The 56,996-nt window shown below is 73.7% G+C and carries 47 protein-coding genes (2 of these 47 running past the window's edge); 25 read left to right on the top strand and 22 right to left on the bottom strand.

From position 1 onward, the window contains the following. Together AB0K51_RS12020 and AB0K51_RS12015 are read right to left on the bottom strand one after the other, a co-directional pair. On the bottom strand, positions 1-1,138 hold the 5' portion of the coding sequence (locus tag AB0K51_RS12020; protein ID WP_363453327.1) for an ATP-binding protein. The gene continues 68 nt to the left of window position 1, outside the view; the window shows 1,138 of its 1,206 coding nt (coding positions 1-1,138); its start codon is at positions 1,136-1,138; the stop codon falls past the left edge of the window. A 148-nt stretch (positions 1,139-1,286) separates the two neighbouring features. Then, positions 1,287-2,105 carry a GntR family transcriptional regulator gene (locus AB0K51_RS12015; RefSeq protein WP_363453325.1) on the bottom strand — a complete coding sequence of 273 codons (819 nt, stop codon included), beginning with the start codon at positions 2,103-2,105 and terminating at the stop codon, positions 1,287-1,289. A gap of 103 nt (positions 2,106-2,208) precedes the next feature. On the opposite strand from AB0K51_RS12015, the gene AB0K51_RS12010 reads away from it, so the two are divergent. The 3 genes from AB0K51_RS12010 (at position 2,209) to AB0K51_RS12000 (ending at position 3,068) form a co-directional block, all read left to right on the top strand. Further along, a complete protein-coding gene (locus tag AB0K51_RS12010) occupies positions 2,209-2,493 on the top strand; it encodes a hypothetical protein (protein ID WP_363453323.1) in 285 nt (94 codons plus the stop codon). After that, on the top strand, positions 2,490-2,690 hold the full coding sequence (locus tag AB0K51_RS12005; protein ID WP_363453321.1) for a hypothetical protein: 201 nt from the start codon (positions 2,490-2,492) through the stop codon (positions 2,688-2,690). Before AB0K51_RS12010 ends, AB0K51_RS12005 begins: the two co-directional genes overlap by 4 nt. 69 nt (positions 2,691-2,759) lie before the next feature. Then, positions 2,760-3,068, top strand: coding sequence for an NUDIX hydrolase (locus AB0K51_RS12000; RefSeq protein ID WP_363453319.1), 309 nt, complete (start codon positions 2,760-2,762; stop codon positions 3,066-3,068). Between the two features lie 7 nt (positions 3,069-3,075). Here the strand turns inward: AB0K51_RS12000 and AB0K51_RS11995 are convergent, their stop codons facing one another. The 3 genes from AB0K51_RS11995 to AB0K51_RS11985 are packed head-to-tail and all read right to left on the bottom strand — an operon-like array spanning position 3,076 to position 6,627. Next, positions 3,076-4,119, bottom strand: a complete 1,044-nt coding sequence (locus AB0K51_RS11995; protein WP_363453317.1) for an agmatine deiminase family protein — start codon at positions 4,117-4,119, stop codon at positions 3,076-3,078. 35 nt (positions 4,120-4,154) lie between these two features. Then, entirely contained in the window at positions 4,155-5,876 is a 1,722-nt protein-coding gene (locus AB0K51_RS11990; RefSeq protein WP_363453315.1) for an urease subunit alpha, read from the bottom strand. A 40-nt stretch (positions 5,877-5,916) separates the two neighbouring features. Then, positions 5,917-6,627, bottom strand: a complete 711-nt coding sequence (locus AB0K51_RS11985) for an urease subunit gamma (RefSeq protein WP_363453313.1) — start codon at positions 6,625-6,627, stop codon at positions 5,917-5,919. A gap of 422 nt (positions 6,628-7,049) precedes the next feature. Here AB0K51_RS11985 and AB0K51_RS11980 point away from each other — a divergent pair, with 422 nt between their 5' ends. Together AB0K51_RS11980 and AB0K51_RS11975 are read left to right on the top strand one after the other, a co-directional pair. Beyond that, the gene (locus tag AB0K51_RS11980) at positions 7,050-7,541 is read left to right on the top strand and encodes an ATP-binding protein (protein ID WP_363453311.1); all 492 of its coding nucleotides are present in this window, start codon (positions 7,050-7,052) and stop codon (positions 7,539-7,541) included. A 248-nt stretch (positions 7,542-7,789) separates the two neighbouring features. After that, on the top strand, positions 7,790-9,985 hold the full coding sequence (locus AB0K51_RS11975) for a SpoIIE family protein phosphatase (RefSeq protein ID WP_363453309.1): 2,196 nt from the start codon (positions 7,790-7,792) through the stop codon (positions 9,983-9,985). Positions 9,986-10,000: 15 nt separating this feature from the next. On the opposite strand, the gene AB0K51_RS11970 is transcribed toward AB0K51_RS11975, so the two are convergent. The 5 genes from AB0K51_RS11970 to AB0K51_RS11950 all read right to left on the bottom strand — a co-directional run bounded on the left by AB0K51_RS11970 (position 10,001) and on the right by AB0K51_RS11950 (position 14,606). Continuing rightward, positions 10,001-10,993, bottom strand: coding sequence for a DUF2637 domain-containing protein (locus AB0K51_RS11970; protein WP_363453307.1), 993 nt, complete (start codon positions 10,991-10,993; stop codon positions 10,001-10,003). Positions 10,994-11,130: 137 nt separating this feature from the next. After that, the gene (locus tag AB0K51_RS11965) at positions 11,131-11,934 is read right to left on the bottom strand and encodes a (2Fe-2S)-binding protein (RefSeq protein ID WP_363453305.1); all 804 of its coding nucleotides are present in this window, start codon (positions 11,932-11,934) and stop codon (positions 11,131-11,133) included. A 98-nt stretch (positions 11,935-12,032) separates the two neighbouring features. Next, positions 12,033-12,812 (bottom strand): hypothetical protein, encoded by a 780-nt coding sequence (locus AB0K51_RS11960; RefSeq protein WP_363453353.1) that lies wholly within the window; start codon positions 12,810-12,812, stop codon positions 12,033-12,035. Positions 12,813-12,999: 187 nt separating this feature from the next. Next, the gene (locus AB0K51_RS11955; protein WP_363453303.1) at positions 13,000-13,827 is read right to left on the bottom strand and encodes a hypothetical protein; all 828 of its coding nucleotides are present in this window, start codon (positions 13,825-13,827) and stop codon (positions 13,000-13,002) included. A gap of 188 nt (positions 13,828-14,015) precedes the next feature. Continuing rightward, on the bottom strand, positions 14,016-14,606 hold the full coding sequence (locus AB0K51_RS11950) for a nucleotidyltransferase family protein (RefSeq protein ID WP_363453301.1): 591 nt from the start codon (positions 14,604-14,606) through the stop codon (positions 14,016-14,018). 129 nt (positions 14,607-14,735) lie between these two features. Between AB0K51_RS11950 and moaA the strand changes: the two genes are divergently transcribed. Further along, positions 14,736-15,755 carry a GTP 3',8-cyclase MoaA gene (gene moaA / locus AB0K51_RS11945; protein WP_363453299.1) on the top strand — a complete coding sequence of 340 codons (1,020 nt, stop codon included), beginning with the start codon at positions 14,736-14,738 and terminating at the stop codon, positions 15,753-15,755. 257 nt (positions 15,756-16,012) lie between these two features. Further along, positions 16,013-16,759 carry an HNH endonuclease family protein gene (locus AB0K51_RS11940; protein ID WP_363453297.1) on the top strand — a complete coding sequence of 249 codons (747 nt, stop codon included), beginning with the start codon at positions 16,013-16,015 and terminating at the stop codon, positions 16,757-16,759. A gap of 96 nt (positions 16,760-16,855) precedes the next feature. On the opposite strand, the gene AB0K51_RS11935 is transcribed toward AB0K51_RS11940, so the two are convergent. From AB0K51_RS11935 to AB0K51_RS11925, 3 genes are all read right to left on the bottom strand, one after another. Beyond that, positions 16,856-19,210 carry a glycosyltransferase family 39 protein gene (locus tag AB0K51_RS11935; RefSeq protein ID WP_363453295.1) on the bottom strand — a complete coding sequence of 785 codons (2,355 nt, stop codon included), beginning with the start codon at positions 19,208-19,210 and terminating at the stop codon, positions 16,856-16,858. Positions 19,211-19,299: 89 nt separating this feature from the next. Next, a complete protein-coding gene (locus AB0K51_RS11930) occupies positions 19,300-20,427 on the bottom strand; it encodes an alpha/beta hydrolase-fold protein (protein ID WP_363453293.1) in 1,128 nt (375 codons plus the stop codon). Positions 20,428-20,596: 169 nt separating this feature from the next. After that, entirely contained in the window at positions 20,597-22,936 is a 2,340-nt protein-coding gene (locus AB0K51_RS11925) for a glycosyl hydrolase family 18 protein (protein ID WP_363453291.1), read from the bottom strand. Between the two features lie 223 nt (positions 22,937-23,159). On the opposite strand from AB0K51_RS11925, the gene AB0K51_RS11920 reads away from it, so the two are divergent. Continuing rightward, a complete protein-coding gene (locus tag AB0K51_RS11920) occupies positions 23,160-23,699 on the top strand; it encodes a GNAT family N-acetyltransferase (RefSeq protein WP_363453289.1) in 540 nt (179 codons plus the stop codon). Between the two features lie 37 nt (positions 23,700-23,736). Here the strand turns inward: AB0K51_RS11920 and AB0K51_RS11915 are convergent, their stop codons facing one another. Further along, entirely contained in the window at positions 23,737-25,395 is a 1,659-nt protein-coding gene (locus AB0K51_RS11915; protein ID WP_363453287.1) for an FAD-binding dehydrogenase, read from the bottom strand. A 272-nt stretch (positions 25,396-25,667) separates the two neighbouring features. On the opposite strand from AB0K51_RS11915, the gene AB0K51_RS11910 reads away from it, so the two are divergent. Both AB0K51_RS11910 and AB0K51_RS11905 read left to right on the top strand, forming a co-directional pair. Beyond that, positions 25,668-26,591 (top strand): SGNH/GDSL hydrolase family protein, encoded by a 924-nt coding sequence (locus AB0K51_RS11910; RefSeq protein ID WP_363453285.1) that lies wholly within the window; start codon positions 25,668-25,670, stop codon positions 26,589-26,591. A gap of 93 nt (positions 26,592-26,684) precedes the next feature. After that, entirely contained in the window at positions 26,685-27,248 is a 564-nt protein-coding gene (locus AB0K51_RS11905) for an NUDIX hydrolase (protein ID WP_363453283.1), read from the top strand. Between the two features lie 84 nt (positions 27,249-27,332). On the opposite strand, the gene AB0K51_RS11900 is transcribed toward AB0K51_RS11905, so the two are convergent. Together AB0K51_RS11900 and AB0K51_RS11895 are read right to left on the bottom strand one after the other, a co-directional pair. Then, positions 27,333-29,759, bottom strand: a complete 2,427-nt coding sequence (locus AB0K51_RS11900; RefSeq protein WP_363453281.1) for an endonuclease/exonuclease/phosphatase family protein — start codon at positions 29,757-29,759, stop codon at positions 27,333-27,335. A gap of 261 nt (positions 29,760-30,020) precedes the next feature. Beyond that, complete coding sequence (locus AB0K51_RS11895; RefSeq protein WP_363453279.1) at positions 30,021-31,115, bottom strand: HoxN/HupN/NixA family nickel/cobalt transporter; 1,095 nt, start codon at positions 31,113-31,115, stop codon at positions 30,021-30,023. A 248-nt stretch (positions 31,116-31,363) separates the two neighbouring features. Between AB0K51_RS11895 and AB0K51_RS11890 the strand changes: the two genes are divergently transcribed. The 4 genes from AB0K51_RS11890 (at position 31,364) to AB0K51_RS11875 (ending at position 34,631) form a co-directional block, all read left to right on the top strand. Next, positions 31,364-31,666, top strand: a complete 303-nt coding sequence (locus AB0K51_RS11890; RefSeq protein WP_363453277.1) for a (2Fe-2S) ferredoxin domain-containing protein — start codon at positions 31,364-31,366, stop codon at positions 31,664-31,666. Then, the gene (locus AB0K51_RS11885) at positions 31,663-32,427 is read left to right on the top strand and encodes an aminotransferase class IV (RefSeq protein WP_363453275.1); all 765 of its coding nucleotides are present in this window, start codon (positions 31,663-31,665) and stop codon (positions 32,425-32,427) included. The genes AB0K51_RS11890 and AB0K51_RS11885 overlap by 4 nt, the downstream gene beginning before the upstream one ends. A 181-nt stretch (positions 32,428-32,608) precedes the next feature. Continuing rightward, positions 32,609-34,222 (top strand): metallophosphoesterase family protein, encoded by a 1,614-nt coding sequence (locus tag AB0K51_RS11880; RefSeq protein ID WP_363453273.1) that lies wholly within the window; start codon positions 32,609-32,611, stop codon positions 34,220-34,222. 76 nt (positions 34,223-34,298) lie between these two features. After that, positions 34,299-34,631 (top strand): YnfA family protein, encoded by a 333-nt coding sequence (locus tag AB0K51_RS11875; RefSeq protein WP_363453271.1) that lies wholly within the window; start codon positions 34,299-34,301, stop codon positions 34,629-34,631. Positions 34,632-34,638: 7 nt separating this feature from the next. Here the strand turns inward: AB0K51_RS11875 and AB0K51_RS11870 are convergent, their stop codons facing one another. Together AB0K51_RS11870 and AB0K51_RS11865 are read right to left on the bottom strand one after the other, a co-directional pair. Next, positions 34,639-35,130: a hypothetical protein gene (locus AB0K51_RS11870; RefSeq protein WP_363453269.1), complete on the bottom strand. Its 492-nt coding sequence runs from the start codon at positions 35,128-35,130 to the stop codon at positions 34,639-34,641. Between the two features lie 167 nt (positions 35,131-35,297). Further along, entirely contained in the window at positions 35,298-36,509 is a 1,212-nt protein-coding gene (locus AB0K51_RS11865) for a pyridoxal phosphate-dependent aminotransferase (protein WP_363453267.1), read from the bottom strand. Between the two features lie 99 nt (positions 36,510-36,608). On the opposite strand from AB0K51_RS11865, the gene AB0K51_RS11860 reads away from it, so the two are divergent. The 7 genes from AB0K51_RS11860 to AB0K51_RS11830 all read left to right on the top strand — a co-directional run bounded on the left by AB0K51_RS11860 (position 36,609) and on the right by AB0K51_RS11830 (position 45,752). Continuing rightward, positions 36,609-36,983 carry a helix-turn-helix domain-containing protein gene (locus AB0K51_RS11860; RefSeq protein WP_363453265.1) on the top strand — a complete coding sequence of 125 codons (375 nt, stop codon included), beginning with the start codon at positions 36,609-36,611 and terminating at the stop codon, positions 36,981-36,983. A gap of 243 nt (positions 36,984-37,226) precedes the next feature. After that, positions 37,227-38,402, top strand: coding sequence for a hypothetical protein (locus AB0K51_RS11855; RefSeq protein WP_363453263.1), 1,176 nt, complete (start codon positions 37,227-37,229; stop codon positions 38,400-38,402). 70 nt (positions 38,403-38,472) lie between these two features. After that, on the top strand, positions 38,473-41,577 hold the full coding sequence (locus tag AB0K51_RS11850) for a tetratricopeptide repeat protein (RefSeq protein ID WP_363453261.1): 3,105 nt from the start codon (positions 38,473-38,475) through the stop codon (positions 41,575-41,577). 101 nt (positions 41,578-41,678) lie between these two features. After that, complete coding sequence (locus tag AB0K51_RS11845; protein ID WP_363453259.1) at positions 41,679-42,710, top strand: Dyp-type peroxidase; 1,032 nt, start codon at positions 41,679-41,681, stop codon at positions 42,708-42,710. Next, positions 42,707-43,507: a family 1 encapsulin nanocompartment shell protein gene (locus AB0K51_RS11840; RefSeq protein ID WP_363453257.1), complete on the top strand. Its 801-nt coding sequence runs from the start codon at positions 42,707-42,709 to the stop codon at positions 43,505-43,507. The genes AB0K51_RS11845 and AB0K51_RS11840 overlap by 4 nt, the downstream gene beginning before the upstream one ends. Positions 43,508-43,681: 174 nt before the next feature. Further along, on the top strand, positions 43,682-44,926 hold the full coding sequence (locus tag AB0K51_RS11835) for a cytochrome P450 (RefSeq protein WP_363453255.1): 1,245 nt from the start codon (positions 43,682-43,684) through the stop codon (positions 44,924-44,926). A 28-nt stretch (positions 44,927-44,954) separates the two neighbouring features. Continuing rightward, entirely contained in the window at positions 44,955-45,752 is a 798-nt protein-coding gene (locus tag AB0K51_RS11830) for an SGNH/GDSL hydrolase family protein (RefSeq protein WP_363453253.1), read from the top strand. A 7-nt stretch (positions 45,753-45,759) separates the two neighbouring features. Here AB0K51_RS11830 and AB0K51_RS11825 read toward each other — a convergent pair whose 3' ends face one another. Beyond that, positions 45,760-46,143, bottom strand: coding sequence for a PPOX class F420-dependent oxidoreductase (locus AB0K51_RS11825; RefSeq protein WP_363453251.1), 384 nt, complete (start codon positions 46,141-46,143; stop codon positions 45,760-45,762). A 35-nt stretch (positions 46,144-46,178) separates the two neighbouring features. Next, positions 46,179-47,480 carry a glycosyltransferase 87 family protein gene (locus tag AB0K51_RS11820; protein ID WP_363453249.1) on the bottom strand — a complete coding sequence of 434 codons (1,302 nt, stop codon included), beginning with the start codon at positions 47,478-47,480 and terminating at the stop codon, positions 46,179-46,181. Positions 47,481-47,714: 234 nt separating this feature from the next. On the opposite strand from AB0K51_RS11820, the gene AB0K51_RS11815 reads away from it, so the two are divergent. From AB0K51_RS11815 to AB0K51_RS11800, 4 genes are all read left to right on the top strand, one after another. Beyond that, positions 47,715-50,111 (top strand): Tex family protein, encoded by a 2,397-nt coding sequence (locus tag AB0K51_RS11815; protein WP_363453351.1) that lies wholly within the window; start codon positions 47,715-47,717, stop codon positions 50,109-50,111. Positions 50,112-50,190: 79 nt separating this feature from the next. Beyond that, positions 50,191-50,946, top strand: coding sequence for a DUF2071 domain-containing protein (locus tag AB0K51_RS11810; RefSeq protein WP_363453247.1), 756 nt, complete (start codon positions 50,191-50,193; stop codon positions 50,944-50,946). A 130-nt stretch (positions 50,947-51,076) separates the two neighbouring features. After that, the gene (locus tag AB0K51_RS11805; RefSeq protein WP_363453245.1) at positions 51,077-53,203 is read left to right on the top strand and encodes an RICIN domain-containing protein; all 2,127 of its coding nucleotides are present in this window, start codon (positions 51,077-51,079) and stop codon (positions 53,201-53,203) included. A 95-nt stretch (positions 53,204-53,298) separates the two neighbouring features. After that, positions 53,299-53,883: a hypothetical protein gene (locus tag AB0K51_RS11800; protein ID WP_363453243.1), complete on the top strand. Its 585-nt coding sequence runs from the start codon at positions 53,299-53,301 to the stop codon at positions 53,881-53,883. Between the two features lie 10 nt (positions 53,884-53,893). On the opposite strand, the gene AB0K51_RS11795 is transcribed toward AB0K51_RS11800, so the two are convergent. Next, positions 53,894-54,493, bottom strand: a complete 600-nt coding sequence (locus AB0K51_RS11795; RefSeq protein WP_363453241.1) for an NUDIX hydrolase — start codon at positions 54,491-54,493, stop codon at positions 53,894-53,896. Between the two features lie 201 nt (positions 54,494-54,694). After that, positions 54,695-56,996 carry the 3' portion of a hypothetical protein gene (locus AB0K51_RS11790; RefSeq protein WP_363453239.1) on the bottom strand. The gene runs 1,073 nt beyond the window's last position, so the window shows 2,302 of its 3,375 coding nt (coding positions 1,074-3,375); the start codon falls outside the window, past its right edge; its stop codon occupies positions 54,695-54,697.

The raw sequence follows: 56,996 nt of genomic DNA, 5'->3' as shown, positions 1-56,996 counted from the left end.
CGTTTCGCTCCAGCGCAGCCCGAATCCGACCGATTCCGCGGCCGAATCGGTTGACGTAGCCGAGCGACTTCATTGCTGCGGCAAGGGAAGGGTTGCGGTAGTCGTTTACCCGGTCGAAGTTATCACTTCGAACCTGGCCGTAAGGCCCTCCTGGATTGGTGACCTCGACTCGATCATCGAACCAGGCGATTCGTGTCGGGGCGTAGGAGGTCTCATAGTTTCGATGCATGACGGCATTCATGCAGACCTCCCGCAGGGCTTCGAGCGGATATTCGGGGCGCTGTTCCTCGCGGAAGCCGTCCTCTACAAGCCGCGTGCGGAGGTGTCCGCGGAGCACCGCTTCCAGACGCGCCGCAGTGTCGACCACGTTCTGCCGGAGTTCCTGGTCGTCGGCGATGGGCGAATCGAGGCCCATTCCCTGGTACCGAATGAACTGCACATACGCACCCGGGACGAAGCTTCCCGGGTCGAAGCCAACGACCAGCAACCCGAGTACCGTCGGCACCGGATGGTCGACAGATCGGGCGAGGTGGAGTGAAGCCAATTGCTGGGGCAACGGGCGCCCGTTCTCCTCGATCACGTCCGGGTCGACCACGGACGGAAGGTATGAACTCCGGAAGAGCTCCAGATCAAGGTCACCCAGACTGGCTCCGGGAACGATCGAGGTGTCGAAGGGGCCGTCCGCAAAGCGTCGGCGCTCGGCGAGCACGCGTTCGTCGTCCCGGGTGGCGCGACGCGTGGTCGGACCCGGGCGAACCCAGACGACACCCTCGAATCGCACTGGCGGCGCGGCCGACGCTTCAACCCTGATGCGGACCACAGGCTTCCCCTGGTAGATGCCTTCCGCGACGGTGAACGACGGACGGTCGAGGATCCGGCCGTCGTCGCGGAGGTCGGTCAGTGCGAGCAGCGCTTGGTCACTGGTGTCCACACCGTCCACCGGCTTCCCCCTGTCATCCACACCGACAAGGATGTCGCCGCCGCCATGTCCCGCTAGGTCGTTGGCCATGGCGCACACCGCGTTCCCGATCGCGTCACCACGTCTGCCCGCCCGCTTCGCGGTGCTCTTGAACTCGAGCCAGGGTGTCTCGCGGGTGCCCAGGATGTCGGCAAGGTCTTGGGAGGTCACGGAGACCATTCTTCATCATGACCGCTCGCCGTCGCCGAATCACGCCAGCGGCCATGAGCAGCGTATGGCAGAGTCGGCCAGGGCCTCTCCGGCGAAGCCGCGCGAGATGCGGCGGCGTGAACGTGATGCTACACAGTTAGTGACCGCCAGTTTCGTCTCACCCAGCATGACTTCCGGCGCTTGACTGACCATCAGGGAAGCCAGGCCGGTGCCGCGAGGTTTCCTCCGGGCGGCGGCCGTACTCGGAGATCCAGCGGTCGCCGGGCAGGACCAGGTCGGCGGTCTCCACGGGGCGGCCGGTGGCACGGTCGTAGTGGGTGCGCTCGACGGCGAGGACGGGCGCGCCGGGGAGCAGGCCGAGGGTCTGGGCCTCGGCGCGGGTGAGGGTGCGGGCGGTGAGGCGCTCGACCGGGTCGCCGACCTCGATGCCGATCACGGCCATCCGGGCGGCGACGCCGATGCCGCCGTGCGGGCCGGCCTCGGGCAGCACGATCAGCGCCTGGCCGGTGACGGCCATCGGCTCCCAGGACTCGGCGAGGTACGAGGGTTCGCCGTCGGCCAGGTAGACGTAGGAGGTGTGCATCACCGGGTCGCCGGGCGCGACGGCCAGGCGTTCGGCGACGGCGGGGCTCGCCGCCTCGGTGGTCGACTGGCTGCGCCAGGAGGCGGTGACGCCCTGGTCGGCGAGGGCGGCGGTGTCCGGTCCTGACGCACCGTCGGCCGGGCTGCGGCGGACCAGCTTGCGGCGCGGCTCCTGGGAGCGGACGAAGTAGCCCCGGCCCTGCTTGGCGAGGACCACGCCCTCCTGCTCGAGCAGCCGGTACGCGGACTGGCCGACCCCGTGCGAGTAGCCGTACAGGCTCTGCAGCTCGGCCAGCGACGGGAGTTGACTGCCCGGCGGGTACTCGCCCGCGGCGATCCGGTCGCGGATCTGCTCGGCCACCTGCAGATAGGCGGAGGGCCCGCTGGTGGTCATGGGCTGTCCTCCTGGAGGGGCGGGTCCGGCCGATTGGTGACACAGTATCCCGCGTGGCACTACTCTACGTGTAGACCTGAGCTCTACGCGTACTGGGGGACTGGTGCAGATCAGCACGCGCGCGTCCGACCTGCGGACCGCGATCGAGCAGGCGTCCGGTGTGCAGGCCGAGGTGCGCCACGGCATCGGGACCACCCGGATCACCATCCACAGCCCCCCGGTCGACGACCCGCTCTGGAGCGAGCTGCTCCGGGCGCTGCGCACCGCCGACCGCTGGGGCTCGGTCACCGCCGACGGCGAGACCGTCGTCTGGGCCCAGGTCGAGGACGACGAGGAACACCCCCGGCCGGACCCCCGTCACCCCGCGAAGAGAGGCACCCCGCCATGACCGCCGAAGCCGAGTACCGCTACCGCCCCTGCAGTACCTGCCGCCGGTGCACGGCCGGCACCGACCTCACCCCCACGGCGGACGGCGACTGCTGGGACGCCTTCCTGACCCGCACCCTCACCGCCATGGAAGCCCGCCGCCGCGCCGAACGCGCAGCCGCGGCCCCGGCGACGCCCTCGCTGACACGTCGTCAGTAGGCGTGGGACGATCGCGCACATGAGCGAGTGGACCGTGCACGGCAGCCGCCCCGTCTACCGCAGCCCCTGGTGAATCCCCTGGTCAGGTTCGCGCCGGTCGCCGCCACCGTCGTGCTCGACGACTGCGACGAGGTGCTGATGGTGCGGCGGCACCGCTTCGCCACCGACACCTGGAACGGGGAGATCCCGTCCGGCATGGTCGAAGACGGCGAGAGCCTGGAGACCGCTGCCGCCCGCGCGGTCGAGGAGGAGACCGGCTGGCGGGTCGCCGCGGTGGCGCCGCTCGCCTGCGTCCCGCGCACCGCGCGGTTGACTCGCACTCCGCACCGCGGGCCGAGAACCCCTGCGAGGTTCCCGGCCCGGTGGCATCGGTGGTGACGGAGCGTCAGGCCCGGGGCTGCTGCTGGGTGATGCAGTGGATGCCGCCGCCGTTGGCGAAGATCTCGCGGGCGTCGACCAGTTCGACGGTGCGGCCGGGGTAGGCCTTCTCGAGGATGGTCTTGGCCTCTTCGTCGCGGGGGTCGTCGAAGGCGCAGAGGACGACGGCGCCGTTGGCGACGTAGTGGTTGATGTAGGAGTAGTCGACCGGCTCGCCGTCCTCGTCGAACAGGACGGTGGGGGCGGGGAGTTCGATGACCTCCAGGGGGCGGCCCTGGGCGTCGGTGGCGGCGCGGAGGATGGCGACCAGGTCCTGGCAGACGGCGTGGTCGGGGTGGGACGGGTCGGGCTGGACGTGGGCGACGACGACGCCGGGGCGGACGAAGGAGGCGACGATGTCGATGTGCCCGCGGGTGCCGAACTCGTCGTAGTCACGGGTGAGTCCGCGCGGCAGCCAGACGGCCTTGGTGGTGCCGAGGTGGGCGTGCAGCTCGGCCTCGACCTGCTCGCGGGTCCAGTCGGCGTTGCGGCCCTCGCCGAGCTGCACGGTGTCGGTGACCAGGACGGTGCCCTCGCCGTCGACGTGGATGCCGCCGCCCTCGTTGATCAGCCGGGAGGCGAAGCGGCGCACACCGGTCAGCTCGCTGATGTGCTCGGCGATGTGCTGGTCGTGCTCCCAGCGGGCCCAGGACTGGGCGCCCCAGCCGTTGAACACCCAGTCGGCGGCCGCGAGTTCGCCCTTGCCGTCGATCAGGAAGGACGGGCCGATGTCCCGCATCCAGGCGTCGTCGAGCGGCCGCTCGACGATCTCCACCTCGGGGGAGAGGTAGGGGCGGGCGGCGTCGGTCTCGCCGGTGTTGACCACCAGGGTGACCGGCTCGTAGCGGACGATGGTGTTGGCGACCTCGGCCCAGGCGCGGCGGGCCGCGTCGAGCTGCTCGGCGCTGTCGAAGGTCGGGTTGGCGGTGGGGAAGGCCATCCAGGTGCGCTCGTGCGGGTGCCACTCGGCGGGCATCCGGAAGCCGAGAACGGCGGGGGTGGGGGAGGTCATGAGGCCAAGTCCTAAGCGGGGGAGGGGAGCAGGGGTCAGAGGAAGTAGAGGCGGCTGAGCGAGACCGACTCGGCGGGCTCGGAGCGCAGCGGCTCCCCGTCGAGCGAGACCAGTCCGGTCTCGGAGACCTCGACGTGGCCGATCCGGGCGTTGCGCAGCATCGACCGCGGCCCGATGCCGCGCGTCCCGCGCACCCCCACCCGCCGCCTGCGGGTGGGCAGTTGGTCGCCTGCCACGTCCAGATAGGCGGAGTCGGCGGCGGCCTGGGCGACGAAGGCCACCGACAGGTCGGCGGCGGTCGCCCCGTGCGCGCCGAACTGCGGCCCCAGCACCAGCGGTTCGCAGCGGTCGGTGGAGGCGTTCGGGTCGCCCACCACGCCGTACGCGGGGAAGCCGGCCTTCAGCACCAGCTGCGGCTTGGCGCCGAAGTGGTCGGGGCGCCAGAGCACGATGTCGGCGAGCTTGCCGATCTCGATCGAGCCGACCTCGTGCGAAAGCCCGTGCGCGATGGCCGGGTTGATGGTCAGTTTGGCGATGTAGCGCAGCACCCGCTGGTTGTCGTCGCCGCCCTCCGCGGTGCCGTACGAACCGGTGCCGTCGAGCGGGCCGAGTTCGGCCTTCATCTTGCCGGCCATGGCGAAGGTGCGGCGCACGGTCTCGCCGGCCCGGCCCATGCCCTGGGCGTCGGAGGAGGTGATGCCGATGACGCCGAGGTCGTGCAGCACGTCCTCCGCGCCCATCGTCCCCGCCCGGATCCGGTCACGGGCCATCGCCGCGTCACCCGGCAGGTCGACCTTGAGGTCGTGCGCGGAGACGATCATGCCGAAGTGCTCGCCCAGCGCGTCCCGGCCGAAGGGCAGGGTGGGATTGGTGGAGGAGCCGATGACGTTCTCCACGCCGGCCATCTTGAGGACGTTGGGCACGTGGCCGCCGCCGCAGCCCTCGATGTGGAAGGCGTGGATGGTGCGGCCCTCCAGCACCGCCAGGGTGTCCTCGACCGACAGGCACTCGTTCAGGCCGTCGGTGTGCAGGGCGACCTGGACGTCGTACTCCTCGGCGACCCGCAGCGCGGTGTCCAGCGCCCGGGTGTGCGCGCCCATGTCCTCGTGCACCTTGAAGCCGGACGCCCCGCCCTCCGCCAGCGCCTCCACCAGCGGCGCCGGGTCCGAGGACGAACCCCGGCCCAGGAAGCCGATGTTGACCGGCCACGCGTCGAACGCGTTGAACGCGTGCCGCAGCGCCCACGGCGAGTTCACGCCCACGCCCCACACCGGGCCGAACTCCTGGCCGATGATCGTGGTCACGCCGGAGGCCAGCGAAGCCTCCATGATCCGGGGCGAGAGCAGGTGGACGTGGGTGTCGATGGCTCCGGCGGTGGCGATCAGGCCCTCGCCGGAGACGATCGTGGTGCCGGTGCCGACGACCACCTCCACCCCGTCCAGGGTGTCGGGGTTGCCGGCCCGGCCGATCGAGGCGATCCGGCCGGCGATCAGGCCGATCGAGGTCTTCCGGATGCCCTGCACCGCGTCGATCACCAGCACGTTGGAGATCACCACGTCACAGGTGTCGCGGACCGCCGCGGGCTTCAGGTGCAGCCCGTCGCGCGCGGTCTTGCCGAAGCCGGCCAGGAACTCGTCGCCCGGAGCCTGCGAGTCCGACTCCACCCGGACGATCAGCCCGGAGTCGCCGAGCCGGACCCGGTCGCCCGCCCGCGGACCGTGGACGGAGATGTAGTCGTGTGGGGTGATGGCACTCATGCGGCGTCCTCGCTTCGCTCGGTGGGGGTGGACCGGGGGTTCACGACTCCACCTCGGCGTCGTCGAACTCGGTGAGGTAGCCCGTGGCGCGGGCCTTGGCGAGCGCCGCCTCCTTCGCACCGGGCGCGTCCAGCGGGCCGTCCACCAGCCCCGCGAAGCCGATCGCCACCCGCGCGCCGCCGATCGGCACCAGGCCGACCTCGACGGTCTGCCCCGGGTCGAAGCGCACCGAGGAGCCGGCCGGCACCGCCAGGTGGGTGCCGTACGCGGCGGCCCGGTCGAAGGCCAGGCGCGGGTTGGCCTCGAAGAAGTGGAAGTGCGAGGTCACCGAGATCGGCACCGCGGCGGTGTTGTGCACCGGCAGCAGCAGCGCCTCCTCGACCGGGTCGTAGCCCTCGCCGGCGCCGGCCAGCGCCGCCCCGGGCGCCCCGTCGCCGAGCGAACCGGCGCCCCGGAACGGGTCGTTGACCACGGCGAGCCGGGTGCCGTCCTCGAACACCGCCTCGACCTGGACGACCGTCACCACGTCCGGCACGCCGGGCAGGACGTCGTCGGCGCCGAGCACGCTGCGGCCGGCCTCGATCGCCTCGGCCAGCCGACGGCCGTCGCGGGCCGCCTCGCAGACGGTGTCGGCGATCAGCGCGGTCGCCTCGGGGACGTTGAGCTTCACGCCGCGGGCGCGTCGGGCCCGGGCCAGTTCGGCCGCGGTGAAGATCAGCAGCCGGTCCCGTTCGGTGGGAGTCAGTCGCACGGTGCCTCGCTTGAGGGGGAGCGGAGGGTGGTCGGTACAGAGTTTAGAACGGCGTTCAAACTCGGTGGTCCCCATTCAACCCGCGCCCGACCGCCATGTCCAGCGTCCCCCGCCAGGACGCCCGCGGCGCGGCGGGCTGCCGGGACTCCGGGGGCACAACGGCGCCCGGGACGGCCGCCGGAGACCGGCGCGGTCGGGTTCGGCGAGGCGCGCCGAGCCGGGGGCGTGCGGCCGCCGCACTCCCGGGCGCGGGGGTCCGGAGCGCGGGGATCGCGCGCCCCCGAGCACCGTTCACCCCACCCGGCGCACCACTGCACTGTTGCAAACGCCGCGGAATGGGCATGAGGATGACAAGAAGCGGCCGTCGGACCGGTGGGGGACCGGGACGGCCGTCCGAACAAGGGCGGGGGCGTACGAGGGTGATGGACGGTCAGGCAAGGTTCCCGCGGCAACGCTCGGCCTCGCACCAGGAGCAGATCGACCACCCGGGGGTCGCGTCCGGCCCCGCGCCGGTGCACGAGCCGGGCTGCACGCTGCACCGAAGACTGCACGCCGCACTCGACCCGGCCGACCTTCCGGCGGTCGGCGCGATCCGGCGCCGCCTGCGCGCCGCACTCGACCACTGGGGCGTGCCGGAGCTCGCCGACACCGCCGAACTGCTCACCTCCGAACTGGTCACCAACGCCCTCGTGCACACCGGCCACAGTGCGGTCTTCGACGCCGTGCTCACCGGCGAGCAGCGCCTGCGGGTCGAGGTGCACGACCACACCACCCGGCTGCCCGGCCGCCGCAACCCCGGCGAGACCGCCACCTCCGGCCGCGGCCTGCTGCTGGTCGAGGCGCTCGCCGACGACTGGGGCGTGCAGCTGCGCGGCGACGGCAAGGTCACCTGGTTCGAGCTGTCCATCGCCTGACCGGGGGCGCAGGGTCGTCCCACCGCCACCCATCGGCCGGGTGAATATGCCCCTGGCGGGATGAATGTGCCGGGTGCGATCGTGTGCGATCGACACCGTCCGGCCCACCGGCATTGCCGCATTGCCGAACATACGAGAGGCTAGTGAGAATGTGTGCCAGTAGGCACACGCAACCATCGCGGTCCGGCCGGCCCAGTAAGGGATACGGGACACCCAGGGGCCGCCAGGCAGGCACCGGCAGGAGAAGCATGGCCACAGAGCCCGAGGCGCCTGGGCCCGCCCGCCGCACCCCGCCCGCCCAGGCCAGCAGGAACACCGCCGCCGCGAACCCGCTGCGCACCGCCCCGGGACTCGCCGCCGGACACCTGATCCCCCCGGCCGGCCGCGGCCTGTCCACCCGGTCCGGGGACTCGACCCCCGAGTGGCTCGAACCGGCGATGGCCGCCAACGGCATCGGCTCCTTCGACTGGGACATCCGCCGCGACCTCCTGGAGGGCGACCAGCGGGCCTGCGCCATCCTCGGCCTGACCGGCCAGCCCTTCGACCGCACCTCCGGCGCCTTCCTCGCCATGCTGCACCCCGAGGACGCGCCCGTGGTCCGCCGCCGGGTCGAACGCGCCGTCGCCGAACTCGGCCAGTGCGGCGCCTACTACCGCACCGTGTTCCCCAACGGCGAGCTGCACGCCGTGCGCTTCCGCGGCCGGGTCCTGGCCGACGCCTTCGGCCGCCCCTCCCGGATGGTCGGCTTCGTCTGGGACGCCACCGTCGAACTCCACAAGCGCGAGCGCGCCGACGAACTCGCCGTGCTGCGCGAGGAGCGCTCCCGCTTCATCAAGGAAGCCGCCCGCGCCCTCTCCGAAGCCGTGACCGTCCGCGACGTGGCCCGGGTCTTCACCGAGCTCCCGCTGCCCGGCCTCGGCCCCGACGGCCTGGCCCTCGCCTCGCTGGAGGCCGGCCGGATCTCCCTGCTCGGCTCCACCGGCTACGGCAGCCCGCTCAGCGACCAGTTCGACCGCAGCCCGCTGGCCGCGACCCACCCCGCCGCCGAGGCGATCCGCTCACGCGCCCCGATCTTCATCTCCTCCCGCGAGGAGTACCGCGCCCGCTACCCCGAGGCCTGGGACTGGGCCGCCGACAGCGGCCGCTCCTCCTGGGCCTTCCTCCCGCTGATCGCCAGCGGACGTCCGATCGGCGTGTGCGTGGTCTCCTTCGACGGCGACCGCGAACTCGACGCCGACGAGCGCACCCTGCTCTCCACCCTCGGCGGCCTGGTCGCCCAGTCCCTCGCCCGGGCCCGCCTGCACGACGCCGAACACGAACTCGCGGCCGGCCTGCAGCGCGTCATGCTCCCGCGCACCGTCCCCGCCGTCCCCGGCGTCACCACCGCCGTCCGCTACCTCGCCGCCGGCTCCGGCCTGCAGATCGGCGGCGACTGGTACGACGTCGTCCCGCTGCCCGGCGGCCACGTCGGCCTGGTCATCGGCGACGTGCAGGGCCACGACGTGCACGCCGCCGGCATCATGGGCCAGCTCCGCATCGCGCTGCGCGCCTACGCAGCCGAAGGCCACCCGCCGGCGGCCGTGATGGCCCGCGCCTCCCGCTTCCTCGCCGACCTCGACACCGACCACTTCGCGACCTGCACCTACGCCGAGGTGAACGTCGACTACGGCGTGGTCTACGCCGTCCGGGCCGGCCACCTCGACCCCGTCGTGCGCCGCGCCGACGGCGCCGCGCACACCGTCCCGGTGGCCGGCGGCCTCCCGCTCGGCGTCTCCCCCGACGAGGAGTACCGGGTCACCCGGTTCAGCCTCGACCCCGGCGAGACCGTCGTGCTCTGCACCGACGGCCTGGTCGAAGCCCGCGACATGGACCTCGACACCGGCTTCGAACGCCTCTGCCGCACCGTCTCCGGGCACCTCCCCGCGATCGGCGAGTCCCCCCGCGAGCCGCTGGAGGAACTCGCCGACCGGATCGCCTCACAGGCCGCCGACAGCAGCGAACGCGAGGACGACATCGCCCTGCTGCTGCTCCGCTGGGACGGGCCCGCCGGCGGCCGCGCCGCGCAGCAGCTGCGCCGCCGGATCGGCCAGGCCGACCTGGCCCGGATCTCCGAACTGCGCGGCGAACTGCGCGACGCGCTCCGCCGCTGGGGCGTGCCCGAACTGATCGACACCGCCGAGCTGTTGTCCTCCGAGCTGGTCACCAACGCGATCCGGCACACCGACCGCGACGCCATGTTCACCGCCCGGCTCTACCAGGACGGCGGCCGCACCCGCCTGCGCGTCGAGGTCGAGGACGAGTCCGACCTCTGGCCCACCCGCCGCACCCCCGGCGAGCAGGCCTCGTCCGGCCGCGGCCTGATGCTCGTCGAAGCCCTCGCCGACACCTGGGGCGTCGAGCCCCGCGGCACCGGCAAACGGATGTGGTTCGAGCTCACCGGCTAGGCACCTGAAAGCACCTCACCCGAACTGCTGCTCCAGGTCCTTGAGCTTCTGCTCCAGGGAGTCCAGCCGCGGCAGGGTCACGGTGTCCTCGTCCGGGGTGAGGTCGATGCTGCGGCGGGGCGGGGTGGCGGGGAGTCCGGCCGGGGCTATGGCGGGCTCCGTCGGGGGTGCGGGAGCGGACGCGGACGCGGCTTCCAGCTGCCGCGCGCTGCGGTGGCGCCAGCCGCCGGGCTGGCGGCCGATGGCCCGGATCTCGGCGCGCTCCCGGCGGGAGGCCAACCGGCGGCGCTCGCGGTTCTCGGCGGCGGTCCGCTTGTCGTCGCGGACCTCCTCCACGGCCTCGTCGAGCGTGCGGACGCCCTCCAGGAGCATCAGCGACCACGCGGCGTAGGTCTCCCGCGGGGCCCGCAGCCAGCGGACCACGCGGATCTGCGGGAGCGGCCGGGGGACGAGCCCCTGCTCGCGCAGCGCCGCGCGGCGGGTCTGCTTGAGGGCGCGGTCGAAGAGCACCGCGGCCGAGAGCGACATGCCGGCGAAGAACTGCGGGGCGCCGTCGTGGGTACCGCCGCGCGGGGCGTGCACCCAGTTGAACCAGGCCGAGGCCGCGGCGAAGAGCCACACCAGCATCCGCGAGCCGAGCGCGGCGTCGCCGTGGCTGGCCTCCCGGACGGCGAGGACGGAGCAGAACATCGCGGCGCCGTCCAGGCCGAACGGCACGAGGTACTCCCAGCCGCCGGAGAGGCCGAGGTTCTGCTCGCCGAAGCCGACCAGCCCGTGGAAGGAGAGGGCGGCGGCGACCCCGGCGCAGCAGAACAGCAGGAGGTAGGAGGCACCGCCGTAGAGGGATTCGGTGCGGCGGCGGCGTTCTTCCGCGCGTTCCCAGGAATCCGATCCGTGGGCGGCGACGGCTCCGGCGCGGCTGCGGGCGAATGCCAGCAGTACGGCGGCGACGACCAGGGCGGCCACTCCGGTGACGGCCCAGCCCAGCGGTATGTCCGACAGTCTCATGACCTGATCAAGCCTCGCTTTCCGCGTCGTGACGGCGGGGACCATCATGGCGGAGAAATGCGGAGGCGATGACCGGATCCGGGGGTGATCCACCGTTAGGGGGGAATTCCGAACGGGAAATCGAAATATCGTCAGATCTATTTACTGCGCGGGCAGCTGAAACAGGCTTCGGCCGGGCGGACCGTGTAGAACAGGCAGCAGCTGACCCGGGTCCGGGTGCGCGCGCCGTCCTCCTCGCGGAAGCCGGGGGTGCCGACGAACGGGGCCGCGGCGCCGGTGCCGGGCAGCAGGGCGTCGAGTGCGGCGACCGCGCGGGGCTCCTCGCCGAGCAGGGTGGAGAGGTACCAGAGGCCGTCCACCACGTCGTCGGTGGCCATCGCCCACAGCGTGCGCGGGCCGCGCCGCATCCGGGGGCGGAAGGCGTCCAGCACCGGCGTGAGGTGCTCGGCGAGCGCGGTGCGCAGCGCGTCGTCCAGCGCGGCCCGGTCGGGGACCGGCCGCGCGTCGGGGCGGCCGGCCGCGGGGTCGTCCGGGAGGCAGGAGAACGCGGCGGGGCGGACGGTGAGTTCGCCGGTGGTGCGGTTGATGGCGACCCGGTCGGCGGGGAGCCGGGGGACCCGGCGCTCCAGGAACCACGGGAGGGTGAAGGCGAGCGCGACCGGCCAGACGTAGCGGTGCAGGCTGAAGCCGGCGGTGACGTCCGGGCGGGGGGCCGCGCCGTACAGGTCGACGCCGAGGCGCTCGTCGTGGGCGATCATCGCGTCGAGCGCGGCCGGGTCGGCGGCGAGGGCGGCGGCGGTGGTCCAGCCGGGGCCGGTGCGCGGGGCGGCGCGCCGGATCCGCAGGTCCGGGAAGACGGCGCCGAGCCGGGTGTAACTGCCCCGGCAGGGTGGCGGGTCGACGGACGGAGGGGGGCACTGCTCGACCTGGCGCACGGTCACGCGGAGGCTCCCTGGGGGTACCCCGGGCTGGCGGAACCCGGGCACGGCGCGGTGAACCCGTCCGGGACGGCACGCCACCCGGAAAGGTAAGGCTCACCTTAGCTGATGCCGCGCGGCAGGTCGCTCCCGGTACGCCCGTCCGGAGGAGCCGCCTGCGCCGGGATCTGGCCCAGCCGTCGCGCCAGCCACACCGGCACCCCGCCCAGCGCCTGGACCAGGCGGGCCGCCTCCGCGCGCAGGCGTTCCGCCTCGACCGGTTCGGACACCTCGGCCAGGGAGGCCAGGGCCGGGGCCACGCCGACCGTGAAGCCGAGCTGCTCGCGCAGGCGCAGCGAGGCGCCGAAGCCCTCGCGGGCCCGCTCCAGGTCGCCCGCGGACTGGGCCAGACCGGCGAGGTGACGCCACGTCGAGGAGCGCAGCAGGTCGTCGCCGCGCTCCCGGGCCCCCTCGTGCGCCCGCGCGTACGCGCTGTGCGCGGCGACCGGGTCGTGCATCAGGTTCTCCGCGACCAGGCCGCGCCGGAAGTCCAGCAGCGGGCGGCCCGGCGCCTTCGGCGGCAGCAGCGCGGAGGTCCGGCCGAGTGCCGCCTGCGCCTCGTCCACCCGGTCGCGGCGCCCCAGGACGCTCGCCACGTACGCCAGGAACCCGCGGGCGCAGGACGCCGCCGCCCGGTGCTCGGTGCCCGCCACGCCGGCCTCGGCCTGGCGCAGCGCGTCCTCCGCGCGTTCCCAGTGGTCGGCGGTGAACAGGCACTGCTCGATGAGGAGTTCGGCCCGTAGCAGGGCTGTCGCCGGATCCCGTCCGGCCTGCGGGCGGAGCAGATCCGCGGCCTCCTGCCAGCAGCCGCGCGAGCGCAGCCGCCAGACGACGTCGGCCATGCCCCCCGGAGCCGTCCCGTGCACCGACAACGCCACCTCCTTGTGCGCGCCATGCCGTGACCGCGCACCCTCCCCAAGGGCCCGCGCCGTGGCGGCAATTCAACACGCGGTCGCGCTTGTGCACCAGATCACGAGCGTCAGGAAATCCGGAACGGCGTGATCCGAACGGCGGGCGCCGGCGTACGCCTCAGGACGTCCAGCCGGTTTCCATCAACGCCTCGGCCGCGCCGTTCGCCGGCTGCGGGATGCCGGCGGCGTCCAGCGTGAACAGCGCCACCAGCAGCTGCTCGCCGCGGACCAGGGCCTGGCGGGAGTACCCGGCCACGGTGAACATCGCCGCCGCGACCTGCTCGCTGTGCAGGGTCTCCAGCCACAGGCACTCCACCGAGCGGACGTCCGCCGCCTCGGTCCAGGTGTCCACCCAGGCCACCAGGCGCGATCCCAACAGTGCCGTGGAGTCCCGTTCCTGACCCGGCGTCAGCTCCAGGTCGTCGAATCCCAGCCACTGCAGATACCGCGCCGCCGTCAGCACCGCGTCCTGTGGGGTGCGCACCGGCTGCGGACGGAACGGCGGACGCAGCAGCCGCGCCGAACCCGAACCCGCCGCCAGCGGATCCGGCTGCCCGGTCGGCGGCACCGCCGTGGTGTACGGCCGCGCCGCGGCGGGCCGGGTGGTGCGCGGGCCGGCGCTCTGCAGCCGCGGCGAGCGGTCCACCGGCAGCCGCACCGTCGCGCCGCAGTTGCAGGTGAACTCCGGCTGCGGCCACTGGTCGCTGTGCCCGCAGTGCGGACAGCGCATGCTCAGCCAGGAGTCCTCCCAGGACCGGAACCGCACCTGGACCGGCACCCCGCCGCGCAGCAGCGGCACCCGCAGCTGCGCCCCGCACGGGCACGGCAGGCTCGGCGGCTCGTACCGGTGCTCCCGGCGGCAGGCCGGGCAGCGGATCTCACTGGCCCCCGACGGCGAACCGGCCGCGAACCGGGCCGGCTCCCCGGCGTCCTCGGGCAGCGGCATGGCGGTCACCCTCCGTTCCGGTCGCGATGAGCAGGAGCGGCCTCCATCCTCGCTGATCGGCGGGCCTGCCCGGTGCGGAATGAGGGAATCCTCCATCGGAGTTGAGAGATCCGAAAGGTGCGCGGCCCGGCGCGCGCCGGGGGCGCACTCGGCTGACGGCCCGTCAGTCCCGGGCGAGCCGGCTCGGCTCACTCGACGCCCCAGCGGGCCAGGTCGGCCGGCGTGTCCAGGTCGTCCGGGACGGCGATGCCGGTGCAGTCGACCAGGGTCACCGGGCGGGTGGCCAGCAGCGTGCGGGCGCCCGCGTCGCCGGTGGCGGTGGCCAGCAGCTCGGGGAAGTGCGCGGCGCCGATCAGCACCGGATGCGCCCGGCGGCCGCCGTACGCGCAGGACAGCAGGTCGGTACGGTCGTTGTGGGCGGCCAGCAGCCGCCGGACCGCCTCGGCGGTCACGCCCGGGGTGTCGACCAGCAGCACCAGCACGGCGCTCGCCTCCGGCGGCAGCGCCGCCAGGCCCGCCCGCAGCGAGGAGGCCATGCCGCTCGCCCAGTCAGGATTGTCGATGAGTCGACAGTCGCCGGTCTCCACCCGCTCCCGGACCTCCGCCGCCGACGCCCCCAGCACTGCCGCCGTCCCGGCGCACCCGCCGTCCCGGGCCACCGCCAGCGCGTGCTCCAGCAGCGGACGGCCGCGCAGGCGCAGCAGCGCCTTGGGCCGGCCGCCCAGTCGGGATCCGCCGCCCGCCGCCAGCACCAGGGCCGGCACCCGCAACTCGGTCATGCGGCCAGTCTGCCCCCACGGCCGGGCCGCGGTCCTTGGACGATCGAACAGCGGCCGCCCGCCGCCGCCCCGCCGCTCCCGGCCGTTCCGCCGCTGGACCCCGCAGCAGCCATCGCCTTCACTGGGCGGATGGCACCGCGCACCACAGACGCCCCCGGCGACGCCCCCGCACCGCTGACCGACCGGTACGGCCGGATCCACACCGACCTGCGGATCTCCCTCACCGACCGGTGCAACCTGCGCTGCACCTACTGCATGCCCGCCGAAGGACTCGACTGGCTGCCCAAGGCCGAGGTGCTCACCGACCACGAGCTGCTCCGCCTCGCCCGGATCGCCGTCCACCGCCTCGGTATCCGCACCCTGCGCCTGACCGGCGGCGAACCCCTGCTCCGGCGCGGCCTGCCCGGCTTGGTCCGCGGCTTCGCCGAGCTCGGCGTGGAACTCTCCCTCACCACCAACGGCATCGGACTCGCCCGGATGGCAGGGGAGTTGAAGGACGCCGGACTGCACCGGGTGAACGTCAGCCTGGACACCCTGCGCCCCGAGCGGTACGCCGCGCTCACCCGCCGCGACCGGATCGCCGACGTGTTCGCCGGGATGGCCGCGGCCCGGGACGCCGGGCTGGCGCCGGTGAAGATCAACGCGGTGCCGGTGCGCGGCGTCAACGACGACGAACTGGTCGAGCTGGTCGAGTTCGCCGCCGAGCACGGCTACCGGATGCGGTTCATCGAGTCGATGCCGCTGGACGCGCAGGGCGCCTGGCAGCGCGACACCATGGTCACCGCCGACGAGATCCTCGCCGTCCTCGGCGAACGCTGGCAGCTCGTTCCGGTCGGCCGGCACGGCAACGCCCCCGCCGAGGAGTGGCGGATCGCCGGCACCGACACCGTGATCGGCGTCATCGCCTCCGTCACCCGCCCCTTCTGCGGCGGCTGCGACCGGGTCCGCCTCACCGCGGACGGCCAACTCCGCAACTGCCTCTTCGCGACCGAGGAGTCCGACCTGCGAGCGCTGCTGCGCGGCGACGCCGACGACCGCCGGATCGAGGAGGCCTGGCGCGCGACGATCGCCCGCAAGGGGCCGGGGCACCAGATCTCCTCGGCGGAATTCGTCCGGCCGGACCGGCCGATGTCGGCGATCGGGGGCTGAGCGGAGGCGAGCAGAAGGAGGCGAGGGAGGAGGGGGAGGGTGAGGGGGGCGAGGCCGGGCCGATGTCGGGGATCGGCGGCTGAGCGGAGCGGGACCGGGGGCTGAGCAGGGCGGACGGGGGAGACGGCGGGGTGGCGGGTGGGCGGGGTGTGAGGTGGGTCATGCCGGGGGCGTGTCTGTGTGGTCGGCTTGACCGGGGATCGGGGGGACTGGTGGGGTGGTGGGCCGTCAGAGTCCCTCAGCCGTAGAGGAATGCCGTGCGCCCCCGCCGTAGTGCTCTCGTTGCCGTCGTGTTGCTCGGATCGCTCGCGCTGAGCGGGTGTACCGGGGGTGGTAAGTCGTCAGGGGATTCGGCGAAGCCCGGCGCGGCCCGGGGCACGAATCCGCTGCAGAACCCGGACGGGACCAAGCCCGGTCTGCTGCCGGTGAGTTCGGACCAGGACCGGAAGGCGGGGCGGGACCTGATCGGCAAGGTGAAGACCGCCGACCCGGGGCCGAAGACCGGCTACGACCGGGACCAGTTCGGGCCGGCCTGGACGGACAACGTCGACGGCATCCCGTACGGCCACAACGACTGCGGGACCCGGGACGACGTGCTGGCGCGGGACGGGCAGAAGGTCGAGCACAAGGACGGCTCGGCGTGCGTGGTCACCGGGATGACGATCTGGGACCCGTACACCGGCAAGACCGTGGCGTTCACCAAGCAGCAGGCGTCGAAGATCCAGATCGACCACGTGATGCCGCTGTCCTACGACTGGCAGCAGGGCGCCGCGCAGTGGGACAAGGCCAAGCGGGTGCAGATCGCCAACGACCCGCTCAACCTGATCCCGGCGGACGGCTCGCAGAACGCGTCCAAGGGCGACTCCGGACCGGCGAGCTGGCTGCCCGCCAACACCCAGGTGCACTGCGCCTACGCGATCCGCTGGGCGCAGGTCTCGCTGAAGTACCAGCTGCCCGTGACGCCCGCCGACAAGAAGACCATGCTCTCGCTCTGCGGCGGCTGACGAATCGTCAGGAGAAACGAAACGGCCCGAGGCCGCCCGGCTCCCAAAGGGGGGAGAGGAGCCGGGCGGCCTCGGGGGTCCTGAGGGGGGGCGGGGTCAGCCGGTGGCCTTCGCCGAGGTCAGGTCGTACAGGGTGGTGTTGCCGACGGTCTTGGCCGTGAAGGTGGACTGCACCCAGGAAGCGATCTCCGAGGAGTAGTTGCTGCCGCCCATACCGCCGCCCATGCCGCCACCGCCGATGAACCAGTGCACCTTGCCGTCCTGGACCAGCTGCTTGAAGCCGTCCAGGGAGAGCGAGGGGTCGCTGCCGTTGAAGCCGCCGAGCGCCATCACCGGTTCGCCGCTGGCGAGTTGGTAGCTGGCCTGGTTCTGCGAGCCGACCGCGGCGGCGGCCCAGGTGTACTTGCCGGCGTCCTGCTTGAGCAGCGCGGCGACCTCGTCGGAGACCTGGGTGCCGCCGAGCAGGCCCCCCATGCCACCGCCCATCCCGCCCATGCCGCCCATGCCGCCACGGCCGTCGCCGCCGAACCGTCCGGTGCCGCCGGGGAAGCCGTTCTGGCCGGTGCCGGTGCCGTTCTGCCCCGTGCCGTTCTGGCCGCCGGGGAACGCCGGGAGGTTGCCGGTGCCGCCTTGGCCCATGCCGCCCTGACCGCCGCCGTTCTGGCCGCCGGGGAAGGCCGGGAGGTTGCCGGTGCGGCCCTGGCCGCCGCCGAACATCCGGCCGCCTCCGCCGCGCATCCCGCCGAAGCCGTCGGCGCTCTGCACCCGCGGGCCGGCGGTGACGATGGAGCCGCTGTGGCCGGTGGAGACGGTGTCGACCGCGTAGGCGGCCGGACCTGCCAGGCCGGCGGCGAGGGCGGTGAGGCCCGCCACGGCGGCGATCCGGCCGCCGAGGGTGCCGCTGATCCGACCGGCCGCGAGCAGCGCCGCCGCGGCCAGCAGCCCGCCGATCAGGACCGCCCAGCGCAGCCAGGGCACGAACGCGGCGCTGCGGCCGAGCAGCACGTACGCCCACCAGCCGGTGACCGCGGTGACGGCGGCCAGCACGGCGGCGTAGGGCAGGCGGTGGCGGACCTTCCAGAGGCCGTCGACGCCCATGCCGACCACCGCGGCGACCGCCGGGGCGAGGGCGACCGTGTAGTACTGGTGGAAGATGCCGGACATGAAGCTGAAGGTCAGCGCGGTGCAGACCAGCCAGCCGCCCCAGACCAGGAACGCGGCCCGGGCGGTGTCGGTGCGGGCGTAGCGGCGGGTCGCCCAGAGGCCGAGGACCAGCAGGATCAGCGCGGCGGGCATCAGCCAGGCGATCTGGCCGCCGATGTCGCCGTCGAAGAGCCGGGTGATGCCGGTGCTGCCCCACATCCCGCCGCCGTTGCCGCCGCGGCCGCCACCACCGCCGCCGACGCTGCCGGTCTCGTCGCCGGTGATCCGGCCGAAGCCGTTGTAGCCGAAGGTGACGGAGAGGAAGGAGTTGTCCTGCGAGCCGCCGATGTACGGGCGGGCGGAGGCCGGCATCAGCTCGACGATCGCGACCCACCAGCCGGCCGAGAGCACCATCGCCAGTCCGCCGAGCAGCACCTGGCGGAAGCGCCGGCCGAGGCCGGTCGGCGCGGTGACCAGGTAGACGAGCGCGAAGGCGGGCAGCACCAGGAAGGCCTGCAGGGTCTTGGTGAGGAAGCCGAGGCCGAACATCACGCCGGTGAAGACCAGCCAGCGGGTGGAGGCGGTCTCGGTGGCCCGGACGGTGCCGTACGCGGCCAGCGTGAGCAGCAGCACCAGGAGCGCGTCCGGGTTGTTGAAGCGGAACATCAGCGCCGCGACCGGGGTGAGCGCCAGCGCGGCGCCGGCCACCAGGCCGCCGAGCGCGGAGAAGCGCCGCCGGACGGTGGCGTACACGGTGGCCACCGTCGCCACGCCCATCAGCACCTGCGGGGCGAGCAGGCCGGCCGAGCTGAGGCCGAAGATCCGGACGGAGAGCGCCATCGGCCACAGCGAGAGCGGCGGCTTGTCGACGGTGATGAAGTTCGCCGAGTCGGAGGAGCCGAAGAACATCGCCTTCCAGCTGACGCTGCCGGCCTGCACCGCGGCCGAGTAGAAGGAGTTGGCCCAGCCGGAGGCGGTCAGGTTCCAGAAGTAGAGGACGGCGGTGGCCAGCAGCAGGCCGAGGAAGGCCGGGCGCACCCAGTGCGGGTCGTCAGGGCGTCCGCGCAGGGCGCGGGCGGGCAGCGTGCGCAGCCGGTCGGCCCAGGACGACGGTCCCTTCGGGCCGGTGGGCGGCAGCGCGACGGGCGGGAACAGCGTCTCGACGGGCCGCTCGCGCTCCGCCTCGGCGGGCGGGGAGGCGGGCCAGGCGGTCGCCCCGCCGGGGGCCGCGGGAGGCGCGGGCGGCGGGTAGTTCGCGGCCTCGGGCCACGGCTCGCTGGTCGGAGGAACGGAACTGGACGTGGTCATGGGAGCTACGCTCGGTGGCCACGCTGAAAGCTTGATGAGACCGGGCTATGAGCGGCCTGTGATCTGCGGTGCGGACGGGTGACGGCGGGTCAGGCCGTGGGCGCCGGGTGGGCGAGGCGCTGGCCGAGCCAGGTGAGGGCCGGCGGGATCTCGCGGGTCCAGGTGTGGAAGTTGTGGCCGCCGGTGTCCAGCGTGATGGTGGACAGCTTGGTCGGGGCCTTGAAGGCGGCGACCATCTGCTGGGTGGCGGGGTAGTTCTCCTCGTTGAGGCTGGTGGCGAGGAGCAGCGACACCGGCGGGGCGGGCTGGGTCTGCAGGCGCCACAGCAGGTCGTTGTCGCGCTTGACCTCGGGGCTGCCGTTGAACAGGTCGCCGGTGGTGGGGTCGTTGTGGACCTCGTAGTAGCCGGAGAGCGAGATCGCCGAGCGGTAGGCGTCGGGACGGCGCAGGGCGAACTTGAGCGCGCAGTAGCCGCCGGTGGAGTCGCCGACCACGGCGTGCGCGTCGGGCCGGGCGTCGACCCGGTAGTCGGCGGCCATCGCCTTCGGCAGGTCCTCGGTGAAGAAGGTCTCGACCTGCGGGCCGCCGGGGACGTCCATGCACTCGGTGTCGCGGTTGCCGACCAGGGTGGGCCGCATCATCACCAGCACGGTCGGCGGCAGCTCCTTGGCCTCGATCGCCTTCAGCGTGGAGGCCGGGTACTGGAGCAGCGAGATCAGCTTCTCGGGGGTGCCGGGGTAGCCGGAGAGCGCCAGCAGCATCGGGAAGCGGGTGCCGGCGTAGGCGGGCTGGAAGTACTGCGGCGGCAGGTAGACGTACGCGGGGGTGCCGGTGAGGCCGGAGCGGGCGCCGCGGATCTCGACCTGCTGGATCACGCCGGAACGGTCCTGCGCGGAGCCCTGCGCGGAGTACATCTTCTGCTCGCCGGTGACCGCGACGGCCTTGCCGCCGGGCTGGTGGTCGACGACGGTGCCGGGCTTGCCGTCCAGGCCGAGTAGGTCGCTCCAGGTGGAGTAGAAGCCGAAGTAGGAGTTGGCGACCAGGCCCATCGCGACCAGCACCGTGACCTGCGTGCCGAAGAAGGCGCCGAGCCGGCCGAGCCAGGCACGCCAGCTGCGCCCGCCGAGGCGGGGCCACAGCCACATGGTGGCGGCGAAGGCGGCGATCGCCAGCAGGCTGGCGATGATCTGGATCGGTACTCCGGTCAGGCTCGGCACCTGATGATCGTAAGGTACGTCCTCATCAAGCTCCCAGCCGCTCCCAGCCCGTTCACGGGAAGGCCAAGGCGGGGTCAAGACCGGCCCAAGCGCCCCGGTGCGCCCGGGTGTGGGACGGCCCGCCGCGCCCCATGGGGTGGGCGCGGCGGGCCGCCGGTCGGACGGGCCGTCAGCCGAGGCTGGTGGCGATGCTGTTCAGCAGGGTCGAGGAGTCGTCGTCGTTCTCCAGGGCGAAGGCGAACATGCCGGCCAGGCCCTTGGACTTGGCGTAGGCCGCGCGGGCCTGGATGGCCTGCGGGTTGTCACCGGTCCAGAAGTTGGTGCCGTCGTAGACCCAGGTGCTCTCGGTCACCGGGTCCCAGTGGGTGTTCTGGGCGGTCAGCGTGAGCTCGCGCCAGCTGGCCAGGCCGGCCTCCTGGCTGCCGGGCTTGGCGGGGGTGCCGCCGGTCGCCGCCTGGTAGAGGCCGTAGTTCGCCCCGGCCTGGACGCCGGTCCAGCCGCGCCAGTAGAACGGGATGCCCAGCACGATCTTGTTCGCCGGGAAGCCGCCCGCGATGCCGTACTCGGGCAGGCCGGTGGTGTACGCGGTGAGCGTGGTGTCCACGTTGTACTTGCGGGTGCCGGGGGTGATCGGCGTGGTCGGGTCGCTCGGGCTGTCGTGCAGCGGGTCCTGGAAGTTGGTCGGGCCGGTGGCGTCCCAGGAGCCGTGCATGTCGTAGGTCATGATGTCGGCGTAGTCCAGGTACTGGCCGATCTTGTCGGTCTCCAGGTACTGGATCTTGTCCTGGCCGCTGGGCAGCGCCGCGGTGAGCAGGAAGCGCTTGCCGACGCTCGCGCCGTAGGAGTCCAGCTGGCTGCGGAACTCGGCGAGCAGGGCGGTGAAGTTCTGCTTGTCGGCGGCCGAGTAGTGGTTGCCGGTGTGGCCGCCGGCCGAGCCCGGGTACTCCCAGTCGATGTCGATGCCGTCGAAGATGCCGGCCGCGGTGGCCGCACCGCCGGAGGCGTCGCCGGCCACGCCGGTCGGCAGGTTGCCCTTGAGGAACATGTCGAGGCAGGAGGACACCAGCTTCTTGCGCGAGGCGTCGGTGGCCGCCGCGTCGGAGAAGTACTTGGAGTAGGTCCAGCCGCCGAGCGACAGGGTGATCCGCAGGTTCGGGTTCTTGGCCTTCAGCTGGCGCAGCTGGTTGAAGTTGCCCTTCAGCGGCTGCTGCCAGTCGTCGGCGCTGCCGTCCACGCTGATCGCGCCGGTGTAGTCCATCTGGTAGTCGGCGTACGCGTCGGCCGCGCCGTCGCCCGCGTTCGGGTTGTCCTCGTGGGTGGCGTCGGAGGCCTTGACCGCCTCGAAGCAGTTGAGGTTGGTCGGGTGGATGTTCTCGAACGCGTAGCTGATCACGTCCAGCTTGGCGGCCGCGCCGGAGGTGTTCACGTTCTTCGGGTAGTAGGCGGCGTCGTAGACCGACCACTGGTCGAAGTAGGCGGACTTGAGCGGCTTGGCGGCGGGCGCGGCGGACGTGGTGGTGGTCACCGGCGCGGACTGCTGGGAGGCGTGGCCGGCCTTGTCGTACGCCTGCACGGTGAAGGTGTACGAGGTGTTCGGCAGCAGCGAGCTGACCGCGATCGAGGTGCCCATCGAGGTGCCCACCAGCTGGTTGTTCGACCAGACCTTGTAGCCGACGTAGTTGTCGGTGGAGTCGGTCGACGCCGTCCAGCCGAGCACCACCGCGTTGGCCGTGGTGCGGCTGACGGTGACCCCGCCCGGGACGGTGATCTTGCCGTCGCCGCCGGGGCCGTTGCCGGTGCCCGAGCTGGAGCTGGCCGAGGCGGACGGCGAGGCGCTGGTCGACGGGCTGCTGCTGCCGGACGGGCCGGCGCTGGTGGACGGGCTCGCCGAGGCGCTGCCGCTCGGGCTGGCCGAGGCGCTGGTGCTGGCGCTGGCACTCGCGCTGGCACTCGGGCTGGTGGAGGTCGTGGCCGGGCCGGTCAGGCTGAGGTCGTCGGCCTGGTAGGCGCCCTGGCCGTACCAGCCGTGGGTGAAGACGGTGACCGAGGTGGTGCTCGCACCGGTCTTGAACGTGGTGCTCAGCTGGGTGTAGTTCGGCGCCGACGGGCTCCAGGTGGAGGCGTTCACGCCGGTGCCGGTGGCGCCCAGGTAGACGTAGCTGCCCTTGACCCAGCCGCTCAGCGAGTACTGGGTGTTGGGCTGGACGGCGACGGTCTGCTGGCACTGCGCGGTGTCCGAGGCGGTGGCCGCGCCGTTCAGCGCGTACGAGCCGGAGTGCACCGGGGTGGTGACCACCGAGCCGTTGGTGCAGGTCCAGCCGGTCAGTGCGCCGGCCTCGAAGCCCGGGTTGCCGAGCAGGTTGACGGTGGCCGCCGAAGCGCTGCCGAGGGACACCGCGAGCGCCGTGGAGCCGACCGTCATGGCGGCGGCCACCGCGAGCGCGCCGGCCCGCCGGCGGGGCGCGGTCCGTCGCGCCGACTCGTGGGCGGGTGTGGCCCGTTCAAGCATGGAGGTACCTCCGGAGAAGTGGGGTTGTCCGGTAGGTGCGTCGGCCTGGCGGCCGGGTGGGAGCCTCACGCCTTGTGGGGAGCGCGTCACAAAGATTGGACTGGACCAATCATCCGCGTCAAGGATTTCGGGCCACGAACCGTCAGGAACCTTTCCGATCAGTCGTGTGATGCCATGTCACATGGCTAGGCTGGGGCCTTCGACGTCCCCGGGGAGGGCTGCCATGGCGGAGACCGGCGGGAGGGCGGAAGTCGTGCTCGACACCGAGCGGCTGACCGTCCGTCAGTGGACCGGGGGCGACCTCGACCGCGCCTTCGACACCTACGCGCGGTGGGAGGTCGCCCGATGGCTCGGCAGCGCGCCGCGGGCGATGGCCGAGGCGGCCGAGGCCCGCGCCTTCGTCGAGCGGTCCCGGCTGCGCTCGGCCGACCCGCGGTTCGGCCTCTGGGCGGTCGAGGTCCGCGACACCGGCCTGGTCGCCGGGTCGGTCCTGCTGCTCCCGCTGCCGGACGGCGACGGCGAGGTCGAGATCGGCTGGCACCTCCACCCCGACAGCTGGGGCCACGGCTACGCGACCGAGGCGGCCCTGGCGGTCCTGGCGAAGGGCTTCGCGGACGGCCTCGACGAGATCCTGGCCGTGGTCCGCCCGGACAACCACCGCTCCACCGCGGTCTGCCACCGGCTCGGCATGACCGAACACGGCCTGACGGACCGTTGGTACGGCGCAGAGATGACGGAGTTCCGGATCGCCCGCCCGACCTGAGCCCGCCGGGCGCGTACCCCGCCCGGCCGACGTGCCGTCAGCCCGTGGCTGCGGCTGCTGCGCGGCCGGCGGTGCGGCCGGTGAAGAGGCAGCCGCCGAGGAAGGTGCCTTCGAGGGAGCGGTAGCCGTGGACGCCGCCGCCGCCGAAGCCGGCGGCCTCGCCGACCGCGTAGAGGCCGTCGAGGACGGTGCCGTCGGGGCGCAGGACGCGGGCGTCGAGGTCGGTGTGCAGGCCGCCGAGGGACTTGCGGGTGAGGATGTTGAGGCGGACGGCGATCAGCGGGCCGGCCTTGGGGTCGAGCAGGCGGTGCGGGGCGGCGGTGCGGATCAGCTTGTCGCCGAGGTACCGGCGGGCGCCGTGGATCGCGGTGACCTGGAGGTCCTTGCTGAACGGGTTGGCCATCTCGCGGTCGCGCGCCTCGACCTCGCGGCGCAGCTCGGCCTCGTCGATGGCGGGCGCCTTGCCCTGCCGCTCGTTCATGCCGCGCACCAGGTCGGTGAGGGTGTCGGCGACCACGAAGTCCGCGCCGTGCCGCTTGAAGGCCTCGACCGGGCCGGTGGCGCCGGGCAGCGCGCGGCCGAGCACGCCGCGGATCGAACGGCCCGTCAGGTCGGGGTTCTGCTCGGAGCCGGAGAGCGCGAACTCCTTCTCGATGATCTTCTGGGTGAGCACGAACCAGGTGTGCTGGTGGCCGGTGCGCATGATGTGTTCGAGGGTGCCGAGGGTGTCGAAGCCGGGGAAGAGCGGGACGGGCAGGCGCTTCCCGGTGGCGTCGAGCCAGAGCGAGGACGGGCCGGGCAGGATCCGGATGCCGTGCAGCGGCCAGATCGGGTCCCAGTTCTCGATGCCCTCGGTGTAGTGCCACATCCGGTCGCCGTTGATCAGCTGGGCGCCGGCCGCGTCGGCGACGTCCAGCATCAGTCCGTCGACGTGGGCGGGGACGCCGGAGAGCATCCGCTCGGGCGGGGTGCCGAGCCGCTCGGGCCAGGCGGCGCGGACCTTCTCGTGGTTGCCGCCGATGCCGCCGGAGGCGACGATCACGGCCTGGGCGCGCAGTTCGAAGTGGCCGGCCACCTCGCGGGAGCTGGACTCGCCGCGCTGCACGGCGCTGGGCGCGAGCACCTCGCCGGTGACGGTGTCCAGCGAACCGGCGCTCGCCGCCAGTCCGGTGACGCGGTGTCGGAAGCGCAGTTCGACCAGGCCGCGCTTGACGCCCTCGCGGACCCGGCGGGCGAAGGGCTCGACCAGCCCGGGGCCGGTGCCCCAGGTGATGTGGAAGCGCGGCACCGAGTTGCCGGGCCCGCTGGCGAGCAGGCCGCCGCGCTCGGCCCAGCCGACCACCGGGAACAGCCGGACGCCCTGGGCGTGCAGCCAGGCGCGCTTCTCGCCGGCCGCGAAGTCCACGTACGCCTCGGCCCAGCGGCGCGGCCAGGCGTCCTCCGCGCGGTCGAAGCCGGCCGTGCCCAGCCAGTCCTGCCAGGCGAGTTCGTGGGAGTCCTTGATCCGCATCCGGCGCTGTTCGGGCGAGTCGACCAGGAACAGTCCGCCGAACGACCAGTGCGCCTGCCCGCCGAGCGAGCCGGCCGGTTCCTGGTCGAGCAGGATCACCCGCCGTCCGGCGTCCACCAGTTCGGCGGTGGCGGTCAGGCCCGCGAGGCCCGCTCCGATCACGATGACGTCGGCGTCGTAGGCCATGCGGGGTCCTTCCGGGGCTGCTCGGGTGCCATGATCCTGCGGCCTGCACGCCCGGCGGTCAACCCACCGGTAACATCCACCGCCCGAATGCGCTCCTGAGCGGAGCGAAATTCCTTTCCCGACAAGGAAGTTCGCCGCCAAATCGACACGCCGCGAGATCTGGACACCCCTCTAACCCGGAAGTAACTTACCGAGCAGTACGCCCCCACGCGGCGCCCACCCGAATGCCGCGCCCCCACCCACCCGCCGTTTCTCTCCCCCCAGGAGGAACCGTGCTCCGCCCTGCCCTGAAACGCGCCGCCGTGCTGGCCGGCGGCGTCCTGCTGGCCACCGCGCTCACCGCGCTGACCTCCCCCGCCCAGGCGGCCGCGCCGACCGGCAAGTACGTCGCCCTCGGCGACTCGTACGCGGCCGGCTCCGGTGTCCCCGGCCAGTACGCGGGCCTTTGTCTGCGCTCCGACCACAACTACGGCCACCTGGTGGCGGCCGCCCTCGGCAGCCGCGCCTACACCGACGTCACCTGCGGCGCGGCCAAGGTGAAGGCGATGACCGAGGCGCAGTACGACGCCTTCATCCGGGTCAACGACCCGCAGCTGGACGCGGTGACCGCCGACACCGAACTGGTCACCCTCGGCATCGGCGGCAACGACCTCGGCTCCTCCGACCTCGGCGTCGGCGAGGTGATCGCGGCCTGCGTGGCGGGCGCCGTGGTCAACCCGCTCGGCACCCCCTGCCACGACCTGTACGCCGACGGGCACTGGAGCTGGAGCCAGTGGGCCTGGGTGTACGGCGCCGACACCCTGTCCGCCCGGATCGACGCCGCCGCGCCGCAACTCGCCGACGTGCTGCAGCGGATCCACGCCAAGGCCCCGAACGCCCGGGTCCTGGTGGTCGGCTACCCCTCGGTGCTGCCCGAGGACGAGAACCGCTGCTTCGGGCGCCAGCCGGTCACCGTCGGCGACGTGGCCTACCTGCGCGGGATCCTCGGCCGGTTGAACGGCATGCTGGCCGCCACCTCGGCCGCGAACGGCGCCACCTACGTCGACACCCTGACCCCCACCCGGGGCCACGACGTGTGCTCCGACGACCGCTGGGTGGAGGGCGCGCTGCCCGGCTCGCCGACCGTGCCGTTCCACCCCAACGCGGCGGGCGAGCGGGCGATGTCGCAGGCCGTGCTGAAGGCGCTCGGGAAGTAGCCCCGCGAGGGCCCGCCGCCGGCATCCTCGAAGGATGCTGACGACGACTCACCGACCGTACGGACAAGCCCGCCGCGCCCCGCGAGCGGCCCGATGAGCGGCGCACCGCACGACGGCGGCCAGGTGCCCTCGTGGCGCCTGGTCAGCCGCGAGGTGGTCCACGAGGGCCCGTTCGTCCGGCTGTCGCTGGACCGGGTCGAGGGACCGGCCGCCCCCGAGGTGTACGAGCACGTCGACGTGCGCGACGGGGTGCGCGTCGTCGCCCTCGACGAGGACGGGCGGGTGCTGCTGGTGGAGGACGAGTTCTACCTGACGGGGCGCCGGATGCCCCACCTGCCCGGCGGCGGCGTGGAACGCGGCGAGGATCCGCTGACGGCAGCCCGCCGCGAACTGGAGGAGGAGACCGGCCGGTGCGCCGACACCTGGCACCGGCTCGGCGAGATCCACCCGCTGCCCTCCACCACCCCCGCCGTCACCACCCTCTTCCTGGCCACCGGCCTGACCGCCGGGCGCCTGCACCGCGACCCCGGCGAGGCGGGCATGACGATGCGCCGGGTCCCCGCCGCGGAGGCGGTCCGGCTGGCCCGTGGCGGCGTGATCCGGGAGGCCGGCAGTCTCGCCGCGCTGCTGCTCGCCGAACCGCTGCTGCCGGGGTGATCCCGGGCCCGGAACCACGGCGCCCCCGCCCGGTGGGACGACCGGACGGGGGCTACGTGCTGACGGGGCGTCAGAGTCTGTGGGTCACAGCTTGATGCGGACCACCTGCGGGTCGTGGTCGGAGGCCTGCACCGCGAACTCGCTGTTGATGTGCACCACGTCGTACGACACCTTGTTCGGCTTCAGCGCGGGGCTGACCAGGATGTGGTCCAGCACCTGCGAGTTGCCCTGGTAGACGTACGAGTAGCGCTGGTCGGCGGGCAGCTCGTTCACCAGGTCGCGCAGCACGCCGTCCTTGGTGAGGGTCTGCAGCGCGGGCGAGAACTGATAGTCGTTGAAGTCGCCGAGCGAGACCACGCGGGCCTTCGGGTCGGCGTCCAGCAGCTTGGCGACGAAGGCCTGCTCCACCGTGGCCTGCTTGCCGCGCTGCACCTCGGAGGAGCGGTTCGGGGCCTGGAAGCGGCTGTCGATGCCCTGGTCGCCGCCCTTGCTGTTGAAGTGGTTGGCGATCACGAAGACCGGCTTGTTGTGGAACTCGAACTGGCCGACCAGCGGCTTGCGGCTGGTGGTCCAGGCCTCGTTGCCCGGGTCGATCCGGCCGGGCGAGGCGGTCAGGCTGGTCTTGTTGTTGTGGCCGGTCACGTCCACCGCGGTGGTGGCGTCGCCGCCCGGGATGTCGGTGAAGGAGACCCGCGCCGGGTTGAACAGGAACACCTGGCGGATGTTGCCGCCGGGCTCGCCGCCGTCCTTGTCGTTCTCCGGGTTGATCGAGCGCCAGTCGTAGGCCGGGCCGCCGGCCGCCTTGATCGCGTCGATGAACTTCTGCACGGTGACGGAGGCGTCCACGGTGCCGTCGTCGACCGCGCCGTTGTTGTCCTGGATCTCCTCCAGGGCGACGATGTCGGGCGAGCTCAGGTTGGTGACGACGCCCTGGGCGAGTTGGGCGAACTTCTCGTCCGGGTCGCTCGGGTCGAGGTTCTCGACGTTGTAGGTGCCGAGCGAGAGCTCGTTCCGGTCCGCCGGGCAAGCGACCTCGCGCTGCAGGCCGTTGTCCTGGACCGCGCCGATCGCGTTGGCGGCGATGGTGTAGCCGCCGAACTGGTTGTAGTCCAGCGGGCCGCTGGTCACGCCGGTCAGCTGGTCGCCGACGTTGGCGGACGGGAAGGGCTGCTGGGCGACCGGGGCGAGCGACTGGACCATGATCCGGCCGACGTTCGGCTGGTCGTAGCCGAGGTAGACCACGCCGCCGCGGGCCGAACGCGGGTCCTCGCTGCGGGCGTCCACCCACAGCTCGTTGTACTTGTCGGTGGCCTGCACCACCGGCACGTCGCGGACCTCGACGTTCATGCCCTCCAGCGACTCGAACAGGTCGAGCGCGTAGGAGCCGGGCTGCAGGGTCAGGCCGTCGATCGAGCCGCCGGCCGCGTCCTGGGTGTAGGCGGCCGGGATGTTCGAGGAGTCCAGCACCACCGGCGCGGGCACCGCGTTGCCGGAGGACAGCACGATGACCTGGGGGGCCGTCAGCTCGGTGACGGACTGCGAGCCGCCGCTGCTGCTCGGGTAGTACTCGCTCACCTTGCCGGTGACCAGCACCGAGTCGCCGACCTTGACGGTCGGGTTGGCGCTGCCGGTGTAGACGAAGACGCCCTCGCTGGTCGCCGGGTCGGCGTCCGGGGTGGTGTCCTGGATCCAGAAGCCCTTGGAGCCGTAGGCGCGCACGCCGGTGACCACGCCGGGGACGTTGGTGACCGTCTGGCCGTTCTTCGGCGAGACGCGGGTGGTGCCCTGGACGTCGTGGATGCGCAGCGGGCCGGGGACCGGCGGGGGCGGCGGGGTGGTGCTGCCGCCGGTGGTCTCGCCCTTGCTGTTCGTCGGGGTCGGCGCGCCGGCCGACAGGTCGGCGGCGTTGTTGTCGGTGTCGGCCAGGGCCGCGCCGCGGGCCACCGCGTTGGTGTTGGAGGCGCCGGTGACCGGGCTGCCCTCGCGGACCACGGCGGTGCCGAAGCCGACCAGGTCGACGACCCGCGGGTCGGCGGCGCAGTCGGCGGCGGTCTTGCAGGTCAGCGCGGCGGTGCCGTTGACCAGGGCGACGGTGCCGGAGGTGGCGGAGAGCGCCAGGGTGCCGGAGGCGTCGGCGGCCGGCAGGTCCACGGTGCCGCCCGCGCCGGGGCCCTCGGCGACCAGGTAGCGGCCGCCGGGCGCGACCGAGCCGGTCAGCGGGGTGACGCCCCACTGGCTGCTGGCGCTCGGGGTGCCGGGCAGGTACTGCACGCTGTAGCCGGTCAGGCCGAAGGCCGCGCCGGACGGGTTGCCGAGCTCGATGAAGTCGTTCTTCAGCGTGGCGCCGGAGTTGCCGCCGCCGCCGTACACCTCGGCGATGACCGCACCGGTGGACGGGGTGGCGAACGCGCTCGGCAGCGGCACGAGCACCAGCGACGCGACGACGGTGGCGGGCAGGGCGGCGCGCAGCAGGGCGCGACGGGAGCGGCGGGCGGAGGTGGGGCTGGGCACCGTTGCGGGGCTCCTTCGTGGCAGGACCGGGGCCCGGCTGCCGTACCGGTGCCGGGCGGGTGAGGGTTCGTCAGAAGCGCGCGCCCACTCGGGGCTACTCGCGTAGATCCGGAGCCGAAGATACGCGCGTAGAAGTTGACGCGACAAGGGTGCCGACGTGAACTCTTCCCGCTGTGCCGGTCAACCCTCCCCGAACGCGACGAAAGGGGCACCGCTCGGGCGCCCCTTCGTTCCTGACGCGGCGTCAGGCCGCGGCGGCCCTCAGTCGGCCTGCTCGCGCAGGGCGGCGCCCCACTTCTGCTCGACCTTGCCGAACTTCCAGAACGCCAGCGCGCCGGCCCAGGTGACCACGAACAGTCCGACGATCGCGTAGCCGACCAGGTTGAGGTCGAGCGAGCCGACCCAGCCGATCGGGCCGGAGGTGATGTCCAGCTTCTCGGCGAGCAGGCCGACCAGCTCGACCACGCCGATCACCAGGGCGACCAGCACCGACAGGCCGGTGACGGTCAGGTTGTAGTAGATCTTGCGGACCGGCTTGGAGAACGCCCACTCGTAGGCGAAGTTCATGAACGAGCCGTCGATGGTGTCCAGCAGGCTCATGCCGGCCGCGAACAGGATCGGCAGCACCAGCAGGGCGTACCAGGGCAGCGAGAAGGCCGCCGCGCCGCCGGCCAGCACCAGCAGCGAGACCTCGGTGGCGGTGTCGAAGCCGAGGCCGAACAGCAGGCCCACCGGGTACATGTGCCACGGCTTGGTGACCGCCCGGGTGACCCGGCCGAGGATCCGGTTGAGGAAGCCGCGCCGGTCCAGCTGGCGCTCCAGCTCGGCCTCGTCGTACTCGCCCTGACGCATCTTCCGGAACACCTTGAGGATGCCGTTGAACGCGCCCAGGTTGATCAGGCCGATCAGCACCAGGAAGGTGCCGGAGACGCTGACGCCGATCAGTCCGGTCGCGGTGTGCAGGGCGGACTGGTCGGACTCCACCTGCCCGGCCAGCGAGCGGATGCCGAAGGCCAGCAGGGCGCAGAGGCCGAAGACGATCGAGGAGTGCCCGAGCGAGAACCAGAAGCCCACCGAGAGCGGCCGCTTGCCCTGGCCCATCAGCTTGCGGGTGGTGTTGTCGATCGCGGCGATGTGGTCGGCGTCGAAGGCGTGCCGCATGCCGAGGGTGTAGGCGGTCAGGCCCATGCCCGCGCCGAACACCTGGCCGCCGACGTCGTAGTGCTGCGGCGCGATGACCGCCAGCAGGGTGAACCAGCCGACCACGTGCAGGGCCAGCACGAAGCCGGCCATCCCGGCGAGCCGGGTCCACTCGTCGCGGGTGAGCCGGTCGCGCAGACGGCTGGGCGCTGGCATGGGATTCCCTCCGGACGTGGCTGCGAGCTGGGCCATCCTTTCCCTTGGCAGGTTGTAATTGCAAGTCATATGCAACTGAGAGCCGTCGGCGCACAACCGGCGGCCGGGCGGGGGCTCGCTACCGCGCCGGCGCCGGCATCGCGGAGAATGGCCTGGTTGGGGCAGGGGAAACGAGAGGCGGGGTCGTCATGGTCACGGTGACGGTGTGTCGGGGGTGCTGCTGCGGATCGGCGGTGAAGCATCCGGGGGTGGACCACGCGGAGCAGGTGCGGCAGTTGCGGGACGAGGTGGGGGACGCCGGGCGGGTGCGGGTGGTGGAGTGCCTGGACACCTGCGGGCACTCGAACGTGGTGGTGGTGAGCCCGTCGCCGCAGGGCCGGGCGCAGGGGGCGCGGCCGGTGTGGCTGGGCTGGGTGCTGGGCGAGGACATGGTGGCGGAGATCGGCGCGTGGGTGCGGGCCGGCGGGCCGGGGATCGCCGCGCCGCCCGGAGCGCTGGAGCTGCAGGAGTTCCGGGTGTCGCGGAAGGTGCGGGAGGGGCTGCCGGGATGACGGAGCTGGACGGGCGGCCGGTGACGGCGGATCAGCTGCAGGCGCTGGCGCTGACCAACTACGGGCACTTCACCACCATGCTGGTCGAGGACGGCCGGGTGCGCGGGCTCGACCTGCACCTGACCCGGCTGGAGCGGGACTGCCGCACCCTGTTCGGCACCGCCCCCGACCGGGAGCGGATCCGCGGCTTCGCCCGCCGCCTCGCGCCGCAGCGGGGCGCCGCGATCCTGCGGATCACCCTGTTCGACCCGGCGATCGACCTGGGCAGCATCGGTGGCGCGGCCGAGCCCCGGGTGCTGGTGACCACCCGTCCGGCGGGCGGCGGCGAGCCCGGGCCGATCCGGGTCCGCACCGTCCGCTACCGGCGGGAGCTGCCGCAGGTGAAGAGCGTCGGCCTGTTCGGGGCGCTGCGGCTGCGCCGGGAGGCCCAGCTGGCCGGCTGGGACGATGCGCTGTTCCTGGACGACCAGGACCGGATCACCGAGGGCGGCACCTGGAACGTCGGCTTCCTGCGCGGTGACCGGGTGGTGTGGCCGCGCGGCGGGTACCTCCCGGGCACCGCGATGGCGCTGCTGCGGGCCGCGTGCGGCGGCACCGAGGAGCCGGTCGGCCCCGAACTGGCGGGCATCGACGCCGCGTTCGCCACCAACGCGGCGGTCGGGGTGCGCCCGATCGCGGCGGTCGACGGCCGGGAGCTGGGCACCGCGGGCATCGGGCGGCTGCGCGAGGCGTACCTGGCGGTGCCCGGCGATCCGCTGTGAGAGCCGCGGAGGCCCGCGCCGGCAGCCCTCTTGACGGACCGTCATCATCGGCCCGGTGAACCCCGCGTGGCGCGGTCTTTACCAAGGCATGGTCAGATCATGTGTTCGCCCAGACCGACACGATGACGCTCGTTCACCGACCAGGCGGTTCTCGGCCACCGGCCGCTGAAAGTCTCCGCGCATGGATATCCCCAACATGGGCGTGCCCGCCAAGCTCGCCGACCGCATGAGCATGGCGGAGCAGCACGAGTACCTGCGCAGCAAGCTTTCCCGTCGCACCATGCTGCGCTCCAGCGCGGTGACGGTCGGCGCGATCGCCGTCGGCGGGGCGCTGGGCTCCGGCACCGCGTTCGCCGCCCCGGCCGGTAGCACCACGGACGCCGTCTCCGGCTCCCTGGTGGCCCCGGTCGGCCGCCACCTGCAGTTCGGCGCCGAGGCCGACACCCAGATGCGGGTGTCCTGGCAGGTGCCGGCGCCGGTGCAGAAGCCGTTCCTGCGCTTCGGCCGGCACCCGTGGGAGCTCAGCCACAAGATCGAGGCCGAGGTCCGGGCGCTGCACACCCCCGCGCTGACCCCGACCGGGACCGCGGTGGACCAGTACTACCTGCACGTCGAGCTGGACCACCTGCAGCCCGGCACCACCTACTACTACGGCGTGGGCCACCAGGGCTTCGACCCGGCGTCCCAGCAGGCGATCTCCACCCTGCAGACCTTCACCACCGCGCCGTCCCGCCACGGCCGCGGCCACCGCGCGTTCGAGCCGTTCACCTTCACCGCCTTCGGCGACCAGGGTGTCAGCGCGCACGCCGCGGGCAACGACAACGTGATCCTGGCGCAGAAGCCGGCCTTCCACCTGCACGCCGGCGACATCTGCTACGCCGACCCGATGGGCCAGGGCCAGGACGCCGACAAGGTCGCCTTCAACGCGCTGACCTGGGACGCCTTCCTGGCGCAGACCGAGACGGTGGCCGCGAAGGTCCCGTGGATGGTCTCCTACGGCAACCACGACATGGAGGCCTGGTACTCGCCCAACGGGTACGGCGGCGACGACGCCCGCTTCACCCTGCCCGGCAACGGCCCGGACCCGCGCAAGGCCCCCGGCGTCTACTCCTTCACCTACGGCAACGTCGGTGTCATCTCGCTGGACGCCAACGACGTGTCCTACGAGATCCCGGCCAACCTGGGCATCACCGCCGGCCGTCAGACCCAGTGGCTGGAGCGCAAGCTCCGCGAGCTGCGCGCCGACGAGGCCGTCGACTTCGTGGTGGTCTTCTTCCACCACTGCGCCTTCTCCACCACCCACCAGCACGCCTCGGACGGCGGTGTCCGCGACGCGTGGGTGCCGCTGTTCGAGAAGTACCGGGTGGACCTGGTCATCAACGGCCACAACCACGTGTACGAGCGCACCGACGCGATCCTCGGCAACAAGGTCAACAAGGCCGTGCCGAGCGGCGCGACGGTCGACCCGGCCAAGGACGGCGTGGTCTACGTGACCGCGGGCGCGGCCGGCCGGAGCCTGTACAGGTTCGACGCGCCCGACACCTACGAGGGCCACGAGAACCGGGTCGACGAGGTGGTCACCTACCACTTCGACAAGGGCAGCGTGAAGGTCGCCGAGACCGTCGAGTGGTCCCGGGTCCGCTACACCGGCTACTCCTTCATCAAGGTGGACGTCACCCCGGCGCACCGCGGCGGCACCGCCACCATGAAGGTCACCGCGCTGGCCGAGGACGGCAGCCAGGTCGACCACTACTCGATCGTCCGCCGCGCGGGCGAGTGCGAGCAGGGCCGCTGACGCCCCGACACCCCCGGGTCCGGCGGCGGCCGGGTCCGGGGGTGTCGTGCATCCCGCCGCCGGTAGGCTGCCGCGGGTGAGCACCGTCCGTTCGATCCTGCTGTTCGTGCTGGCCGCGCTGCTGGAGATCGGCGGCTGCTGGCTGGTCTGGCAGAGCGTCCGGGAGTCCCGCCCGTGGTGGCTGGCCGGTCTCGGCGTCCTCGCGCTCGGCGCCTACGGGTTCACCGCCGCCTTCCAGCCGGACGCGAACTTCGGCCGGGTCCTGGCCGCGTACGGCGGCGTCTTCGTGGCGGGCTCGCTGCTGTGGGGCGTCCTCCTCGACGGGTTCCGCCCCACCCGCTCCGACGTGCTCGGCGCGCTGATCTGCCTGGCCGGCGTCGGCGTCATCATGTACGGCCCGCGGCGCTGACCGGCCGTCAGACGTACTTCCAGCGCCAGCCGCTGTCGTCCAGGCACCTGATGGCCCGTCCGGAGGCGTCGGTGCCCTCCACGTTGTGGTCGGTGGCCCGGCAGTACTGGCCCGCCTTGTAGCAGTTGCCCGCGTTGGAGAGCGGGTGGCAGCCGGCCGCCGCCTCGGTGTGGGTCGGCGTCGCGGGCGGCTGGGGGGCGGCCGTGGTGGTGCGGGGCGCGGCGGGCCTGGTAGTGGCCGGTGCGGCCGCCGCGGGGGTGGTCGGCGCCTCGGTGGTGGGCGGCGCGGCGGCGGGGGTGGTGGCCGGGGGCGTCGGGGTGGGGGTCGGCGAAGGCGTCGGCGTGGGCGCGGCGGCGCTGCTGCTGACGGCGGCGGGGGCGCTGCTGGAGTGCGGCGCGGCGGGTGCCGCGTCGGTCGGCTCGCAGGCGGTGGCGAACAGCAGCGCGGCCAGGAACGCGCCGGCGGCGGACGCCCGGCGGAGGCGGAGTATGCGGGTCATGACGGCTCTCGTCGAAGGTGCGGGGACGAGAAGCCATCCTTCCGATGGTGTGCAAGCCGTGGAGGCCGGGTGATGGGTTCGTTACCGATCGGCAACCGCTCAGGACCCGACCGAACGGTAACTCCCGGTGCGGGGGCGGGCGTTCGTGTCGGGTCCGGCGGGCGTGGCTACTGGCGGTAGGTGGCCAGGAAGCGGCCGATCCGGTTGATGGCGGTCTCCAGGTCGTCGGCCCGGGGGAGGGTGACGAAGCGGAAGTGGTCGGGCTCCGGCCAGTTGAAGCCGGTGCCCTGGACGATGTGGATCTTCTCCCGGAGCAGCAGGTCGAGGACGAAGCGCTCGTCGTCGACGATCCGGTGCACGGCCGGGTCGAGCCTGGCGAAGGCGTAGAGCGCGCCCTTGGGCTTGACGCAGGAGACGCCGGGGATCTCGTTGAGGGCCCGCCAGGCGACGTCGCGCTGTTCGGTGAGCCGGCCGTTCGGCAGCACCAGGTCGTTGATGGACTGGTAGCCGCCGAGCGCGGCCTGGACGGCGAACTGGGCCGGGACGTTGGGGCACAGCCGCATGCCGGCCAGCATGGTGAGGCCCTCCAGGTAGTCCTTGGCGTGCTGCCGGGGGCCGGAGACCACCAGCCAGCCGCTGCGGAAGCCGGCCACCCGGTAGGCCTTGGACAGGCCGTTGAAGGTGAGGGTGAGGACGTCCTCGGCGAGTGCGGCGAGGCAGTGGTGCTCGGTGCCGTCGTAGAGGATCTTGTCGTAGATCTCGTCGGCGAACACCAGCAGGTGGTGACGGCGCGCCAGGTCGAGGATGCCCGCCAGGAGTTCCTTCGGGTAGACCGCGCCGGTCGGGTTGTTGGGGTTGATCACCACGATGGCCTTGGTGCGGTCGGTGATCTTGGCGGCGATGTCGTCCAGGTCGGGGTACCAGTCGGCCTGCTCGTCGCACCGGTAGTGCACCGCCTTGCCGCCGGCGAAGCGCACCACGGCCGTCCACAGCGGGTAGTCCGGCATCGGGACGAGCACCTCGTCGCCGTCGTCCACCAGCGCCTGCACGGCCATCTGGATCAGCTCGGAGACGCCGTTGCCCATGTAGACGTCATCGACCGTCACCCCGGCGACGCCGCGCTGCTGGTAGTACTGCACGACGGCGCGGCGGGCCGGCAGGATGCCGCGGGAGTCGCTGTAGCCGTGCGCGTTCGGCAGGTTGCGGATGATGTCCTGGATGATCTCCTCGGGCGCCTCGAAGCCGAACGGCGCCGGGTTGCCGGTGTTCAGCCGGAGCACGCTGTGGCCGGCCTCCTCCAGGGCGTTGGCGGTGTCGACGACCGGGCCACGGATCTCGTAGCACACGTCCTTCAGCTTGCTGGACTGGCGAAACTCCATCAGCGGCCTCCCGACCCGTCACCACACCCCTGCGGCTGGCGTGCTTTGTTCTACCAAGTACTCACTTGGAAAGTCCAACCTATTGGCTATGCTGACGCCATGCCACGCCGAAGCTACGACCAGTACTGCGCCGTCGCCCGCGCCCTGGACGCGGTGGGGGAGCGCTGGAGCCTCCTGATCGTCCGTGAACTCCTCGACGGGCCGCGCCGCTACACCGACCTGCACGCGGACCTGCCCGGCGTCTCCACCGACATCCTCGCCACCCGCCTCAAGCAGCTGGAGGGCGAGGGGCTGGTGGAGCGCCGCCGCCTGGAGCGCCCCGCCAACGCCACCGTCTACGCACTCACCGACCGCGGCGTCGAACTGCGCCCCGTCATCGCGGCCCTCGCCGTCTGGGGCGGCCCCGAGCTCGGCGAGCCGCGGCCCACCGACGCCGTCCGCGAGCACTGGTACACCGTCGGCGCCCCCGAGTAGTGGCTGAGTAGGACGTGAGGAGGGCCGCCGACGAGTCTTGGTCACGGCGGCCGACCGGCCACCTGCAAGCAGGACCCGTCCAACGCGCCGGCGCTGGACCGGGTCACCGCTCAGGAGCCCTCGGCCGCCTCGCAATGACGTCAGGAGCGCGGTGTCCCCCGCGCGTGTGAGGTCCTGACGTCGACGGTGCCGCGACCGGCCGGGGGGTTGGTCGCGGCACCGCGAGGAGCAAGGAGAACCCCCGTGATCGAACCCCTGCTGGACACGTCGGTGACGGCCTTCGAACGGCCCGGGCCGGCCGTGGTCGACGAGGCCCCGGCCGATCCCGACCGGCGCCCGCTGCCGTTCACGCGGTTCGCCGTCGAGATGCAGGCCCGCCCGACGCTCGACCGCACCGCGTTCCGGATCGCCGAGCACCTGAACGCGCACCGCACCGAACTGTCCGAGGTCGCCATCACCTTCCTGGGCGGCGAGCCCCGGCCGACCGGGGCGGACGAACTCGACTACGCGGCCACCATGCTGCGCCTGGCCGTCCCCGAGGGCATCGCCGTGCGGTTCTCGATGACCACGAACGGCGTCCTGCTCGAGGACCCGCGCATCCTGGCGGTGCTGGACAGGCACGAGATCGACGTCACCGTCAGCCTGGACGGCTCGCGCCCCGGGCCGGACCGGCACCGCCAGTACGCCGACGGCAAGGGCTGCCACGACGCGGTGATGCGCGCCGCCGCCGCGCTGCGCGCCCACGCGCCCGCCGCGCGGCTGCGCAAGCTGCTGTGCGTGATCGACCTGGCGAACGACCCGCTGGAGACCTACGAGGCGCTGGTGGCGGCCGGGGTCCCGCAGTTGGACTTCCTGCTGCCGCTCGGCGACTGGGAGACCAAGCCGCCCGGCTGGACCGGCGAGGAAGGCGGAGCCGCGTACGCGGACTGGCTGATCCCGGTCTTCGACCGCTGGTACGACACCGTCCCGGCGCCGACCACGGTCCGGCTGTTCGCCGGCATCATCGCACTGGCGGTGGGCGGGCGGAGCACCACCGAGGCGGTCGGCCTCGGGGTGTTCCGCTCGCTCGCCGTCGACAGCCACGGGTCCGTCGACCTGGTCGGCGCCCTCGAGTCCGGCTTCGCGGACGCCCCGTGGAGCGGCCTCGACGTGTTCGGCAACAGCTTCGACGAGGCCCGCCTGCACCCGGACGTGGACGCCCGGCAGCGCGGCCCGGCCGCGCTCTCCCCAACCTGCCTGGCCTGCCCGGTCCGCGACGTCTGCGGCGGCGGGCAGTACGCGAACCGGTACCGGGCCGGCACCGGGTTCCGCAACCCCTCGGTGTACTGCGTCGATCTGCGCAAGCTGATCACCCATGTCCGCGAGCGGGTGCTCGCGGACCTCGACCGCCTCGCCTCCGGAGCCGAAGCGGGCCGCTGATCCGGCCCCGCCCCCCAGTGTCGTAAGCTGCCGACTTCGGCGGATCTTCGCGCTCACCGGGGGCTTGCGCATGGAGTACACGGTCCTCGGCCCACCGGCCGTCGTCCACCGGCGGCGGCCCGTCCCGCTGCCCGGGCCGCGGCTGCGGGCCGCGCTCGGCCTGCTCCTGCTCCAGCAGAACCGGATCCTGAGCACCGATCAGTTCATCGACGGCCTGTGGGGCGAGCGGCCGCCGCGCACCGTCCGGCAGCAGGTGCACACCATCGTCTCCCGGCTGCGCCAGGAGCTCCCGTTCGCCGAGGCCGGCGAGGAGCACCGGCTGATCGCGGACGGCGCGGGCTACCGGTTGGTCCACCCGCCCGAGTCGCTCGACGCCACCCGCTTCTCGGCCGCGGTGGCCCACGCCCGGCAGGCCGCGGCACGCGGCGGCGAGCCGGACCCGGTGCCGCTGCTGCGCGCGGCGCTGGACCTCTGGCAGGGCGAGGCACTGGCCGGGGTCGACGCGCCGTACGCCGCGGCGTCCCGGGTCCGGCTGGACGAGGAGCGGCGGGCGGCCCACGAACTGCTCGCCGACCTGGAGTTGGACCGCTCCCGGCATCAGGTGCTGATCCCCGAACTCACCGCCCAGCTCGGCGCCCACCCGCACGCCGAGGGCATCGCCGAGCGGCTCGCCCTCGCCCTGTACCGCAGCGGACGGCAGACCGACGCGCTGGAGGTGATCCGCCGCACCCGCGCCCGTCTGGTCGAGGACTACGGACTGGAGCCCGGGCCACGGCTGCTCGGCCTGGAGCAGGCGGTGCTGCGCGACGAGGTGCCCGCGCCGGCCTCGCCCTCGCCCGCCTCGCCCGCCACTGTCCGGCTCGCCCCGGCCGAGCCCGCCCCGGGGACGCCGGCGGTGCCGCGAGCGCGCACCGAGCCGCCGCTGCCGGATCTCCAGCCGATCGACCAACTCCCGTCCGACACGCGGACGTTCACCGGCCGCTCGGCCGAGCTCGACCGGCTGCTGGCGCTGGCCCGGGAGGCCGTCGACCCGGACGCGACCACCAGCGTGGTGTGCGCGGTCGACGGCATGGCCGGGATCGGCAAGACCGCGCTGGCCGTGCACGCCGCCCACCGGGTGCGCGAGCTGTTCCCCAGTGGGCGGCTCTTCCTCGACCTGCACGGCCACACCCCGGGCGGCGAACCGCTCACCGCCGCCGAGGCGTTGGACCGCCTGCTGCGCGCGCTGGGCACCGCCCCGCAGTCGATCCCGCGCGACACCGACCAGCGGGCCGCCCTGCTCCGCTCCCGCCTCGCCGGCACCCGCACGCTCATCCTGCTCGACAACGCTGCCGGCAGCGACCAGGTGCGCCCGCTGCTGCCCGGCGGCCCCGGCTGCCTGGTGCTGGTGACCAGCCGGCGGCGGCTGACCGCGCTGGACGACGTCTACCCCGTCGGCCTGGACCTGCTCTCCGCACCGGAGGCGGCCGACCTGTTCCACCGCACCGCAGGGCCCGGCCGGGTCCCCGAGGGGCACCCCGGCGTGGCCGAACTCGTCGACCTGTGCGGCCGGGTGCCGCTGGCGGTGCGGATCACCGCGGCCCGGCTGAGGCACCGTCAGAGCCTCTGGCTGGAGGACGTGGTGGCGCAGCTGCGCGACGAGACCGGTCGGCTGGAGGGGATCCGGGACGGAGAGCGGGACCTCGCGGCGGTCTTCGACGCTTCCTGCGCGGCGCTGCCCGCCGCCGAGCGGCGGCTGTTCCGCGCGCTCGGCCTCGCTCCCGGTCCCGATGTCGACGCGGAGGCCGCCGCCTGCCTGCTCGGGACCGGCCGCTGGGTCGCCGAGGATCTGCTGGACGCGCTGCTCGACCACCACCTGCTCACCCAGCACACGCCGGGCCGCTACCGCTTCCACGACCTGGTCCGCCTGCACGCCCGGACTCCCGGCGACGACCCGGCGGCCGAGCGGGAGCGCGCCGCCGCCCTAGAACGGATGCTCGACTACTATCAGTTCACCGCCCACCTGGCCAACGCGCGGATCGCCCGCTGGGTCCGCCCCGGTGCTTCCCCCGGCTGCCCGCCGTCCGCCCGGCAGCGCGACTTCCCCGACCGGGAGTCCGCCGTGCGGTGGTTGCGCGCGGAACAGGACACCCTGCTCGCCGTCGCCCGGCGCCACCCGGCGCGGGCGATCGTGCTCAGCCGCTGCCTCGCCGCGCTGCTCGACCAGGACGGGCGCTGGGCGCCGGCCGTCGAGCTGCACCGCGCCGCGGTCGCCGCCGCGCGGGAGCTGGGCGACACCGCCGCGGAGGCCGACGCCCTCGGCGAGCTGGGCCGCCAACTGCTGGTGGCGGGCGACCAGTCGGGCGCGCACGAGCTGCACCGGCAGGCGCTGGAGATCCACCGGCGGCTCGGCGACGGCTTCGGCGAGGCCGTCGCGCTCTGGCAGTTGGGGCGCGTCGCGCACATGGCGCAGAACCACGACAGGTCCGCCGCCTACCACGAGCAGGCCCTCGCCCGGGCCCGCGAGACCGACAACCCGTTCGTCGCAGCGGGCGCCCTGTGGGGCCTGGGCCGGGTCCGGCAGATGGCCCAGGACTACGCCGGGGCGGCCGAGCTGTGCCGGCAGGCGCTGGCCGGCTACCGCGCGCTGGACGAGCCGCTCGGCGAGGCCAACGTGCTGTGGGACCTGGGGCGCATCCAGCAGGCCGCCGACGACCTGCCCGCAGCCGCGACCCTGCTGGAACAGGCCCTCGCCGTCTACCGCAGGCTCGGCCACCGCCTCGGCGAGGCGAACGCGCGCAGCGAACTCGGCCGCCTGCACCACCTGGCCGGCGACGACCACGCCGCGGCGGACCAGCTCCAGCGCGCCCTGGACGTCTACCGGCAGCTCGGCGAACGCAACGGGCCCACGATCGCCCGCCACCACCTCGCCCGGGTCCGCCTGCGCACCGGCGACCTCACCGCCGCGGCCGAACTCCTGGAGCAGGCCCTCGCGGTCTACCGCAGCGCCGGGGCCCTGCGGGAGGCGGCGAACGCGCTGCACGACCTGGCCCGGGTACGCGCCGCCCAGCACCGCTGGAGCGACGCCGCCGGACTCTGGGACGAGGCCGGCGCGCTGTACGGCAAGGTGGGCGACGAGGCCGGCGCCGCCGCCGTCCGCGCCGGACTGGAGGGCCTGCCCGCCGCCGCGACCTGACACGCCCGGTACGGGCGGTATGACGGTCTGTCGGATCTTTTGCCGGATATGGTCTGCGGGCGTCGACCCGTTCGTCCCCGGCAGTCCTGGGAGCATCCGCCATGCCGCAGCCCCAACCGGTCCTCTCCACGCTGACCGGGGCCGCCGTGTTCCTGGTGCTGGCCGTCGAGCCGGGCGGCGAGCCGGCCGTCCGCGCGCTGCTGCCCGAACTCGGCGGCCTGGCCCGATCGGTGAGCACCCGCGCCCCGCTCGACCGGCTCAGCCTGGTGCTCGGCATCGGCTCGGACGCCTGGGACCGGCTGTTCGCCGGGCCCCGCCCCGCCGGGCTGCACCCCTTCCGGGAGCTGGCCGGCCCCCGCCACCTGGCCCCCGCCACCCCCGGTGACCTGCTGGTGCACATCCGGGCCGAGCGGATGGACCTGTGCTTCGAGCTGGCCGCCCTGATCAGCCGCCGGCTCGGCGACGCGGTCACCGTGGCCGACGAGACGCACGGCTTCCGGTACTTCGACTGCCGCGACCTGATCGGCTTCGTCGACGGCACCGAGAACCCGGTCGGCCAGGACGCCGCCGACGCGGTGCTGATCGGCGACGAGGACCCGGAGTTCGCCGGCGGCAGCTACGTCATCGTGCAGAAGTACCTGCACGACATGGCCGGTTGGCACGGGCTCGGCACCGAGCGCCAGGAGCTGGTCATCGGCCGCACCAAGCTCGACAACGTCGAACTCGACGACGCCGCCAAGCCCGCCGACTCGCACGTCGCGCTGAACACCGTCACCGGCCCGGACGGCGAGGACCGCGACATCTGGCGGCTCAACATGCCGTTCGGCTCGTTCACCGACGGCGGCGAGTGCGGCACCTACTTCATCGGCTACGCCCGCGACCCGTGGGTGACCGAGCAGATGCTCCGCAACATGTTCCTCGGCCGCGGACCCGCCGCCCACGACCGGCTGCTGGACTTCTCCACCGCCGTCACCGGCACCTTCTTCCACGTGCCCAGCGCGGACTTCCTGAACGACCCGCCGCCCGCCCCCGGCCTCGCCGCGCCCCGCGCTGCCGCCGACACCCCGTCCACGCCGGCCGCCGGGGACGGCAGTCTCCGCATCGGCAGCCTGAAGAGGAGCACCGCACCGTGAACAACCTGCACCGCGAGCTGGCGCCCGTCTCCGCCGCCGCCTGGGCCGAGATCGAGGAGGAGGCCCGGCGGACCTTCAAGCTGCACCTGGCCGGCCGCCGGGTCGTCGACCTGCTCGGGCCGGACGGCCCGGAACTCGCCGCGATCGGCACCGGCCACCTCAGCGACATCACCCCGCCCGGCGAAGGCGTGCGCGCCCGGGCCCGGGAGTGCCGGCCGCTGGTCGAGCTGCGGGTGCCGTTCGAGGTCACCCGGGCGGCCGTCGACGACGTGGAGCGCGGCTCGAAGGACTCCGACTGGGACCCGGTCAAGGACGCCGCCCGCGCCATCGCGCTGGCCGAGGACCGGGCGATCTTCAACGGCTACGCCGCCGCCGGGATCACCGGCATCCGCGACGGCGCCAGCAACACCCCGGTCGCGCTGCCGGAGGACATCCGCGACTACCCCAACGCGGTCAGCCGCGCCCTGACCGTGCTGCGGCTGGCCGGCGTCGGCGGCCCCTACTCGCTGCTGCTCGGCGCGGACGCCTACACCGCCGTCAACGAGACCTCCGACCACGGCTACCCCGTCCACAACCACCTGGCCCGGCTGCTCGACGGCGAGATCATCTGGGCCCCCGCCATCGAGGGCGCGGTGCTGCTCTCCGCCCGCGGCGGCGACTTCGAGCTGCACCTGGGCGAGGACCTGTCGATCGGCTACCTGTCGCACGACGAGGCCACCGTCCGGCTCTACCTCCAGGAGTCGCTGACCTTCCAGCTGCACACGGCCGAGGCGGCGGTGACCCTCACCGGAGCCTGACGGAGCGTCAACTCATGTCTGAGGCAGCGGAATCGGGCCAAACTCGGCGCATCCCTTCCCGGCGGCGGGCGGCCGGCCCCACCATGTGACTGCACTGTGTAGCCGCTGCGTCACCAGGCGGAGCCGGCCGGTGGGAGCCGCCCCGTGCGGACCTCAGGTGGGGGGAGCATCGCCATGTCGTCCTCGTCCGTTCCGAGATGTCCCGTCCTCGATCCGTCGGGCAGCGCGATGCACGCCGAGGCCGCCGTGCTGCGCGCCCGGGGGCCGGCGGTGCTGGTCGAGCTCCCCGGGTCCGTCCACGCCTGGTCGGTGACCCGGCACGCCGTCATCCAGGCGCTGACCGGCGACCCCCGGGTCTCCCGCGACTTCCGCCGGCACTGGCCGGGAGTGGCCGACGTCCCGGAGGGCTGGGCGCTGGGCCCGGTGGCCTTCCAGGACAGTTTCGCCAACACCCACGGCGCCGAGCACCACCGGGCGCGGGGCCGGATCGCCCCGGCCTTCTCGCCGCGCCGGGTGGAGGCGATGCGCCCGCAGGTCCAGGCGACGGCGGACCGCCTGGTCGAGGCGATCGGCGCGCTGCCGCCGGGGGAGCGCGTCGACCTGCGGCAGGCCCTGTCGCTGCCGCTCACCATGACGGTCATCTGCGACCTGTTCGGGGTGCCCGAGTACCTGCGCGCGGCGATCGGCCACGCGATCGACACCCTGCTCGACTCCACCCTCGCCCCGCCGGAGATGCTCGCCGCGCAGGCCGAACTCCACGACCGGCTCAGCGAGTTCATCGCCCACAAGCGGGCCCACCCGGCGGCCGACCTGACCGGCGACCTGCTGCTGTCGGCCGGCCCCGGCGAGCAGCCGATGTCCGAGCCGGAGCTGATCGGCACCATGTTCGCGATGATCGGCGCGGGGTACGAGACCGCCGTCAACCTGATCACCAGCGCCGTCCACGCCCTGCTCACCCACCCCGAGCACCTCGACCGGCTGCGCGCGGGCACCGTCGGCTGGACGGACGTGATCGAGGAGACGCTGCGGGTCGAGGGCCCGGTGATGCACCTCCCGCTGCGGTACGCGGTCGAGGACATCGACCTCGGTGAGGGCGTCGTCATCCCCAAGGGCGATCCGATCATCATCGGTTTCGCCGCCGCCGGGCGGGACCCGCTGGTCCACCCGGACCGCCCGGACGCGTTCGACCCGACCCGGGCGGACAAGGCGCACCTCGCCTTCGGCTTCGGCCCGCACTTCTGCCTCGGCGCGCACCTCGCCCGGCTGGAGGCGCAGATCGCGCTGACCACGCTGTTCGCGCGGCTGCCCGAGCTCGCGCTCGCCGACCCCGGGCAGGAGCCCACCCGCGTCCAGTCGATGATGGTCAACGGCCTGGTGGGGCTGGAGGTGGTCCCGCGCCCCCGGAGCACGGCGGAGTGAGCCGCGAACCGCTCGGTAGGGTTGAAGCATGAACAACCCAGGAGGCGGTGTGCGGCAGTACCGGGCGATGGTGGCGGTGGGGGACTCGTTCACCGAGGGCATGTGCGACGACGTGCTGCCCGACGGGCAGTTCCGCGGCTGGGCGGACCGGGTCGCCGAGGCGCTCGCCGCCGAGGGGGACGGGTTCCGCTACGCCAACCTGGCGGTGCGCGGGAAGCTGATCGGCCAGATCCGGGCCGAGCAGGTGGACCTGGCGGCGGCGATGGACGCCGACCTGGTGACGCTGGCCGGCGGGCTGAACGACGTGCTGCGGCCGGGGTGCGACGTGGACGAGGTCGAGCTGCGGCTCGGCGAGTGCGCCGAACTGCTGGTCGCGGACGGCCGCACGGTGGTGATGTTCACCTCGACCGACCCGACCCGGCGGCTCGCCGGGAGCTCCCGGCTGCTGCCCGCGATCCTGCGGATGAAGGGCTTCGTGCAGCGGCTGGTGGAGCAGAACCCGGGCCGGGTGGTGCTGGTCGACCTGTTCTCGGCGCCGGTCTTCGACGACCGCCGGCTGTGGGCGGAGGACCGGCTGCACCTCTCGCCGGAGGGCCACCGGCGGGTCGCGCTGGCGGTGCTGGAGGCGCTCGGCCGCCCGTCCGGCGAGGACTGGCGGGCGCCGCTGGCCGAGCCGGACACCCGCGGCCGCGGGCAGAAGCTGCGCGAGGACGTCCGCTGGCTGGGCGCCCACCTCGGCCCGTGGATCGGCCGCCGCCTGCGCGGCCGCTCCTCCGGCGACGGCCGCCCGGCCAAGCGCCCCGAGCTGCTGCCTTTCGAGGCCTGACGGCCCGTCAGGACGGCGTGATGGTGATCCCGACCGTGCCGGACGCGCCGCGGCGCAGCTTGCTGCCGTACACCGTGAGGCGGCCGATCAGGCCGTACTTGCGGCCGAGCAGCGTGCGGTAGCGGGCGGTGGTCTCCGGGTCGGCGAGCACGGCGGTGGCCGGGACGGGCTCGCCGGTTGGGTTGCCGCGCAGGTCGCACGGGCCGACCAGGACCGCGCTGTTGCGGCGGATCCGCTTGACCTTCCAGGAGTCGGCGACGGTCCACACCCCGAGGGTGTCGCCGTCGCGGACCATCCAGACCGGAGTCGGCACGCCGGTGCCGTCCTTCTTGTAACTGGTGATCAGCAGGTACTTGCCGGCGGCGAGCCGGTCCAGCGGGGTGTCGGCCATGCGTGGGAGTGTACGGCCGGCGCGCCGACGGGGCGTCAGGCGGCCTGCACCGGATCGGGCCGCGCGGGGCTGGCGGCCGGGTGGGGCTCGGCGGCGGGGGAGACGGTGGCCCGCCACAGCCGGGCGGCGGACCAGGCGCCGGCGGTCAGCAGCAGCCCGTTGCGGGCCAGGATGACGACGGTCGGCCGCCAGCCGCCGACCTGCATCGCGTCGAAGAACAGCGGGTAGTCGATGGTGGTGATGCCGATCGCCGGGAGCAGCAGCAGCGCGATCGGCCGCTGGCAGCTCTCCCGGACGGTCAGGCAGACCGCGGCCAGCCCGATCAGCCAGATCAGGTACTGCGGGGAGATCACCCGGCTGGTGACGGTGAACAGCAGGACGGCGCTGAGCGCGGCGTCGTACGGGGTGGCGGAGGTCCAGCGGCGGGCGCGCAGCCGCCACAGCAGCAGCCAGCCGAACGCGGCGGCGGTGAGCAGCAGCGAGAGCTGGGAGACCCGGTGGACGTGCGGGCCGAGGAACTCCAGCGAGCCGTAGTGCTGCTCCACCTCGCCGGGCCAGCCGTACAGCCGGGCGACCTGCAGGGCGCTGCCGCCGAGCGACTCGATCTCCACGCCGCGGCCGCGCTGGGCGTGCAGGAAGTCGAAGGTGTGCGCGAAGAGCGCGGCGAGCACCAGCAGCAGGGCGAGGGCGGAGAGCGCGGTGGCGGTCCAGGCCTGGCGGGTGGTGCGGCCGCGCGGGGTGCCGAGCACGGTCAGCGCGGGCCAGACCTTGACCAGGGCGCCGATCCCGGCGAGCGCGCCGGCCAGCCGGGGCCGGGCGGGCAGCAGCAGGAGCGCGGCCATCGCCAAGGCCGTGACCGGCAGGTCGTAGCGGCCGAACGGCAGGCCGAGCAGCAGCGGCAGGGCGAGCGCCCACAGCCAGGCGCCCGCGGTGGAGCGCCCGGGCCGGGCCCGCCCGGAGCGCAGCGCGACCGCCAGCAGCAGGGCCTGCGCCGCGGCGTCGGTGAGCAGCATCAGCAGCACGAAGGCCTGAAGGTACGTCAGGAACGGCAGTGCGCCGGGAGCGAGCATCGGCAGCGCCGCGCCGGGCGGGTACTGCCAGGTCACGTCGTCGACCGGGAAGGTGCCGGTGCGCAGCACCTGGTACCAGCCGTGGTAGATCCGGTGCACCTCGATGGCGGGTTCGGCCTTGCCGGAGCGGAGCAGTCCGATCATCAGCATCCGGCTGGCCAGCCAGTAGGCGCCGAGGGTGAGCACCTCGCGGGGCCAGCTGGCGGGGCGGTTCCAGCGGTACGGCGCGGCCGGCGGGGTGGTGACCTGGATCGGGGCCTGCGCCACCGCGTCCTCCAACTCTGCCGAGTGACCATGCGATCTCTCTCATATCAGACGAATGGGGCGGGTTGATCCCGGCGGCGGCGCGTGTCCCCGCGCGTCCCCGGAACGCGCCACGCCAGGGCGGTCCACCCGGCCCGCCGGATTCCGTCGGCCGGACCTGCCAGAATGCACGGCGACAGTGCGCATGCGGGTGAGGGTGCGCAAGCGAGTCAGGAAAGGGTGACCGGCATCGTGACCATGCCCGTCGAACGCAAGATCGCCGAGGAGCTGGGCGTCCGCGAAGGCCAGGTGAAGGCGGCCGTCGAGCTGCTCGACGGCGGCTCGACCGTCCCCTTCATCGCCCGGTACCGCAAGGAGGTCACCGGCGCCCTCGACGACACCCAGCTGCGCACCCTGGAGGAGCGGCTGCGCTACCTGCGCGAGCTGGAGGAGCGCCGCGCCGCGGTGCTGGAGTCGATCGCGGCGCAGGGCAAGCTGGACGACGCGCTGCGCGCCCAGATCCTCGCCGCCGACTCCAAGGCCCGGCTGGAGGACATCTACCTCCCCTACAAGCCGAAGCGCCGCACCAAGGCGCAGATCGCCCGCGAGGCCGGCCTGGAGCCGCTCGCCGACACCCTGCTCGCCGACCCGGGCCAGGACCCGGCCGCGCTCGCCGCGACCTTCCTGAACGAGCAGGTCGCCGACGCCCCCGCCGCCCTGGACGGCGCCCGCGCCATCCTGGTCGAGCGCTTCGGCGAGGACGCCGACCTGGTCGGCTCGCTGCGCGAGCGGATGTGGACCCGCGGCCGCCTGGTCGCCACCGTCCGCGACGGCAAGGAGCAGGACGGCGCCAAGTTCGCCGACTACTTCGACTTCGCCGAGCCGTTCACCAGGCTCCCCTCGCACCGCATCCTGGCGATGCTGCGCGGCGAGAAGGAGGAGGTGCTCGACCTCGAACTCTCGCCGTACGACGGCGACCAGGAGGCCGACCTGCCCGGCGCGAGCGACTACGAGCAGCGGATCGCCGCCCGCTTCGGCATCGCCGACCGCGGCCGCCCCGCCGACAAGTGGCTCACCGACACCGTCCGCTGGGCCTGGCGCACCCGCGTCCTGGTCCGGCTCGGCATCGACCTGCGCACCCGGCTGCGCGGCGCGGCCGAGGACGAGGCGGTGCGGGTGTTCGCCGCCAACCTGCGCGACCTGCTGCTCGCCGCCCCGGCCGGCACCCGCGCCACCATGGGCCTCGACCCGGGCTTCCGCACCGGCGTCAAGGTCGCCGTCGTCGACGCCACCGGCAAGGTGCTCGCCCACGAGACCGTCTACCCGCACCAGCCCGCCAACAAGTGGGACGCGGCCGTGCACACCCTCGCGGTGCTCGCCGCGAAGCACGGCGTGGACCTGGTCGCGATCGGCAACGGCACCGCCTCCCGGGAGACCGACAAGCTCGCCGTCGACCTGATCAAGCGTCACCCCGAGCTGGGGCTGACCAAGGTGATGGTCAGTGAGGCCGGCGCGTCGGTGTACTCCGCCTCCGCCTTCGCGGCCCAGGAGCTGCCCGGACTGGACGTCTCGATCCGCGGCGCCGTCTCCATCGCCCGCCGCCTGCAGGACCCGCTGGCCGAGCTGGTCAAGATCGACCCCAAGTCGATCGGCGTCGGCCAGTACCAGCACGACCTGAGCGAGCTGAAGCTCTCGCGCTCCCTGGACGCCGTGGTCGAGGACTGCGTCAACGCGGTCGGCGTGGACGTCAACACCGCCTCCGCCCCGCTGCTCACCCGGGTCTCCGGCATCACCGGCACGCTCGCCGACAACATCGTCGCCCACCGCGACGCCAACGGGCCGTTCCGCACCCGCAAGGCGCTCAAGGACGTCGCCCGGCTCGGCCCGAAGGCGTTCGAGCAGTGCGCCGGCTTCCTGCGCATCCCCGACGGCGACGACCCGCTGGACGCCTCCGCGGTCCACCCCGAGGCCTACCCCGTGGTGCGCCGCATCCTCACCGCCACCGGCGGCGACCTGCGCGCCCTGATCGGCAACGGCGCGGTGCTCCGCTCGCTGCGGGCCGCCGACTTCGCCGACGACACCTTCGGCGTGCCGACCGTCACCGACATCCTCGGCGAGCTCGACAAACCCGGCCGCGACCCGCGCCCCGCCTTCCAGACCGCCACCTTCAAGGACGGCGTCGAGAAGATCGCCGACCTCGAGGTGGGCATGATCCTGGAGGGCGTGGTCACCAACGTCGCCGCGTTCGGCGCCTTCGTCGACATCGGCGTCCACCAGGACGGCCTGGTGCACGTCTCCGCGCTGTCCAGGAACTTCGTCAAGGACCCGCGCGAGGTGGTCAAGCCCGGCGACATCGTCCGCGCCAAGGTCACCGCCGTCGACGTCCCGCGCAAGCGGATCGGCCTCACCCTGCGCCTCGACGACGACACCACTCCGGGCGCCGGGCCCGGCCGCCGCGACGGCGGACGGGACGGGGGTCGCGACGGTGGCCGCGACGGCGGCCGTGGGGAGGGCCGTGACGCCGGTCGGGGCGGCAACCAGCGCGACTCCCGGCCGCCCCGCCAGGACCGCCGCGGCAACGACCGCGCCCAGGCCCCCGCGCCCGCCAACAGCGCCATGGCCGACGCGCTGCGCCGGGCCGGCCTGACCAAGTAGCGCCCCCGGCAGCCGAGTTGCCGCCCGGGCCGACCGCGATCGGTCGGCCCGGGCCGGTCCGGCGTGGGACCCTGGCGGCATGGCCCTGGTCCCTGTTCCCGCGGAGCCGATCACGCCCGACCCGGTGCGCGCGGTGCCGGACACGCTGCTCACCCAGTCCTGGCTCGACCTGTCCTTCCTGCACTGGGCCGTCGACCCCGCGGACGTCGCGCCGCTGCTGCCGGCCGGGACCGTGCCCGACACCCACGACGGGCTCAGCTACGTCGGCCTGGTGGCGTTCCGGATGCACCGGGTGGGATGGCTGCGGCTGCCGGGCATCCCCTACCTCGGCACCTTCCCGGAGACCAACGTCCGGCTCTACTCGGTCGACCGGCACGGGCGGCGCGGCGTGGTGTTCCGCTCGCTGGAGGCCTCCAGGCTCCTGCCGGTCGCGGTGGCCCGCAGCGCCTTCCGGCTGCCCTACACGTGGGCCGGGATGGCGATCCGCCGCGAGGGCGCGACCATCAGCTACACCAGCCGCCGCCGCTGGCCCGGACCGCGCGGGGCGCGCAGTCGGATCACGGTCCGCGTCGGTGCGCGGATCGAGCGGCCGACCGGACTCGAACACTTCCTGACGGCCCGTTGGGGCCTGCACGTCGCCGCGTACGGGCGGACGCTGTACCTGCCCAACACCCATCCGCGCTGGCCGCTGCACCGGGCGGAACTCCTCGACTTCGAGGACGAGTTGGTGGCCGCGGCCGGGCTCCCGGCGCCGGACGGGCCGCCGGTGAGCGTGCTGTACTCGCCCGGCGTGCCGGTCCGCTTCGGCCGTCCGGCGGACGCTCCCGGGCGCTGAACACCCGCCCCGCGGCGGCGGATCCGAACAGTTTCAGAATTTCCGTGCGATTTCTGTTATCCCCTGTGGTTCCAGGGATCTCCCATGTGTCGGCACTCACCACATCCCTCGTCGGCCGACAAGGAGACCCATGTCGCGCAAGATCCCATCGCACCGCCGTCGCAGCCCCCGCGGACGACTGTTCACCGCGACCGCCCTCACCGCGGGACTGATCGCCGGCGCCCTCACCATCGGCACCGTGGTGGAGGGCGGCCGGGACCTGCACACCTCGGCGGACGCCGCGGTGGTGCAGGAGGTGGAGCCGACCTCGGCCACCGCCCCGCTGCACCACGACACGCCCGTCCCGGTCACCTCCGTCCCCAAGGACGACCCGGCACGCGGACTGGTCTACGGCGGCCTCGTCCCGGCTGCCAGCGGCGACCGCTGCGTCGGCGTCTTCAAGGCCGACAGCGAAGGGCAGTGCACCCACGGACCGGACGCCCCACCGCCCGGCGTGGACGTGCACAAGGACACCCCGCCGGCCGTCACCGGGGAGCAGAAGCCCGCCGACCTGGTGCCGACCGGCGGCGACGCGCCCGCCGCCGCGGACCTGCTGGCCGACGCGCCGCCCGTCCTCGACCTGCAGACCGGCCAGTCGCTGGCCGGGCCCACCGCGGGCACCGGAACCCCCGCCGCCGCGGCGCCGGCCGCGGCCGACGGCTCCAAGGTGGTCTGCGACGGCGACGGCACCACCGGCAACCGCGTGCAGGTGCTGTACGTGCACGCCCCGGGCAAGGACCGGTTCGGGCAGTACCTCGCCTCCTTCAAGAAGTGGGCGGCGGACACCGACGTCATCTACAACGCCAGCGCCCAGGAGACCGGCGGCGTCCGGCACATCCGGTTCGTCACCGAGGCCGACTGCTCGGCGGCGGTGCTGGACGTCGAGCTGCCCGCCGCGGCGATGCAGGAGTTCGGCGCCTCCAACAAGGCGCTCGCCGGGCAGGGCTTCAACCGCCAGGACCGCAAGTACATGATCTTCGCGGACGCGGACGTGTACTGCGGCATAGGCACCTTCGCGGGCGACGAGCGCCCGGGCCAGGACAACCAGTCGAACTTCGGCCCGTCCTACGGCCGCACCGACAGCGGCTGCTGGAGCGGCTCCACCGCCGCCCACGAGCTCGGCCACAACCTCGGCGCCGTCAACAACAGCGCCCCGCACACCAGCAAGGGCGGCCACTGCGTCGACGAGTGGGACATCATGTGCTACTCCGACTCGCCGTACTACCCGAAGATGCAGACCCTCTGCCCCAACCGGGCCGAGGACGAGCGCCTCGACTGCAACCACGACGACTACTTCAACACCGACCCGCAGCCGGGCAGCTACCTGGCCACGCACTGGAACATCGCCAACAACCGCTTCCTGTTCGCGAACGGCGGCACCAACCCGACGCCGACCCCGACTCCCACCCCGACCCCGACGCCGACCAAGTCGGCCTCGCCCAGCCCGAGCACGACCACCCCGAGCCCGACGCACTCCGCGACGGACGGCCCCACCAGCCCGGCGCCGAGCCCGACCGGCCCGACCACCGCGCCCAAGGTGACGGTCGGTCAGACCACCGCCGTCTCCGCGCTGCTCAGCTGGCCGGCGGTCGCCGGAGCCCGCGGCTACGACGTCCAGGTCAACGGCCGCTCGCTGGCCGTCGTCACCTCCACCGTCGTCCGCCTGGTCAACCTGAAGCCGGACACCGCGTACAAGGTCGCCGTCGCCGTCCAGGACGCCGGCGGCAAGGTCGGCAAGCCCGGCCCGGCCACCGCCTTCCGCAGCCTGAAGGCCGCCGGACCCGCCCCGACCACCCCCGGCACCCGCTACCTGGTCATCAACAACCTCACCGGACAGGCCGCCGACATGTGGGGCGGCTCCACCCGCGACGGCGCCGTGCTGATCGGCTACCAGCGGACCGGCTACGCCAACCAGCAGTGGCTGTTCGACGACGCGGGCGACGGCTACGTCCGGATCCGCTCGGTCAAGTCCGACAAGTGCCTCCAACTCGGCGGCGCCGCGGTCGCCGGCCAGTACGTGGCGCAGCAGCCGTGCTCGGCCGCCGACGCCCAGAAGTGGCGGATCGGCGCCGCGGACCACTGCTACGCGCTGACCGCCAAGGACTCCACCCTCGTCCTCGGCACCAGCAAGCGCTGGTACTACGGCGGCTGGCTGCTGGAGCTGCAGCAGCCCAACGGGCAGGCGTACCAGAACTGGAGCGTCCAGGCCGCGTCCTGACGGCCCGGCACCACCGGCGGGGCGGGAGCGCGCGCTCCCGTCCCGCCCCGTCCGCTCTCCGCGATGACCTCACGAACGATCAGGAGCTCCCCGACGTGCGCCTGCGCAGCCTCGCCACCGCCCTCACCACCACCGCCCTCGCGGGCCTCACCGTGCTCGGCGCGGGACAGCCGGCCGGCGCCCACGGCGACACCATCGCCTTCGCCGTCACCAGCCTGGTCGACGGCCACCTCACGGTGACCGCCACCTGGCAGAACGACCACGACCCGGTCGACGAGAAGGTCGCCGGCGCCGTGAACGCCACCAGCGCGGACGGGCGCGCCCTCGGCCCCTGGCCGCTGGTGGCCGTCGCCGGACCGCCCGGGATCTACACCACCGCCCGCCAACTGCCGCCCGGACACTGGAAGGTGGTCGTCGAGTCCGGGTTCCCCACGCTCGGCCGCGGCGAGGCGGAACTCGACGTCACCGCGCTGCCCGCCGACCCGCCGAGCAGCCCGGCGGCCGCCACCGCCACGCCCACGCAGGGGCCGAGCGCCTCCACCGCCCCCACGGTGCGGGCGGCCGACCCGGCCCCGGCGAAGGCCGGGACGCCGACCTGGGTGGTGGCCGTCGCCGCCGCGGTCGCCGCCACGCTGGTGGTCGGCGCCCTCCTGCTCGCCCGCCGCCGCCCGACCCGCTGAGCGACTCGCCTCAGGTGGCGGAGTGCGACTCCACCGCCAGGGCGACGAGTTCGGCCCACCAGGGTTCGCGATGGTGGGTGAGGAGGTGCTGGGCCTCGGCGGGGGTCACGGGGCGGACCTCGACGACCTGCTCGCCGTCGGCGGGGTTGGTGGGGGCCGAGTCGAGGACGACCTCGGCCCAGCCCCAGAGCCAGGCCTTGACCGGGTGGGGCTGCCAGGGGCGGTAGGGGACGGGCCCGTCGGCGACGGCGCGGTGGGCGCCGATCCAGGTGGGCGGGCCGGCCAGGCTCGCGCCCGCCTCCTCGCGCAACTCCCGCTCCAGGCAGGACTCCACGCTCTCCTCGGCCTCCCGGGTACCGCCCGGGAGGAACCAGTGGCCGCGGGTGTCCCGGCACAGCACCACCCGGCCCTCGACGAAGCCCACCAGGTGGATGTTGGTGATCAGCTCGTCGGCCGGCAGCTGCACCGAGAACTGGGCGTCGATGCCGCCCCACTCCCATCGCTGCGGTGCGTGCAGCGCGGGGAACCTGGCTGCCAGGTCGGCGGTCTCGGCCGCGGTCCGGTGTGTGGTCAGGGGCTGTGCCGTCTCTCGCTGAGTCATCTCCGTCATTGATCGATCGTAGTCCTGACCGGCCGCCACCGGGCCCGGCCGGTCACTCCGGCTGACGGAACGTCACCCGGATGTGTCATCACGTCAATCAGCCGCGCCGATCCGTCACCCGCCCGTGGTCTCCCGCTCACCCGGCCGGCGGTGACGCCGCCTCGGGAACGGTGACGCCACCGCCGTCGGCGGCGTCACCGGGACGCGCGGTCACTCCCGGACGGTGAGCACCTCGTACGCCGCCGCCCGCACCTCCGGCTCCGGGTGGACCCGCAGCACGCCGAGCAGCTCCCGCCAGCCGCCGGACCAGTCGTGGCGCGGCCCCAGCCGGGCGGCCGCCGACACCGCCAGCAGTCCGGGCACCAGCGCGCCGCGCTCGGCGAGCGCCCGCACCGGGGCGATCGCCGCCGCGGGCGGCAGCTCACCGCCCGCGATGGCCATGCCGAGCCGCTCCGCCATCCGCCCGGCCAGCACCGGCCGACCGTCCAGCGCGGCGGCCAACCGGTCCAGGTCCGCGGCGAAGTCCGGCCCCGCCGGGTCCGTCACCCGTACCAGCAGGGTGGTGCGGACCGCCAACAGCTCCTGGTGGCCCGCCAGTTGGTCGGCGAGCGCGAGCAGCGCCGACCGGTGCGAGGGGTCGCGCTCGATCCCCGCCAGCGACTCGATCCGCTGCCGGGCCGGCAGGTCCCGCAGCGCGGAGGGCCCGGGTTCCGCCTGCCCGTCGGCGGTCAGCAGCATCGCCACCGCCCGCCCGAACAGGCTGCCGGGCGCCGCCCCGCCGACGGGGTGGGCCTGGCCGGAGACCGCCAGCCGGCGCAGCGCCTCCGCCGCCTGCCGCCAACGGCCGCGGTCGTCCAGGTCGGCGACCAGCTCCGGCAGCGGATCGGCCGCCGCGGGCACGTACCCGGCCCAGGTCGGCAGGATCGCGATGGCCGCCCGGGCCGCCGCCTGGTCCGGGTCGGCGGACGGCCGGGTCGCGACCGCCGCCACCAGGGCGGCGTAGCGCGCGTGGTGCCGGGACTCCAGCCGGAACGGCGTCACCCCGAGCACCGCCCGCCGCACCTGCGGCTCCGGGGCGTCGGCGGCCTCGGCGAGCAGGGCCCAGACCGGCTCGGCGTCCAGCAGGCCGGAGGTCCAGGCGGCCGCGGCGGCCCGCACGTCCGGGTGCTGGCCGGGTGCGTGGAAGGCCGCGGCGAGCAGCTCGGCGGCCTGCGCGGGCGGCAGGAACCGGGCGGCCAGCCGCACCGCCTCCTTGCGCGAGGTGACCTTGACGCCCTCGGTGCGGGTCGCCAACTCGTGGAGAACGGCCACGAGTCGGTCCGGCGGGGCGAACCGGGCGGCCCGCCCGGCGGCGTGGACCGCGACCCGGGCCCGGTCGTCGCCGGCGTGCGCCAGCAGCTCCGGCAGTGCGGCGGCCGGGTCGTCCGTCCACGGCAGCGCGCCGAGCGCCGCCTCGGCGAGCAGGGTGTCGCCGTCGTCGAGGTGGCGTCGCACCAGGCGCCGCCCGTGGTGCGGCAGCAGCGCCGCCCGGCCGATCGCCGAGGCCCGCTCGGTGCCGCTGCGCTCCGGGTCGGCGGCGATCGCGGCGAGGAAGCCGGCCAGCCGCTCCACCTGCCGGGGCAGCCAGCGGTCCGCGTCGTACGCCTCCGGCAGCGGACGCAGCTCGCCGCGGCGCAGGAACCGCCCGTACGGCGGGGCGTCGGCCAGCAGCAGGTCCAGCAGGTCGGTGCGGACCCGGCCCAGGTGGCGTCGGACCCGCCACAGCACCACCGCGGAGGGTTCGATCTCGATCGCGGTCAGGATCCGCTCACCGCGGCCGCGGCGCGGCTCCAGCCAGAGGTCCAGCGCGGTGGTGAACTCCTCGTCCCGCCCGGTGCGCAGCACGCCCAGCAGCCGCTCGCCGAGTTCGGGCAGCAGTTCGGCGCGCCGCCCGAGCGCCCGGACCAGCGCGAACAGCAGGGCGTGCCGCCCGTGCCGGTCCTCCCGGTCCAGCCACGGCCGCAGCGCGTCCAGCACCTGCTTCTGCTGGCCGCGCCGGAGCTTGCCCTCCAGTGAGCCGAGGGCCAACGCGCCGGTGCGGGCGGTCAGTTGCTCCACCGTCTCGAGCGCCCAGCCGAGCAGCGCGGGCCGCTCGCCGGTGGGGTGCGCACGCAGCACGGCGAGCGCCAGCGTGCCGAGCGCGCTCCGGCTCGCCGCGGAGAGGTCCCGGGCGGCCAGCGCCTCGGTGGCCAACTGGCGGAGCGGTTCGGAGTGTTCGTCGGTGAGGCGGTACGCCGGGAAGCCGGTGGCGAGTGCGGTCAGGGCGGCCTGACGGACCGGGTCCCGCTCGTTGCGGACCCGGCGCAGTTCGGCGAGCAGGCCGGAGGTGGCCGCCGGGTCGGCGTCGGCGGCCGCGACGGCCACCAGGTGCCGCCAGGCGGCGGCGCGCTCGTCCGCGTCCGGCCGGCGGGTGGCGGCCAGCAGTTCCGGACGTGCGTCGGCGGGCGGCAGCAGGGCCGTCAGGTGGCGCAGC

This window comes from Kitasatospora sp. NPDC049285 (genome assembly GCF_040678815.1).
GTDB lineage: Bacteria > Actinomycetota > Actinomycetes > Streptomycetales > Streptomycetaceae > Kitasatospora.
Note: the sequence above shows the minus strand (reverse complement) of the source record. Positions and strands in the feature narration are given on the sequence as shown.

What these genes read in the sequence shown, in the direction of transcription:
- AB0K51_RS11925 (WP_363453291.1), bottom strand. Translation starts at nt 22,936, where the DNA reads ATGCTTGAACGGGCCACACCCGCCCACGAGTCGGCGCGACGGACCGCG.
- AB0K51_RS11895 (WP_363453279.1), bottom strand. Translation starts at nt 31,115, where the DNA reads ATGCCAGCGCCCAGCCGTCTGCGCGACCGGCTCACCCGCGACGAGTGG.
- AB0K51_RS11960 (WP_363453353.1), bottom strand. Translation starts at nt 12,812, where the DNA reads ATGGCCGACGTCGTCTGGCGGCTGCGCTCGCGCGGCTGCTGGCAGGAG.
- AB0K51_RS11860 (WP_363453265.1), top strand. Translation starts at nt 36,609, where the DNA reads ATGCCACGCCGAAGCTACGACCAGTACTGCGCCGTCGCCCGCGCCCTG.
- AB0K51_RS11955 (WP_363453303.1), bottom strand. Translation starts at nt 13,827, where the DNA reads ATGCCGCTGCCCGAGGACGCCGGGGAGCCGGCCCGGTTCGCGGCCGGT.
- AB0K51_RS11795 (WP_363453241.1), bottom strand. Translation starts at nt 54,493, where the DNA reads ATGACGGAGATGACTCAGCGAGAGACGGCACAGCCCCTGACCACACAC.
- AB0K51_RS11885 (WP_363453275.1), top strand. Translation starts at nt 31,663, where the DNA reads ATGACGGAGCTGGACGGGCGGCCGGTGACGGCGGATCAGCTGCAGGCG.
- AB0K51_RS11880 (WP_363453273.1), top strand. Translation starts at nt 32,609, where the DNA reads ATGGATATCCCCAACATGGGCGTGCCCGCCAAGCTCGCCGACCGCATG.
- AB0K51_RS11975 (WP_363453309.1), top strand. Translation starts at nt 7,790, where the DNA reads ATGGCCACAGAGCCCGAGGCGCCTGGGCCCGCCCGCCGCACCCCGCCC.
- AB0K51_RS11980 (WP_363453311.1), top strand. Translation starts at nt 7,050, where the DNA reads ATGGACGGTCAGGCAAGGTTCCCGCGGCAACGCTCGGCCTCGCACCAG.
- AB0K51_RS11950 (WP_363453301.1), bottom strand. Translation starts at nt 14,606, where the DNA reads ATGACCGAGTTGCGGGTGCCGGCCCTGGTGCTGGCGGCGGGCGGCGGA.
- AB0K51_RS11805 (WP_363453245.1), top strand. Translation starts at nt 51,077, where the DNA reads ATGTCGCGCAAGATCCCATCGCACCGCCGTCGCAGCCCCCGCGGACGA.
- AB0K51_RS11835 (WP_363453255.1), top strand. Translation starts at nt 43,682, where the DNA reads ATGTCGTCCTCGTCCGTTCCGAGATGTCCCGTCCTCGATCCGTCGGGC.
- AB0K51_RS11850 (WP_363453261.1), top strand. Translation starts at nt 38,473, where the DNA reads ATGGAGTACACGGTCCTCGGCCCACCGGCCGTCGTCCACCGGCGGCGG.
- AB0K51_RS11995 (WP_363453317.1), bottom strand. Translation starts at nt 4,119, where the DNA reads ATGACCTCCCCCACCCCCGCCGTTCTCGGCTTCCGGATGCCCGCCGAG.
- AB0K51_RS11990 (WP_363453315.1), bottom strand. Translation starts at nt 5,876, where the DNA reads ATGAGTGCCATCACCCCACACGACTACATCTCCGTCCACGGTCCGCGG.
- AB0K51_RS11905 (WP_363453283.1), top strand. Translation starts at nt 26,685, where the DNA reads ATGAGCGGCGCACCGCACGACGGCGGCCAGGTGCCCTCGTGGCGCCTG.
- AB0K51_RS11920 (WP_363453289.1), top strand. Translation starts at nt 23,160, where the DNA reads ATGGCGGAGACCGGCGGGAGGGCGGAAGTCGTGCTCGACACCGAGCGG.
- AB0K51_RS11810 (WP_363453247.1), top strand. Translation starts at nt 50,191, where the DNA reads ATGGCCCTGGTCCCTGTTCCCGCGGAGCCGATCACGCCCGACCCGGTG.
- AB0K51_RS11830 (WP_363453253.1), top strand. Translation starts at nt 44,955, where the DNA reads ATGAACAACCCAGGAGGCGGTGTGCGGCAGTACCGGGCGATGGTGGCG.
- AB0K51_RS11845 (WP_363453259.1), top strand. Translation starts at nt 41,679, where the DNA reads ATGCCGCAGCCCCAACCGGTCCTCTCCACGCTGACCGGGGCCGCCGTG.
- AB0K51_RS11935 (WP_363453295.1), bottom strand. Translation starts at nt 19,210, where the DNA reads ATGACCACGTCCAGTTCCGTTCCTCCGACCAGCGAGCCGTGGCCCGAG.
- AB0K51_RS12015 (WP_363453325.1), bottom strand. Translation starts at nt 2,105, where the DNA reads ATGACCACCAGCGGGCCCTCCGCCTATCTGCAGGTGGCCGAGCAGATC.
- AB0K51_RS12005 (WP_363453321.1), top strand. Translation starts at nt 2,490, where the DNA reads ATGACCGCCGAAGCCGAGTACCGCTACCGCCCCTGCAGTACCTGCCGC.
- moaA (WP_363453299.1), top strand. Translation starts at nt 14,736, where the DNA reads ATGGCACCGCGCACCACAGACGCCCCCGGCGACGCCCCCGCACCGCTG.
- AB0K51_RS11870 (WP_363453269.1), bottom strand. Translation starts at nt 35,130, where the DNA reads ATGACCCGCATACTCCGCCTCCGCCGGGCGTCCGCCGCCGGCGCGTTC.
- AB0K51_RS11970 (WP_363453307.1), bottom strand. Translation starts at nt 10,993, where the DNA reads ATGAGACTGTCGGACATACCGCTGGGCTGGGCCGTCACCGGAGTGGCC.
- AB0K51_RS11825 (WP_363453251.1), bottom strand. Translation starts at nt 46,143, where the DNA reads ATGGCCGACACCCCGCTGGACCGGCTCGCCGCCGGCAAGTACCTGCTG.
- AB0K51_RS11815 (WP_363453351.1), top strand. Translation starts at nt 47,715, where the DNA reads ATGCCCGTCGAACGCAAGATCGCCGAGGAGCTGGGCGTCCGCGAAGGC.
- AB0K51_RS11865 (WP_363453267.1), bottom strand. Translation starts at nt 36,509, where the DNA reads ATGGAGTTTCGCCAGTCCAGCAAGCTGAAGGACGTGTGCTACGAGATC.
- AB0K51_RS11915 (WP_363453287.1), bottom strand. Translation starts at nt 25,395, where the DNA reads ATGGCCTACGACGCCGACGTCATCGTGATCGGAGCGGGCCTCGCGGGC.